This is a genomic window from Desulfosporosinus sp. I2 (assembly GCF_000960765.1).
Classification (GTDB): domain Bacteria; phylum Bacillota; class Desulfitobacteriia; order Desulfitobacteriales; family Desulfitobacteriaceae; genus Desulfosporosinus.
The window spans coordinates 57,672-113,375 of record NZ_JYNH01000003.1 but is presented as its reverse complement, the minus strand read 5'-3'; the positions used below and the strand labels follow the sequence as shown (position 1 = coordinate 113,375).

50 protein-coding genes and 2 pseudogenes are annotated in these 55,704 nt (G+C 39.7%); 39 read left to right on the top strand and 13 right to left on the bottom strand.

Annotated elements, in window-relative coordinates:
• Both UF75_RS28915 and UF75_RS01850 read left to right on the top strand, forming a co-directional pair.
• Positions 1–421: hypothetical protein (locus tag UF75_RS28915; RefSeq protein ID WP_045572893.1), on the top strand; the 421-nt coding region annotated here is incomplete at its 5' end.
• A gap of 11 nt (positions 422–432) precedes the next feature.
• Positions 433–1,509, top strand: coding sequence for a serine/threonine-protein kinase (locus UF75_RS01850; RefSeq protein ID WP_052692951.1), 1,077 nt, complete (start codon positions 433–435; stop codon positions 1,507–1,509).
• Between the two features lie 786 nt (positions 1,510–2,295).
• Here the strand turns inward: UF75_RS01850 and UF75_RS01845 are convergent.
• Positions 2,296–3,192 (bottom strand): hypothetical protein, encoded by an 897-nt coding sequence (locus UF75_RS01845; RefSeq protein ID WP_045572892.1) that lies wholly within the window; start codon positions 3,190–3,192, stop codon positions 2,296–2,298.
• Positions 3,193–3,368: 176 nt separating this feature from the next.
• Between UF75_RS01845 and UF75_RS01840 the strand changes: the two genes are divergently transcribed.
• Both UF75_RS01840 and UF75_RS01835 read left to right on the top strand, forming a co-directional pair.
• Complete coding sequence (locus UF75_RS01840; protein ID WP_045572891.1) at positions 3,369–3,932, top strand: sigma-70 family RNA polymerase sigma factor; 564 nt, start codon at positions 3,369–3,371, stop codon at positions 3,930–3,932.
• Positions 3,899–4,660 (top strand): DUF4367 domain-containing protein, encoded by a 762-nt coding sequence (locus UF75_RS01835; protein ID WP_045572890.1) that lies wholly within the window; start codon positions 3,899–3,901, stop codon positions 4,658–4,660. Before UF75_RS01840 ends, UF75_RS01835 begins: the two co-directional genes overlap by 34 nt.
• 66 nt (positions 4,661–4,726) lie before the next feature.
• Here UF75_RS01835 and UF75_RS01830 read toward each other — a convergent pair whose 3' ends face one another.
• Positions 4,727–5,158, bottom strand: coding sequence for a hypothetical protein (locus UF75_RS01830; protein ID WP_045572889.1), 432 nt, complete (start codon positions 5,156–5,158; stop codon positions 4,727–4,729).
• Between the two features lie 431 nt (positions 5,159–5,589).
• On the bottom strand, positions 5,590–6,012 hold the full coding sequence (locus tag UF75_RS01825) for a hypothetical protein (protein ID WP_156146169.1): 423 nt from the start codon (positions 6,010–6,012) through the stop codon (positions 5,590–5,592).
• 238 nt (positions 6,013–6,250) lie between these two features.
• Here UF75_RS01825 and UF75_RS01820 point away from each other — a divergent pair, with 238 nt between their 5' ends.
• Positions 6,251–6,511, top strand: coding sequence for a hypothetical protein (locus tag UF75_RS01820; RefSeq protein WP_197079299.1), 261 nt, complete (start codon positions 6,251–6,253; stop codon positions 6,509–6,511).
• Between the two features lie 502 nt (positions 6,512–7,013).
• Here UF75_RS01820 and UF75_RS01815 read toward each other — a convergent pair.
• Both UF75_RS01815 and UF75_RS28910 read right to left on the bottom strand, forming a co-directional pair.
• Positions 7,014–7,898 carry a metal ABC transporter substrate-binding protein gene (locus tag UF75_RS01815; RefSeq protein WP_348983020.1) on the bottom strand — a complete coding sequence of 295 codons (885 nt, stop codon included), beginning with the start codon at positions 7,896–7,898 and terminating at the stop codon, positions 7,014–7,016.
• A 528-nt stretch (positions 7,899–8,426) separates the two neighbouring features.
• Positions 8,427–8,573 (bottom strand): hypothetical protein, encoded by a 147-nt coding sequence (locus tag UF75_RS28910; protein ID WP_197079298.1) that lies wholly within the window; start codon positions 8,571–8,573, stop codon positions 8,427–8,429.
• A gap of 917 nt (positions 8,574–9,490) precedes the next feature.
• On the opposite strand from UF75_RS28910, the gene crcB reads away from it, so the two are divergent.
• The 26 genes and pseudogenes from crcB (at position 9,491) to UF75_RS01680 (ending at position 38,899) form a co-directional block, all read left to right on the top strand.
• Complete coding sequence (gene crcB / locus UF75_RS01805; protein WP_045572885.1) at positions 9,491–9,865, top strand: fluoride efflux transporter CrcB; 375 nt, start codon at positions 9,491–9,493, stop codon at positions 9,863–9,865.
• A 55-nt stretch (positions 9,866–9,920) separates the two neighbouring features.
• A complete protein-coding gene (locus tag UF75_RS01800) occupies positions 9,921–10,247 on the top strand; it encodes a DUF190 domain-containing protein (RefSeq protein WP_045572884.1) in 327 nt (108 codons plus the stop codon).
• A gap of 652 nt (positions 10,248–10,899) precedes the next feature.
• Positions 10,900–11,190 (top strand): hypothetical protein, encoded by a 291-nt coding sequence (locus UF75_RS01795; RefSeq protein WP_045572883.1) that lies wholly within the window; start codon positions 10,900–10,902, stop codon positions 11,188–11,190.
• Between the two features lie 106 nt (positions 11,191–11,296).
• A complete protein-coding gene (locus UF75_RS01790; protein WP_045572882.1) occupies positions 11,297–12,418 on the top strand; it encodes an ROK family transcriptional regulator in 1,122 nt (373 codons plus the stop codon).
• Positions 12,419–12,668: 250 nt separating this feature from the next.
• Positions 12,669–14,180: a sugar ABC transporter ATP-binding protein gene (locus UF75_RS01785; RefSeq protein ID WP_045572881.1), complete on the top strand. Its 1,512-nt coding sequence runs from the start codon at positions 12,669–12,671 to the stop codon at positions 14,178–14,180.
• Between the two features lies 1 nt (position 14,181).
• Positions 14,182–15,174 carry an ABC transporter permease gene (locus tag UF75_RS01780; RefSeq protein WP_045572880.1) on the top strand — a complete coding sequence of 331 codons (993 nt, stop codon included), beginning with the start codon at positions 14,182–14,184 and terminating at the stop codon, positions 15,172–15,174.
• Between the two features lie 129 nt (positions 15,175–15,303).
• Complete coding sequence (locus UF75_RS01775; RefSeq protein ID WP_045572879.1) at positions 15,304–16,296, top strand: sugar ABC transporter substrate-binding protein; 993 nt, start codon at positions 15,304–15,306, stop codon at positions 16,294–16,296.
• Between the two features lie 145 nt (positions 16,297–16,441).
• On the top strand, positions 16,442–17,482 hold the full coding sequence (locus tag UF75_RS01770) for an NAD(P)-dependent alcohol dehydrogenase (RefSeq protein WP_045572878.1): 1,041 nt from the start codon (positions 16,442–16,444) through the stop codon (positions 17,480–17,482).
• Positions 17,483–17,530: 48 nt separating this feature from the next.
• The gene (gene xylB / locus UF75_RS01765; protein ID WP_045572877.1) at positions 17,531–19,060 is read left to right on the top strand and encodes a xylulokinase; all 1,530 of its coding nucleotides are present in this window, start codon (positions 17,531–17,533) and stop codon (positions 19,058–19,060) included.
• Positions 19,061–19,403: 343 nt separating this feature from the next.
• Positions 19,404–20,606 (top strand): poly-beta-1,6-N-acetyl-D-glucosamine synthase, encoded by a 1,203-nt coding sequence (gene pgaC, locus UF75_RS01760; protein WP_242860073.1) that lies wholly within the window; start codon positions 19,404–19,406, stop codon positions 20,604–20,606.
• A complete protein-coding gene (gene pgaD, locus UF75_RS01755; RefSeq protein ID WP_045572875.1) occupies positions 20,603–21,007 on the top strand; it encodes a poly-beta-1,6-N-acetyl-D-glucosamine biosynthesis protein PgaD in 405 nt (134 codons plus the stop codon). The genes pgaC and pgaD overlap by 4 nt, the downstream gene beginning before the upstream one ends.
• 67 nt (positions 21,008–21,074) lie before the next feature.
• Positions 21,075–21,578: an ABC transporter permease subunit gene (locus UF75_RS01750; protein WP_082074966.1), complete on the top strand. Its 504-nt coding sequence runs from the start codon at positions 21,075–21,077 to the stop codon at positions 21,576–21,578.
• A gap of 167 nt (positions 21,579–21,745) precedes the next feature.
• Positions 21,746–22,290 (top strand): annotated as a pseudogene (locus tag UF75_RS01745) (ferritin family protein).
• A 142-nt stretch (positions 22,291–22,432) separates the two neighbouring features.
• The gene (locus UF75_RS01740) at positions 22,433–23,554 is read left to right on the top strand and encodes a GIY-YIG nuclease family protein (RefSeq protein WP_045572874.1); all 1,122 of its coding nucleotides are present in this window, start codon (positions 22,433–22,435) and stop codon (positions 23,552–23,554) included.
• A gap of 65 nt (positions 23,555–23,619) precedes the next feature.
• A complete protein-coding gene (locus UF75_RS01735) occupies positions 23,620–25,347 on the top strand; it encodes a sigma 54-interacting transcriptional regulator (protein WP_045572873.1) in 1,728 nt (575 codons plus the stop codon).
• A gap of 700 nt (positions 25,348–26,047) precedes the next feature.
• A complete protein-coding gene (locus tag UF75_RS01730) occupies positions 26,048–27,421 on the top strand; it encodes an MFS transporter (protein ID WP_045572872.1) in 1,374 nt (457 codons plus the stop codon).
• 104 nt (positions 27,422–27,525) lie between these two features.
• Positions 27,526–28,335: a methyltetrahydrofolate cobalamin methyltransferase gene (locus UF75_RS01725; RefSeq protein ID WP_045572871.1), complete on the top strand. Its 810-nt coding sequence runs from the start codon at positions 27,526–27,528 to the stop codon at positions 28,333–28,335.
• A gap of 67 nt (positions 28,336–28,402) precedes the next feature.
• Positions 28,403–29,038 (top strand): corrinoid protein, encoded by a 636-nt coding sequence (locus UF75_RS01720; protein ID WP_045572870.1) that lies wholly within the window; start codon positions 28,403–28,405, stop codon positions 29,036–29,038.
• Between the two features lie 143 nt (positions 29,039–29,181).
• Positions 29,182–30,336, top strand: a complete 1,155-nt coding sequence (locus UF75_RS01715; protein ID WP_045572869.1) for a uroporphyrinogen decarboxylase family protein — start codon at positions 29,182–29,184, stop codon at positions 30,334–30,336.
• Between the two features lie 135 nt (positions 30,337–30,471).
• Positions 30,472–31,026: a DUF2284 domain-containing protein gene (locus UF75_RS01710; protein WP_045572868.1), complete on the top strand. Its 555-nt coding sequence runs from the start codon at positions 30,472–30,474 to the stop codon at positions 31,024–31,026.
• A gap of 212 nt (positions 31,027–31,238) precedes the next feature.
• Complete coding sequence (locus UF75_RS01705; protein ID WP_348983018.1) at positions 31,239–32,015, top strand: MoxR family ATPase; 777 nt, start codon at positions 31,239–31,241, stop codon at positions 32,013–32,015.
• A complete protein-coding gene (locus UF75_RS30960; RefSeq protein ID WP_348983017.1) occupies positions 32,002–32,184 on the top strand; it encodes a hypothetical protein in 183 nt (60 codons plus the stop codon). The genes UF75_RS01705 and UF75_RS30960 overlap by 14 nt, the downstream gene beginning before the upstream one ends.
• Positions 32,185–32,518: 334 nt before the next feature.
• A complete protein-coding gene (locus UF75_RS01695; protein WP_045572866.1) occupies positions 32,519–32,896 on the top strand; it encodes a hypothetical protein in 378 nt (125 codons plus the stop codon).
• Positions 32,897–33,218: 322 nt separating this feature from the next.
• The gene (locus UF75_RS01690) at positions 33,219–35,987 is read left to right on the top strand and encodes a response regulator (protein WP_045572865.1); all 2,769 of its coding nucleotides are present in this window, start codon (positions 33,219–33,221) and stop codon (positions 35,985–35,987) included.
• Between the two features lies 1 nt (position 35,988).
• A complete protein-coding gene (locus UF75_RS01685) occupies positions 35,989–36,858 on the top strand; it encodes a protein-glutamate O-methyltransferase CheR (protein WP_045572864.1) in 870 nt (289 codons plus the stop codon).
• A 76-nt stretch (positions 36,859–36,934) separates the two neighbouring features.
• The gene (locus UF75_RS01680; RefSeq protein ID WP_045572863.1) at positions 36,935–38,899 is read left to right on the top strand and encodes a PAS domain S-box protein; all 1,965 of its coding nucleotides are present in this window, start codon (positions 36,935–36,937) and stop codon (positions 38,897–38,899) included.
• A gap of 98 nt (positions 38,900–38,997) precedes the next feature.
• Here UF75_RS01680 and UF75_RS01675 read toward each other — a convergent pair whose 3' ends face one another.
• Together UF75_RS01675 and UF75_RS01670 are read right to left on the bottom strand one after the other, a co-directional pair.
• Positions 38,998–40,404 carry an MFS transporter gene (locus UF75_RS01675; RefSeq protein WP_045572862.1) on the bottom strand — a complete coding sequence of 469 codons (1,407 nt, stop codon included), beginning with the start codon at positions 40,402–40,404 and terminating at the stop codon, positions 38,998–39,000.
• 12 nt (positions 40,405–40,416) lie between these two features.
• A complete protein-coding gene (locus UF75_RS01670) occupies positions 40,417–40,785 on the bottom strand; it encodes a MarR family transcriptional regulator (protein WP_045572861.1) in 369 nt (122 codons plus the stop codon).
• Between the two features lie 432 nt (positions 40,786–41,217).
• On the opposite strand from UF75_RS01670, the gene UF75_RS30955 reads away from it, so the two are divergent.
• The 7 genes from UF75_RS30955 (at position 41,218) to UF75_RS01635 (ending at position 50,623) form a co-directional block, all read left to right on the top strand.
• Positions 41,218–41,514, top strand: coding sequence for a hypothetical protein (locus UF75_RS30955; RefSeq protein ID WP_348983019.1), 297 nt, complete (start codon positions 41,218–41,220; stop codon positions 41,512–41,514).
• A gap of 232 nt (positions 41,515–41,746) precedes the next feature.
• Positions 41,747–42,898, top strand: a complete 1,152-nt coding sequence (locus UF75_RS01660; RefSeq protein WP_045572860.1) for a glycosyltransferase — start codon at positions 41,747–41,749, stop codon at positions 42,896–42,898.
• A gap of 186 nt (positions 42,899–43,084) precedes the next feature.
• A complete protein-coding gene (locus tag UF75_RS01655; protein WP_197079297.1) occupies positions 43,085–45,004 on the top strand; it encodes an APC family permease in 1,920 nt (639 codons plus the stop codon).
• Between the two features lie 216 nt (positions 45,005–45,220).
• On the top strand, positions 45,221–47,866 hold the full coding sequence (locus UF75_RS01650; protein ID WP_045572858.1) for a sensor histidine kinase KdpD: 2,646 nt from the start codon (positions 45,221–45,223) through the stop codon (positions 47,864–47,866).
• Position 47,867: 1 nt separating this feature from the next.
• Positions 47,868–48,551: a response regulator gene (locus tag UF75_RS01645; RefSeq protein ID WP_045572857.1), complete on the top strand. Its 684-nt coding sequence runs from the start codon at positions 47,868–47,870 to the stop codon at positions 48,549–48,551.
• Between the two features lie 74 nt (positions 48,552–48,625).
• On the top strand, positions 48,626–49,960 hold the full coding sequence (locus UF75_RS01640) for a TrkH family potassium uptake protein (RefSeq protein WP_156146167.1): 1,335 nt from the start codon (positions 48,626–48,628) through the stop codon (positions 49,958–49,960).
• A gap of 12 nt (positions 49,961–49,972) precedes the next feature.
• A complete protein-coding gene (locus UF75_RS01635; RefSeq protein ID WP_045572856.1) occupies positions 49,973–50,623 on the top strand; it encodes a TrkA family potassium uptake protein in 651 nt (216 codons plus the stop codon).
• 283 nt (positions 50,624–50,906) lie between these two features.
• On the opposite strand, the gene UF75_RS26730 is transcribed toward UF75_RS01635, so the two are convergent.
• The 4 genes and pseudogenes from UF75_RS26730 to UF75_RS01625 form a co-directional block, all read right to left on the bottom strand.
• The gene (locus UF75_RS26730; RefSeq protein ID WP_242860071.1) at positions 50,907–51,488 is read right to left on the bottom strand and encodes a 4Fe-4S dicluster domain-containing protein; all 582 of its coding nucleotides are present in this window, start codon (positions 51,486–51,488) and stop codon (positions 50,907–50,909) included.
• Positions 51,489–51,513: 25 nt separating this feature from the next.
• On the bottom strand, positions 51,514–52,983 hold the full coding sequence (locus tag UF75_RS29785) for a molybdopterin-dependent oxidoreductase (protein ID WP_082074967.1): 1,470 nt from the start codon (positions 52,981–52,983) through the stop codon (positions 51,514–51,516).
• A gap of 234 nt (positions 52,984–53,217) precedes the next feature.
• Positions 53,218–53,667, bottom strand: a pseudogene (locus tag UF75_RS29780) (sugar diacid utilization regulator); the annotation flags it as partial.
• 446 nt (positions 53,668–54,113) lie between these two features.
• Positions 54,114–54,380: a hypothetical protein gene (locus tag UF75_RS01625; protein ID WP_156146165.1), complete on the bottom strand. Its 267-nt coding sequence runs from the start codon at positions 54,378–54,380 to the stop codon at positions 54,114–54,116.
• Between the two features lie 184 nt (positions 54,381–54,564).
• On the opposite strand from UF75_RS01625, the gene UF75_RS01620 reads away from it, so the two are divergent.
• Positions 54,565–55,014, top strand: a complete 450-nt coding sequence (locus tag UF75_RS01620) for a ferric reductase-like transmembrane domain-containing protein (protein WP_045572854.1) — start codon at positions 54,565–54,567, stop codon at positions 55,012–55,014.
• On the opposite strand, the gene UF75_RS26720 is transcribed toward UF75_RS01620, so the two are convergent.
• Positions 54,996–55,238 (bottom strand): hypothetical protein, encoded by a 243-nt coding sequence (locus tag UF75_RS26720; RefSeq protein ID WP_197079301.1) that lies wholly within the window; start codon positions 55,236–55,238, stop codon positions 54,996–54,998. The two genes, UF75_RS01620 and UF75_RS26720, sit on opposite strands and share 19 nt — an antisense overlap.
• 46 nt (positions 55,239–55,284) lie before the next feature.
• Positions 55,285–55,632, bottom strand: coding sequence for a YggT family protein (locus UF75_RS01615; RefSeq protein ID WP_045572853.1), 348 nt, complete (start codon positions 55,630–55,632; stop codon positions 55,285–55,287).
• Positions 55,633–55,704: the final 72 nt, after the last annotated feature.

Sequence of the window (55,704 nt, the reverse complement as noted above, 5' to 3'; positions counted from 1 at the left end):
CGCGGAAGGCGATGTAAATAATCCAAATCTAGTTGTGTGCGATAAATTATTAATCCCTAAGGCTTTTAAAGATGGTCAATCTTTTTCATGGTTAAGATCTACTATTATCAATATTTGTATGGAATTTAAAATTACAAAGGGTATCATTCGTACATTTGAGGCCAATGCAAGGATGGGAAAGAGTGCGATTATGGAACGTTCTCGACTAGAAGGGGTTATCGCAGAGGCTTTAAATACACAAGGAATAGAATCCAAAATATGTATGTTGGCAACTATTAGTGCTCTTTTAAAAGTTGAAAATCAAAAGAGTGCGAAGATTTATTTAGATTCAAAGGAATTTAGAGGAATTGAAGCGTGGGATCACTATAGTGATAATTCAAAGGAATCAACAATAGCGGCTGTCGCAGCTTTAGGATTATAGGTGAAATTATTATGGAAATCACTTCAGTAATTAAAGTTAACAAAATTAAAGCTATAGGTAACAATCAAGGAAGAAATTCAGAGGTGTTTCTAGCTCATGATCCTCAATTAGGGGGTAATGTTGCTTTAAAGGAAATACCAATTTCAAAATTCAATAATCCAAGTGAATATTTTGTAGAAGCGCAAACTTTATATGCAAATAAACATCCTAGAGTTGTTCCTATAATGTATGCATGTCAAGATACAGGATTTATAAGATTAACAATGCCATATTTCGATAACGGTTCAGTTCAAAATGTTATTAACAAAAATCCTTTAATGGTTAAACAGGTAATTATATTGGGACAACAGTTTTTAGATGGTTTACACTTTGTACATTTAAGTGGATATATTCATTTTGACATAAAACCTACTAATATATTAATAGGAAATGATGGTTCAGCAATGTTGGCGGATTTTGGTCAGACAAGACCTACAGATGTATTAGGCACTGCATCGATCCCACCTCTATATCCAGTACATATTGCTCCTGAAATTTTAGGGAGTTCTAGAGCTACAAAATTAACGGATATTTATCAATGTGGATTAACCCTATATAGACTATGTAATGGTGAGCAGGTTTTTAGGGGACAACTGAATAATTATATATCTCCCTTAGGGATTTTTACTCCAGAATATGTAAAGGCGATTTTGACAGGGAAATTTCCAAATAGGAGTTATTTTTTGCCACATGTACCGAATAAGTTAAAAAGTGTGATAAAAAAGGCTCTAGCTGTTGACCCTGCTAAAAGGCATCAATCGGTAGTTGAGTTAATGAATGATCTTGGACAAGTCGCGACATTGCTCGATTGGCAATATACCATGGATAATAACGGTATAAAATGGGTAAAAAATAATATAGAACATATGTACCAAATTATGATATTATATAATAAATCAAATAAGTTATGGTATGTTGAAGGAAATGTTATTAGAAATTCAGATGGATTATCTAGAAATAGAAAAGCTTGGACAAGTTTAAGTGGTTTTCGCACCTGTAAACAGGCCGAAGCATTTGTTAGAAATATATTTAACAAAATGGAGGGGTAGTATGAGAACAAAATGTTCATTCTGTGGTCGGAAATTTTCCCGAAGCCACCGAGAGTTACTTACTAACCCGTTTTGCAATAAATGTATTGATAAACGCCTCGAAGCAAGTGGTAGCAAAAGAGTAGAAAATGTTTCTTTTGCTTTTGAACCAAGAGATTCTTCTGGGTATGGGTATTTTATATCTGTTGCACACTAAGTGAAATTCAATTACAATTTCTATAAAGCCCCAAGAAAACTATATCTATTACGTCAAGAAGTCGATGTATGATCCAAGAAGGTAGCCACCTATGAGAGCTATTTTAGTGAAGAAATTGAGGAACAATAATAGCTCCTGTTATTAACAGAAGTCCTAATGTTGCACCAATTGTGTTGAACCCGGTATTTTTGTCATCCTTATGCACCTTCTCAATAATAGAAACTAGGTTAGATACAAAAAGGAAACAAGATACCGGTAGTATATATAACAAGAAAATCAAAAGGTGCCCCCTCTCTTTGTTATACAAAGTTATTCGGCAACGATAACTGATTTAACGTTTTTAAATCGATCCCCATAAGCGTCACTCTGACAGTAGATCTAAATCCGACATTTGATTTTCAGAATTTCATCATGACTTTCACTTTAACCAAAATAAGGATGGCTCATACCACCCTTATTTTAGACTACCTGAAAGTAAAGTACAATAACCCACATTAGTAGTGTTGGGGTGTAATGGTTTTTACTATTGGCGATTTGATACTTTTTGCTAGAAATTCAAATTTCCGAGTATCAAAGATGCTCGTGCTAAGTTACATAGTCGGAATATAAATATCTTGTGTTCCTTCTGTTGTTACTCCAGTTGAAAAAGAAAGTCCTGGCGTACCACTAAACGAAACGGAAGGCCTTACAAAAATTGTACTATGTCCATATTGAGTTTTAACTGCAAGTTCTAAAACGCTTGACTGTTTGGATACATACGTTCCAAATTGTCCTGTTTTTGCGTATGTTCCGGGATACGAAGCTGATAAAACATTAAAAGTCACAGATGCACCATTATTTAAGTTAGGTGTGACAGAATAGGTCTCAGTGTGATGATAGACATCCGAACTTTGATTGTAGTAACTGGCAGTTGCATAAGAATTTGCGCTTTGAAGATACATACCTTCCGACCAAGCTGCCGCAACAACATCTTGCATTTCTAATATAGGAGCAGATGTCCAAGTCCAGTCTGTTCTTAAATTAGCTGTGGATAAACTTGAAGATTTGGAATGGCTAAGTACATATGTACTTAGATATAAGGAAGCGGATAATGCTTGTAGTTGATCTTCCGTACCTACATAGCTCCTTATTTGCATGATCTGTTCTGGTGTGTACCCCTTCTTATTAAGAGTCTCATCGTCTAACTTAGCATTTTCCACAACTCTCTTTTTTAACTCTGCTTTATAGTCTATACTTCGCAGTTTCTTTAGGTCTTCCTTTGAATAACCTTCTTGAAGTAGGGTTTGATCACTCTTGCTCGTAAGCTCTTTATACTTATCATATTCGTTTGTAACTGTTTTACTGACCAAAATACTTGTATCCTGTGTTGATTCGGTAACAATTGCATTATTTGAACCAGGAGACGCAACTACTACACCATTTGAGAAAAGCATGGTCATACATAAACCCAAAAACATAACAGTGATTTTTTTAGAGATTTTTTTCATTAAAATATTCCTCCCATTCTTTTATTACTAATAGGTTAATTTTAAATCTAGATTTCCTCCCTTCAATACATAGAGTATTAGGACATATAAAAGGTTACAAAGAATGGCAAATATTTAATATATTTGGAAGGATTTAAGTAATCTATCCTCGAATTTCATTAAAAGGGGGGAGATATTTGTTAAATAATAGTAATGAATTAGATTTTTTTGAAATACTTACAAAGCAGAATTATGAGAAAGTCTACAAAACTGTATTTTTATACACTAAAGATAAATGGATATCCGAAGATGCCGTCCAACAGGCATTTGTAATAGGTTATAATAAGCTAGATCAGTTAAGTTCTAAGGATAAATTTGCTTCGTGGGTTACTTCTATTGCTTTAAATGAAGCCAAACGAATGTTAAAAGATAAAAATGATTCAAAGATTACTCCAATAACTGATTTCCACTTAAAGACACTATCAGATAGTAAAGAAACCGATATAGAAATCAAAGAGGATGTTGACAACATCCTTAAACAATTAAAGAAACAAGAAACCGAAATCTTAGTCCTTAAATATTATGCTGACTTAACATTGCAACAAATAGCTGACTTATTGGGCAATAAGCTCTCGAATACTAAAGTAAAATTACATAGGGCAAGAGAAAGCTTTAGAAACCTGGTTATTCAGCACCAAGAACAAACACCGGAGGGGGTTAAAGTTCAATGGCCTTATCTGAAAAAGAACTTGACCGATTAATAGAAAGTCAGCTCTCAAAGGAGCTCGATACAAATATAGAGGTACCAGATATAAATAATCAGTGGCAAAAGATTAAACAGCAGATATTAGAAGAAAAGAATAGTCCAGCAATTAAGAAGCCCTTTTCTAAACAAAAAAGAATCATTGTTGCCGCCACAATTCTCTTATCAATTGGTTCAATAAACTTTTTATACCCACATAATGTAAATGCGTTAGGGGGGAAGATAGGAAAGTTTTTTAACTATATCGTTGGAAAAACGACACAAAATAAAACTGAAGTCTACAAACAGGTTAATGAGCCTGGGATACCTAAAGTGCAGGATTCAGGGGATAATATTGAAAAAGAAGTTAGCTTAGAACAAGCCCAAGCTTTGATTCCCTTTAAGTTGGCCACACCAAGTTACCTCCCACATGATGCTAATACAAAAAGAGTTGTCCTTACATCACTAGGCGCAGATGTTTATCAGATTTCTATTGAATATAATCTTAATAAAAACGTATTCGTTTTTACCCAACAAAATAGTGCTAATGGAACTTCACGCGGATCATTGTATGATACAGATGATACTGTTATCAAAGATCTAATAGTTAACGGTAGCCCTGCTATTCTATTTATGAGCAAAAACGGTATAAATACACTGAATTGGCAAATGCGAGGGCTTTTGATACAAATTACAGGAGTAATAACCGAACAAGAGATTATTAAGGTCGCAAAATCAATTAACTAATAAAAATACCACGGCATTAATCCGTGGTATTTTTATTAGTCTGGAATTTATTAGCGTTTAATCTTATTATTGAATATATACTGCTTCCGAGTAAGATTGACCACTCTCGCTTATACCACCATTCAATGATGTGTGTTGTGCAAATACTCTGTAGTTATATCCACCTGATACAGTGAGTAATTTTCCCCCAGAAACATTGGCTGAACTGTAATTAGTGTAGCTATAGGTATTCAATGTAACCCATTGGCCACCAGATAAGTATTGCAAATTTAATTGTAGTCCTATTTGTTGGACTGCTGTGTAGGTTGAAGTTGACCCGGATATGTTGATCGTACCGTTACCATTATTGACTATTTTGCATTGGCCCCCTGAAATATATTGGAAGGCCGCTGGGCTCACAACCCCACTTCCACTCAATTTGGTTTCCGTAGCTCCTAAAGCAACTTGGGTACCTAATAGCATAAAGATACATAGAAGTATAGGTATTAGTTTTTTCATTACACATTTCCCCTCTCCATTATTCTGATATATAGAGTATAAAAGTGGTACAAAAGGTTACAATTTTTTACGGTAAAAAACAAGAAATAATTACGATAGTGTATTTGGTGATTTATTCAAAAATCACTTCAAAAATCACTTCAAAAAGGACAATTTAGATCGTAGGAGCCCTAAGGTACTGTTTGAATTCAAACATTTTGAGTACATTAAACGACCGTTTATTGTACTGGTAGATACAGAAATTAGTTAGTGTTGCCTCTCAAAGAGATCTGAACTAGAGCTAAGTCGCCAGTTCCTCAGGTAACAAAGATCAATTGTTACTTGGTTCGTGGTTATTAAGCCCGAAGAATAATATGACTGATAAAATAATCCCTACCAAATATAACAAATGGCAGGGATTATTCATGAATAGGTTAAATAGAATTTAGGCATTATTTTAAGGTGACCGTTCCTTTGTAGTAACCTCTAAACTTTGAAACAATTGTATACGAGCCATCAGATTTGCTTTTTTTACTTTGTGAAATTACCATGTAATCGTACTTAGTTAAAATCCCTACCCATGTTCCATCATTAGTTTTTTGACGATATTCGTAGGTGGGATGGCTTCCCGAATTATCCCATGAATAAGTTGTAGAAATCAATCTTCCATTCTTGTTATATTTGCATTCTTGAACGTTATCCACATAGGTAGATACACTTTTTGTTTTACTTTCAGCCTTAGCATTAGATACAACTAAGTTTTCCGTGATTGAATTTGCGCCTTTGATATCATCTTTTGTTGGCGCAAATATTTCCTTTCTGTCTCTGCTAGTACACATTAATGTATTAGCGTAATTTGTGTGATCCAAACCCAAAGCAATGATACGATTAGGTATTGCCGATGTTGGTTTAGTAACTCAGAGGATAGGCAGCCACCAAGAGTTTACATCAAAAGATTTCCTTACTGAATATCCGACATGGATCTATACTAAACATGAAGGAAAATCATTTTCCGATTATCCGTATATTTACTTTTAAAAAGGATCTACATGGCGTGAAAGAATGGATAGTTGGATCGGGCATGAATCCAGTTCTAAAAAAGTCCTTTTCGAGGTGGATAGTATAAACAACCTTATGCTTTGGGTAAATCAAGGAATAGGCAAAAGTATTGTGCCAAACACAGCTTTAGACCCCTCCAGATATCCAAATATCGTTGTTGAAAAAGCGGATTTTGGTAAACCGTTCGTTACACGGATGATAACCTACAAAAAGACAATAATCCCCCGAAAGGAAAAACTGATAAACGCCTTCTACACTTGTTCAAGAGATTATCTTAAATCGGAAGAATATGCCATAAAGATGCGAGTACCCTAATTTACCAAAAGCCATTAAAGGTAAATATAAAAGTTTAAGGGTTTAATAGTTTAAGAGTAAAATTCTGGTTACTTATAATCCAATGGAGTTACCTTTTAAACAAACTTTATTATGAAAATTTTAATGATGTTATCAGATAATGAACAAACTACTTTATAAAAATTAAAAGTATAAGTTGAATATCAGGCACAAACTTTATTATAAAACTACAAGGTTTTGAGTTATAATTAATGTTGTCATATAATATAACAACGAATGTCACTAAATATATTAACGGATGTCATATTGGCATGTCACAAATGTTAGAACTGTATTAAGTTATAGCTCTGACACTACACTAACCCACAAATTCATCGAAAAACCTCTATTTTCATTTAACATTTTGCCGTCATTATACATAGAAGGTGGGGGGTAACTCTAGCCTTATTCACTTCCTAGGCAAACAATAGAGATGAAATTTGGGTCCTATAAGCGTCGTTGCGTCAAGTTCATTCATGGTGTTTCATTTTAGAGCATCTTGTAATGTTTTAAGATTACTATCCATTATATTAATATAGGCATCTGCATTTATAGGGCCCATTGCTACTGGGTCGAGCGTATAAACTTTAGCACCCGTCTCTTTTGCAATGGTATCTGCCGCTTTAGTAGAATATTGTGGTTCTGCAAGAAGAGCTTTTACCTTCAGACTTTTTACCTTGTCTATTGTTTCAGCCAATTCTTTGACACTGGGTTCTGAACCCGGCTCACGTTCAACGACCCCAGCTATATTTAAATTGAATTCTTTCGCGAAATATGGAAACGCGTCATGGAAGGTAATGATATCACGGTTTTTTAGTCCTTCCAAAGCTAGATGCATCTTAGCGCTTTGAGCTTGGAGCTTTTTAATATACACATTGGTGTTCTCTTTATATTTCGTGGCATTCTTGGGGTCTAATAGAGCAAGTTGATCTCCAATCGTTTGCACCTGCTTAATAGCATTAGAGATACTTACCCATATATGAGGATTATTACCCACATTCCCAGCGCCTTTAAGGAGTTCGATTCCTTTACTAGAGTCAACTATTTTAAGATTAGGCATTTGGCTCATAATCTTACCCATGAAGGATTCAATACCTGCTCCGTTGATTATGAGGACTTTTGCTCCCTCAAGATTCTTCATGTCTTCAGGCGTTACCGCATAATCATGAAGGTCTCCCGCCGTTGGCTTCGTCATATCAATCACGTTGACATTCGGGATATCCTTTGCAACGTTCAACGCGAATATATACATCGGATAGAATGAAGCAGCTATTGTCATCGTTGAACTTGAGTTCTCAGTGGAACTTATTGGAGCCTTAGATTCGTTGCTAGCCCCACAACCACTTACCACCAATAAGCATAACAACATTATGCAAAAAAGTTTAATTGACGTTGATTTCATTGAAATTATCCTCTTTTCTATTCTCAAATGCAAATAGCTTGCATTTGCATTATTAATTATACTCTATCTTTCTTGGTTGTAAACCATTTATTTTCTCCTTAATTAATTAGCGAATCCAAGCAATGCAGTATAGTAAAATTTATATAATGCCAGACAAGTTTCAGTATACTAAAAGCCTAGTACTTTTATGACTACGTTGTATTTAGTCTTATTTAAGCTGTAAACACAGTTAAAAAATAAGGGATAGTACTCCTTGTGTCCGATAACCAACACTATGACAAGTTCATCAAAACTACATTTTCCGTCTTTTGCAGATTCAATATTATTTGATTGTTTGCTATATCCATAGGGCACGTGGAGTGCGTAATAGTGCTATATTGGCGTCGAGTGATTGAGGCATTTGAATAAATTTCTGCACAGACGATGATTACGTTGAGAACATAAAAAGGCTATCACCTTTTAAGATGATAGCCGGCCCGATTTATAAGAATTTTTTTAAAAGATTACTCCCAAAGCAATAAGAATCAAAATAGCAATAGCAATGATCCCTACTCCGACTCCTACGCCAACACCTGCAACTGGAGCGACAGGAGCAGGACAACATGCTCCTCCAGCATATCCACCATAACCCATTCCGTACATTAATTTTTCCTCCTTTTTAATTAGAATACGATGCCCAATGCGATAAGCAGAAGAATAATTACAACAACTGCTGCGATTCCAGCACCAACGCCTGTTCCACAACCACAAGCTCCATCAACACCAACAGCACCAAATGCCATTAATTTTTCCTCCTTTGTTAAGAGATAATTTATAATATGTATGGCGTAAAATTAATGGAACAATATGGAAATAAATTTGTTCCTGAGTTTACCTAAAGTGCGGTGAGCCCAATGGAGAATACTCAGACAGCCTTTATGGTGCAGTTCAGTTGGTCAAAGGGGTAAAGAAAAGAGAAAAGGAACCTTTTGAAGGTTCCCTTTCTCTTTGGTGGCATAGATCTTGTCTAGTTAGTTATTTATATTTTGCCTTCTAGATCGTCCATTATTTTAACGATCGAATATAAAGCGTTAAATTTGATATGATCTTCTTTCGTTGATCCATTAACGCCATTAACCTTTTCGCATTCAAACCTCAATTTTTTTAATAACTCGTACCACATTTTCTCATAATTCATGTTAAATCTCCTTTCTATCCTTTGCAGCTTAAATTGTTATGAAATGAATTAATAATATTTTATCCCAAATGGACAGGGGATTCAATTGTTTTGTAAGCACCTATAAAATATTTTGAACATTTGATATAGTCGTATTTTATCACTAATTAATCTATTTTTCTAATAATTTTCTCCTAAAACTTTAAAAAGCAAGAAAATCTATTCCTGCTCCATATTGCTTTAGTGTATTTTTTTCGTTATTATTAGAGTGAGTTGGTATTTCTTTCATATTTTAACTTTTCCCAACTTGCGATGGGGCTCGCTTGTGCATAATGCTAATGGCTCCTACTGAAACTATCTCAGTAGGAGCTTTTTGTGTTTAGAGGAGGAATGAAATTAAACAATGCAAAGTTTTATGGTTATAGCTTTTGGCGGTGCCTTAGGAGCACTATCCCGCTATGGTCTCGGCCTATGGATATCTAGTAAATGGAACCAGGGATTCCCGTTAGGAACTTTTATAATAAATATAACGGGGGCCTTTTTGCTCGGATTTCTAAATATATTATTTATCGAAAAATTGACGATAAGTCCACTATGGCGCTTAGGCATTGGGGTAGGTTTTCTAGGGGCATATACTACATTCTCAACGTTTGGCTATGAGGTTATAATGTTATTAGAAGGAGGCAGTTTACTAACAGCAGGACTATATACTTTTTTATCTGTAATCCTTGGTTTTGCTGGAGTTGCGTTAGGAGTAGGCTTGGCCCGTATCTTATAGTTTTTAAGTTGTAGCATTTTGAGCACTGTTATCCTGAGAAGGAGGTATCCATGTAATGTTAGGTAAAGCAAAGTTACTTAAAGTCTATCTAGGTGAAAGCGAACGGTATAATAATAAGCCACTCTATCAATATTTAGTACATTGGCTTAAGGAAAAAGGGATAGGCGGTGTAACCGTCAACCGAGGAATCGAAGGGTACGGTGCGGATAAAGTTCTCCATTCAGCTCGTTTCTTAGAGCTATCGTCTGATTTGCCAATGATATTGGAAATTGTGGATGTTGCGGAGAAAATCGATCCTCTGATTCCGGAAATTTGCGCAATGGTTCCGAAAGGTTTAGTGTTTGCCACAGATATCAAAGTTTACAAACACGGAAAAGAATAAATAGGGTGAACCCGACTTAGGTGGGTTAGGTAGATACCGCTGTGACAATTTGCCGGCCCGCTAATTCGTTTAATGCGGTAAAGTTGGATTTCAAAAAGAGTTGGGCAGCACAAATAGTTATTGACATATGTTAAATATGACGTATAATAAAAACTAAATAGGGTATATGTCAATAACTAGCCATACATTTTATTTTCTTGATTATAAGCAAACCGGTTACACCTTCGAGGGCTTAATGTCGGAAGTGCCATTTTCTCTGAATTAGCTATAGCTTTATAGAAATCCTCCCCCGCTTAAAGGGAGGAATGTGATAGGTATAATGCGAGAAGCACGTTGAACTGGACAATCAACGTGCTTCTCGCATATTAGAAGGGCTGCATGTCACCATTTAATTGCAATATTCAGAAGGACACAGGATAAGAATTTAAAACATTTAGAAAAGCGGTATTGTCCATATGGGAATTGCCTATTTCTTATTCTAAAGAAATATATCGATATAAGGTTGGCGAAAAACCTTAATGCTACAGACATTAAGGTTTTTGGCAGGGATTTTAAGGCAGATGTGGAATATTAACTGAAATTGATAAAGACGGTAATTGATCTATCTGGGCAAACACCATTTGATGCAAATACTTCATAGGGGGAAGGTAAAATGAACGAAGATGTTGCTATTATTGAGGGAATTTACGACATCGTTTTACCTGAAGTGCCAGCATCTCTCCACAGATGGGGAAGAAAGGTGTGGCTTCGAGATATTGAAGTGGGGGCTAAGGGAAAACTATTATTCTTTGAGGATAAAGTTTACAAAATCACTAGCCTTAGTCTGATTACCAATATTATTCGAAATTCGGATCGTTTAGAGATTTATACACAAAGGAGTATCTATAAGCTGAGGCTTTTGTCTAGTGAACCGGATTACCCAATGAACCAAAGTACAGTATGATTACCAGATCGTTTGGGATGATTGCAAAATCAATCAAACTATAATAATATTAATGACATAATAAATAACATTATGAAAAGACATTTATGAAAGTCGGTGTCAATAATTGATTAATAGAGTGAATAGCATCGAAGTGAGAAAGATCAATCGAAATGCAATCTATAAATTTTTATATAAGCATGATCCTATTTCTATACAAGAAATAGCTCATACGTTAAAGATGAGTTTACCCACTGTTGCACAAAATCTTAAAGAATTGCAAGAAAGAGATTTAATTATTGAGACAGGTTTATTTGAATCTACAGGAGGCAGAAAAGCAAAGGCCATTACGTACAATAGTCTTAAATATACTGTTGGATTAGATATTACCCGGAATCATGTAGGAATTGTGTTAATTGATTTAAGTGGAAAGGTGATTAAAAACGTACGCAAGCAGTATCCATTTGCCAACTCTAAAGAGTATTTTAAAGGAGTTGGTAACTTAGTAGAGCACTTTATTGATGATTGTAAAATAGAACGTGGCAAAATTTTAGGGGTTGGCATTGCTTTACCTGCAATATTATCCGAGGATAAACAACTGGTAAATTACGCTACTGTTATTGATTTCAAAGGAGGAAGCGTCAAGGACTTTTCTGAATTTATACCATATCCATGCATCTTAAGTAACGATGCTAATGCTGCGGGGTTTGCAGAACTGTGGGACAAAGAAGATATTCAAAATGTGGTATATCTTTCTCTTAATAATAGTGTTGGAGGCTCCATTATTATTGGCAAAAATATATATATGGGGCAAAATCAACGTAGTGGTGAATTTGGACATATGACAATTGTTCAAAACGGCCGCACATGTTACTGTGGACAAAAAGGTTGTGTTGATGCATACTGCTCCGCTAAGATTTTATCAGATAGTACAAACGGAAATATTGCTGAGTTTTTTAGGCTTTTAAGATCGAATAGTGAACCACAAAAAGCACTCTGGGAAGAATATCTCACGCATTTGGTAGTAATTATTAATAATTTGAGAATGCTCTATGATTGTAATGTTATTCTAGGCGGATATGCTGGAGCTTATATGGACGAATATATCGAGCACTTGAGGGAATTAGTATCAAGAAGAAATTCCTTTGAGGTTGACGGAAGTTATTTGCATGTCTGTAAATATAAGCTGGAGGCTACAGCCGTCGGTGCAGCTTTACAACATGTTGAAAGTCTTATTAATAATGTCTAGTTTGTAAGGTTCAACCAATGAAAGACATATATTTTTTAAATTGTGCCTTTATTGACTTAAGCTAGAAAAGCGATATAATCTTATTAAAAGTAATTTACAAAAGTGGTATATAAATGATTGGAAAATTTGTATTTTTTACAGTCGGGTTTAAGCGAAATATATATGAGTAAACTCTCTAAGGTAAGATTCTATTCTGATTCCAGGATCAGCATGAGAAATATTAAACTAAAAAATCTCATGGGGGAAGAAAATGAACGAAAAAATTAAGTTAAGAGTATCGCAGATTGAGAAGTTATTTCCAGGTGTCAAAGCTCTTGATAAAATTGATTTTGCCGTTAAAAAAGGTTCTGTCCATGTGTTGTGTGGAGAGAATGGGGCAGGTAAATCGACCTTAATGAAAATCATCAATGGAATTTATCAACCAGATAGTGGTCAGATTTTCATTGATGAAAAACCTGTCAAAATCAATAATCCTATTCAAGCGAGAACTTTAGGAATTTCAATGATCTTTCAAGAGATGAGTTACGTTCCCGAGATGACAGTAGAAGAAAATATTTTTCTTGGGAATCTCCCCGTTAAAAGGTTTGGTAATGTTAATTGGAAGGAGGTAAGACAACGCACTAAAGAGCTATTACTGGCGGAAAATTTACCTTATTCTCCTACGACGCCACTCAAGGATCTAACGATATCCGATATTCAAATGCTGGAAATAATCAAAGCTATTTCTTACAAGTCCGATATTATCATCATGGATGAACCGACCTCGGCGATCACACATAAGGAAGTGGAAAAACTATTCGTTAAGATAAGAGATCTAAAAGCTAGAGGAGTAAGCATCATCTATATATCTCATAAATTAGATGAAGTTTTCCAGATAGCGGATGAGATCACGGTGTTAAGAGATGGAACGGTCGTAGAAAGCCACCCTAAAGAAGAACTGGACATTGAAACGGTTATCGCCTTGATGGTAGGTCGGAAACTTACCACTAAATTTCCAAAAGAACAAATTGATATTGGGGAAGATATGCTTAAGGTTGAAAATTTGAATTGCACGAATGTGTTCCATAATATCAATTTCCATGTTCGCAAAGGTGAAATTTTAGGATTTGCAGGGCTTATGGGTGCTGGACGAACCGAAGTGATGCGTTCTCTATTTGGGCTCGATGCTAAAACATCGGGTGTCGTAAAAATTGACGGTCAGGAAGTTACTATTACAAACGTACGACAGAGTATCGAGCACGGGATGGTCATGCTTTCAGAGGATAGGAGAAGATACGGTATAATTCCTATGCGATCAGTGAAGGAAAATACAACCCTCTCCTACTTGAAACGAGTTTTCTATGGTTACAGAAACCATAAAAAAGTTGAGAAGAAGCTTGTCTCGGATATTCTTAATAAAATGAGAATTAAAACACCAACCATTGATACCCCAATCGCAACGTTGAGCGGAGGTAATCAGCAAAAGGTCGTTCTCGCTAAATGGATGATCAGAAATCCAGATATTCTTATTTTGGATGAACCTACTCGCGGGATTGATGTAGGGGCTAAATTAGAAATCTATAAACTCATGACTGATTTAGCCAAAGAAGGTAAAGTTGTGATCATCGTTTCTTCTGAACTTCCTGAGGTAATTGGTATGTGTGACAGGATTTATGTCATGGCTAAAGGGACTATTACCGGGGAGATTAATCGAGAAGATTTTTCCCAGGAGCTCATTATGAGGTATGCTACCGGAACGTTAACATCTGACGGGGTGAACTAAAATGAAAATAGAAAATAATTTTTGGAATACTGTAAAAAAGAAATACAGCATTTATTTGATTCTAGTAGCGTTATTTATTGTCTGCTCGTTGGCCAATCCCAACTTTTTGTCGGTCAATAACTTGACGAACATTTCAAGGCAGCTGTCCGTAACCACTATTCTGGCGTTGGGTGCAACGATGCTGATCATCAGTGGAATGCTGGACTTGTCATCCGGGTCTGTCCTGGCACTTGCTGGAGTCTTCGCAGTATCTGCCTATAAAGCTACGGGGTCTTTGTTAATAGCGATTACTGTCGGTATTTTGACTGGGGTTATATGTAACGTAATCAATGCGATCATGATTAGTACTTTTAAAGCACCCCCTTTTATTGCTACTTTGGCAATGCTGACCGTGGCTCGTGGTGTGGCTCTCCTATTCACGAAGGGACAGAATATCCTCCAGCTGGGAAATTTTGTAGAGTTAGGACAAGGCTCCATTGGGATAATCCCTATTCCTATTATTTTTCTAATAGTCATTGCAATTTTTACCTGGTATTTATTAAATCATACCCGCTTTGGACGTTCTCTTTATGCTGTTGGGGGGAACGAAGAAGCGTCGATTGCCTCAGGGATCAACGTTCACAAGGTTAAATATACTGCCTTTATCATCAATGGTCTTTTTGTAGGAATTGCCGGTGTTCTCTTTATGTCCCGTGTCAATGCAGGTCTTCCAAACGGTGCTATCAATTATGAGTTTACGGCTCTAACCGCAGCCATTATTGGCGGAACGAGCTTTTCTGGTGGAGTCGGTACTGTTGGTGGTACACTTGCCGGTGCGTTCATTGTAGGGTTTTTAGATAATATTATGAACCTAACCAATGTAGATTCTTATATGCAGCAAATAGTTCGGGGCACAATTATTGCACTTGCGGTAATCTACGATATCCGGACAAGAAACCGCAGAGCAAACAGTATGTTAGGCAGGATAGAGGATAAGGGAGTAGATGGAAAATAAAAATAACAGATAAGGCTTTCTAATTAAATAGAAACTAAATTGTTAAATGCAACCATTTAACCGACCACTGAATTAAAAGCCTTACTGTTTAGAAATATAAAAAATATGACTAGAGAAGGATGGGAAAGAATGAAGAAAAGACTGTTAAGCGTAGTTTCCATGTTACTTGTAGTAGGTTTATTAGCCGGATGTTCATCAAGTAAACCAACAACCCCTGCTCAGAATGATGCGGCTAGTGGCCAAAAAACATACAAGGTTGCTTACATTGCTCGCGCCCAATCCGATTCATTTGCGGCTTGGCTTGCCAATGCAGTGAAAGACGAAGCAAAGAAATATCCTAATATTAAGCTTGAGGTTTTTGATGGACAAGCTAATGATGATAAAGAAAACTCCATGATTGAGAATGCTATAACCAACAAATTTGATCTAGTTATCGTACAACCAAATAGTGGTGAATCTCAAAGACCGTATGTCGAAAAGGTTGTTAAAGCTGGTATCTTTGCCATTACAACCAACGCCCGTATTTCTGGTATTCAAGGTGCATCTTCAGTCGATGCTCAACCTTATGAGCAAGCAGCGGTTAATGCCCGTGCAGCTTTAAAACAAATTCCACAGAATGCAAAGGTCGTTGTCTTAAAAGGACCTTCAGGTAACTTCCATGCTGATGAAAGACGTAAGAGCTGGCAAAAAGAGTTCTTTGACAAACGCCCTGATGTTAAAATTGTTGGAGAGCAAATTGCTAACTGGAACAAAGATGAAGCTATGAAGTATATGGAAGACTGGGTTCAGGCTAATGATAAAATTGACGCAGTTATTGCCATGAATGATAACATGGCTGCAGGAGCACTTGAAGTCGTAAAGGGCAATCCAAAATATGAACATATGCTTGCCTATGGTGTCGACGGAACTGCTGAAGCTTTATTACTCATCAAAGAGGGCAGAATGACTTCCACATGTTTGCAAAATGCTAATGAGCTCGCAGAGAAAATGTTAGATGCCAGTAATAAACTTTTAACTGGTAAAGAAAAAGAAATTAATACAGATATCGGCAATCCACTTGTTACCAAGGAAAATGCTGATCAATATCTTGAAATCCTCAAAAAATCCGGAACAATTAAATAATCCATTTTGACTCGCCAGAGTCCGCAGGACATTCTCCCTTAGGGGATGAATGTCCTGTTAGCAAACGAGCATATTGATTTGTGCCAAGTGAGTGAATTCTTTGCATTCATTTGAGGACCATGCGCAAGTAGAGGAGGGGTACTAAATGAAAAATAGAGCAGCCTACATGACTGGTCTTAACAAATTGGAAATACGAGAAATTGAAGTCCCTGTACCGAAGGAAAAACAAGTCCTTGTCAAACTTGAGTATGTTGGAATTTGCGGTTCTGACGTACACTATTTGGAACATGGGAAAATCGGCGATTTTATTGTCAATGGGGATTTTATACTTGGTCATGAATGTGCAGGAACGATCGTCGCCATTGGATCTAAGGTAGAGAATCTAAAGGTTGGAGATAAAGTCGCCTTAGAACCGGGAATTACTTGTGGGCAATGTGAATTTTGCAAGACTGGCAGATACAATCTTTGCCCGGATGTAGAGTTTTTAGCGACACCACCCTATCATGGTTGCTTCATGAACTATATTGCCTTTCCGGAAACTATGGCCTTTAAACTGCCAGATAGGATCTCTACAAAAGAGGGAGCTCTGGTTGAACCCTTAGCCGTTGGTATGCATGCTGCAAAGCAGGGGAATGTTAAGTTGGGAGATTCCGTGGTTATCCTGGGTTCAGGTACGATTGGTCTAACAACCCTTCTGGCGTGCAAAGCGTTTGGGGCAACTGATATTACAGTTGTGGACGTTATTCCCAAAAGGCTTGAATATGCTAAAAAACTGGGAGCTACAACTGTTATCAATGCTACTGAAGTAGATGTTTTAGCAGAAATTGATAAACTTACGAATAAACAAGGCGTTGATATTGTAATAGAGACTGCAGGGACTGCCCAAACAATTGCTCAAACCCCTTATCTGATAAAAAATGGTGGGTGTATAGTATTGGTTGGCATGGCGCCTCAGGATATTATCGAATTTAACTTTGCAAAAATTATGGCTAAAGAAGCAGAAATTAAATCAGTCTTTCGTTACAGAAATATCTATCCCCAAGCGATAAAAGCCATTGCGAAGGGTATAATAGATATCTCTGGAATTATTACTCATGAGTTTAGTTTCGATGAGGTTGCGAAAGCCTTTGATTTTGCCATTAACCATAAACAAGAGGTCGTTAAGGCGGTTATTAAAATCGACTAATTGTACCTTCACCAATAGTTGTGGACGTTTAGACCAGGAGGGTGCGCAATGCGATATTTACTGGGCGTTGATTTAGGAACTTCGGGTACAAAAACTGTGTTATTTGACCTTGTAGGAAACGTAATTTGTTCAAAGACGATTGAATACCCATTATATCAGCCAGCCAATGGGTGGGCAGAGCAAGACCCTTCTGATTGGTGGAATGCCACGTGTGATGGTATTAAGTACGTTATTACTACGAGTGGAATTGAGGCATCTGAAATTTCCGGGGTAGGTCTTTCCGGACAGATGCATGGGCTTGTAATGCTCGATAAAAATGGAATGGTACTAAGAAATTCGATCATTTGGTGCGATCAGCGGACAGCAAAAGAATGCCAGCAGATGAATAGTATAATGGGCGAAAAGAGACTCCTTGAAATTACTGCTAATCCTGCTCTTACAGGATTTACTGCTTCTAAAATACTTTGGATTCAGAACAATGAACCTGAAGTCTATGAGAAATGCGCCCATATTTTGCTGCCTAAGGATTACATTCGATATATGCTTACGGGTGAATTTGCTACAGATGTGTCAGATGCATCGGGTATGCAACTGATGGACATACCGAACCGTTGTTGGTCTGATGAAATACTATCCAAATTTAATATCGACAAATCTATGCTGGGGAAAATTTATGAATCTCCAGAGGTTACGGGTAAAATACACAGCAGGGCAGCTGAGGTGACGGGACTCTGTGTGGGCACCATCGTTGTGGGCGGTGCTGCCGACAATTCCGCAGCAGCCATTGGTACAGGGGTTGTAAGAACAGGAAACGCTTTTACTACCATAGGGACCTCCGGTGTAGTCTATGCTATTTCAGATGATGTTTCCATTGATCTTAAGGGAAGAGTGCATACCCTATGTAGTGCTGTGCCAGGAAAATGGACGCTAATGAGCTGTACCTTAGGTGCTGGCTTATCGCTGAAGTGGTTAAGAGATACTTGCTGTTCTGAGGAAATGATCGAGGCTGAAAGGCTAGGCGTTGACCCCTATGTTGTCATGGATAGGTTAGCCGAAAAAGTTATGCCTGGAGCAGGCGGACTTGTTTATCTACCTTACTTGATGGGTGAACGTTCTCCTCATCCGGATCCTGATTGTAGAGGGGTATTTTTTGGATTGTCCGCATCACATAACCGCGCTAACATGATTCGCGCAGTTATGGAGGGCGTAGCCTTTTCCCAGCTAGAATGTGTTGATGTCTTTAAGGAAATGCAGGTCAACGTTGAAGACATGATAGCCTGTGGTGGTGGTGGAAGAAGTACTGTTTGGAGACAGATGCTTTCGGATATGTATGGTTGCTCTGTCAGCACGATCAAAGCGGATGAAGGGCCTGCCTTTGGTGTGGCAATACTAGCGGGAGTTGGAGCAGGGGTCTATGATTCGGTTGAAGCTGCCTGTGACAATTTGGTTAGCAAGAATATTATCCTGAAGCCAAATCCTTCGACACGAAAGGTTTATGAGGAGTATTACGAGCTTTATAAGAAATTGTACGCTGATTTACAAGGGTCGTTTAAGCTTTTGTCTAAGCTCCCGAAATAGTAACTGCTGGAAGCGGTAGTACTCAGCACTACAAAAGGGACCGTAACGAGACTACAAATGAAGTTTCTCGTTACGGTCCCTTAAATAATTGTTTTCAGGTACCTAGTTTATCTTTTCCCGTAAATTACCACGAGGTAAATCAAACTGGTTTAACGAATATCTAAATTAGATGTAACAAGAAATATTATAATTACTAATAAAGGTAAAATTAACAAGTTATTGTTAAATTAGTTACAAAATTTAGGAGTTTATTGAGGTGCGCAAAGATGTTAAACAAAATGGTTAGTTTTACTACTAAAATTAGAGAGATGCGATTTTGAATAATTTCATAACTTTAATTTCATTGTATGTTTTTTGGTATCCTTTGATTATGAGTACTTTTTGGATAATTGGGGGAATTCTTTTTTATCATAAAATAGAAAAGAAGCCAAGCTTACCTATAAATGAAACTCCTATGGTTTCTATATTAGTCCCATGCTATAACGAAGAAAATACAATAGAAAATACTGTTGAACGACTTGATAATTTAAATTATCCGTCCTATGAAATTATAGCGATCAATGATGGTAGCAAAGATCGCACGCATGATGTTTTGGAAGAACTTTCAAGGAACTATGAAAAGTTAAGAGTCATTCAACTTAAAACCAATGCAGGAAAGGCAAATGCTTTGTATCTGGGGTTAATTGCCTCAAAAGGAGAATTTCTAGTAGGAATTGATGCGGATTCTTATCTTGATCCTGATGCCTTAAACTATATGATTCCACATTTTGTTACGCCAAATTATGGAGAACGTGTCGGGGCTGTTACAGGAAATCCTAGAGTACGGAATAGGAACTCATTATTGGCTAGAATTCAACTATGTGAATTTTCCAGTATCATAAGTTTAATAAAACGTACGCAAAGATTACTGGGCAAGGTTATGACAGTTTCAGGCGTTGTGGTTGCATTTAGAAAAAGTGCCTTAATTGATTGCGGTTTATGGGATAGAGATTTAATGACAGAAGATATTGGGGTAACTTGGAAGTTACAGAAGCGTTTCTGGGATGTAAGATATGAACCAAGGGCGATATGTTGGATGTTAGTACCCGAGACCCTTGCAGGTTTATGGAAGCAAAGAGTAAGGTGGGCGCAAGGTGGGATTGAAGTTCTCATCAGACACTGGGATATATGGTTAGATTGGAAAAACAGACGGTTGATTCCAGTATATTTAGAACAAATAATGAGTATTATCTGGTCTATAGCATGGTTAATACTATTTGTACTCATTGTAGTTCAAATTCTTGCTGGAAAGCTATCCTTTTTCCCTATGTTTTGGCAAGGGCAATATTTAGCCTTACTTTCGTTGATTCAATTTGTTGTAGCAATGCTATTGGATAAGCGTTATGACGAAAAGTTGCTCAGATATTATTTATGGGCTATTTGGTATCCAACTTTTTACTGGTATTTTAACGCTATAGTCATTGTATATGCTATTCCAAAAACCATATTTAGTAAACGGGGAAAATTTGCTACTTGGGACAGCCCTGATCGGGGGCTTTCATTATGAATATAATCGATGGATTTCAAAAAAAGTATATTAGAGTCATTGAGAAATTCATAACAGTTATTGGTTGGTTGTTTATGCTAGGGTATATAGTTCAAATAATATTATCTTTGCTAATCTGGATTTTTAATTTATCAAACTTTTATAAACAATTATTTATACTGGGAAGTATTTATCGTACAATTAATACACTTATAATTACAATTGTGATTTCATTATTAGGGTTTTTAATCATGTATGGTTGGGGAAGATACAATTTTAAAAGGTATGCGCATTTGAAAAGAAGAAAATTCCCGGATTATATAACGATTGAGGGGATTGCCGAGTATTTTAATTTATCGCTTGAAGTTGTAGAATCTATGCAAAATGATAGAATAATTATTCTAGAAAAGACGATCGTCTAAACCGCCAATCTGCGAAGAATGGCGGTTTTTCGATTTATTTTTCTCATTAGGATTTTAATGGAAATGGATATTACGGGATAAAACTGCAGAGTTTTTGTTTTTAAAACCTATTTCCAGAAGTAAGATCATTACCTCAAAGCTGCTTGCATCGTTGCTCAATCTCTTAATCTTTAATCTTGTAACCTTGGTCTCCTCAATTCTTTTGGTACAAAGATATAGTAAAGGAGAAGCGGTGATGGGTGATATAACAAAATTGATGGTTGGAATGCTGATCTTACAACTTATATTTTTGTTTATCGGGACAGCCATAGCCGCTATTAGTAAGCATCCTAAGACTGCTGCATCCATGGCTACAGGAATACTTTTGCTCACATTTATGTTATCAATTGCGATCGATCTGAATAGCCGAATAGATATGCTTAAATACCTTACACCCTTTAAATATTTTGACGCGAAAAACATGTACACCCGTGGGTTTGAACCTGTTTATGTTATTCTGTCTGTTGTGATTATTGCAGGATTATTTAAGGTGACTTATGTATTTTATAAGAGTAGAGATTTGAATGTGTAGGAAGAGATAGATGAAAAAGTTTTCTCCTTGATGGAAATTAATTGACTAGTGCGTGTAAAGTATTTAAAAAATAAATTTAAATATTTACTAATTTACAATTGCTTTTCTATTAAAATTATTATAAAATACATACATAAGGTTAATAATTTTTTAGGGGGCAGTTATACATGAAAAAATTTATATGTTCAGTATGTGGCTATGTATTTGAGGGGAATGAAGCGCCGGAACAGTGTCCGCATTGTAAGTCTCCTAGGGAGAAATTCATGGAGAAAGTGATGGCATAATGCAGTGGGCAGATGAACACAAAATTGGGGTTGCCGAGGGCGTTGATGCTGAAATACTTGAAGGCTTAAGAGCAAACTTTATGGGTGAATGCACAGAGGTCGGAATGTATCTCGCAATGAGCCGTCAAGCGGATCGAGAAGGTTTTCCCGAGATAGCAGAAGCTTATAAGCGGATAGCATTTGAAGAAGCGGATCATGCAGCTAAGTTTGCGGAGTTACTAGGTGAAGTTGTCTGTGCAGATACTAAAAAGAATTTAGAGTTGAGGGTGGAAGCAGAATTCGGTGCCTGTCAGGGTAAAAAAGATATTGCTACAAAAGCAAAACAGCTAAACTATGATGCCATCCATGATACTGTTCATGAGATGTGTAAGGATGAAGCACGGCACGGAGCAGCCTTTAAAGGCCTGCTTAATAGGTACTTCAAATAAAACTAGTTCTTAGAGGACCGATTCCAATAACCTTTGGAATCGGTCCTCTAATTATGTGTTGGAATCAAATGTCGAATTATGATGAACAAAAACGTATAATATAATAAAATAAGTACAAGAACTAAATGTAGCGGAGTATTATATGGACTTGAATGAACTGCTTAAGCAACTTCCACAAAGACCAGGTGTCTATCGTATGTTCGATTCACTGGGGAATATAATTTATGTCGGTAAGGCGAAGAATCTCAAGAACAGGGTTTCCCAATATTTTAAAAACCAAAAGGACAGGGTCCCAAAAGTTGCCGAAATGATCCATAATATCCATACGTTTAATTATTTAGTGACAGATACCGAATTGGACGCATTTGTTGAAGAATGTCGTCTAATCAAGGAAATTCAGCCTAGATATAACAAACAGATGAAAAATGATCGAAAGTATGTTTATATAAAAATACCGGCTGAGCAATACCCAAAGGTTACGAAAGTTAAGACGAAAGCTGATGATGGCGGATTATATTTTGGCCCTTTTACCAGTCCTAATCGGGTTGAGATGACAATACGATACCTGAATGAATTCTATCCTATACGAAAATGTACTAGCCCAGGATTAGTAAAACGGGTTAATGGCTGTCTGTTCAGGGAGTTGGGTACTTGTTTGGGTGTTTGTAGTGGGCAGGTAAGTCCTGAGGAATATAGGGTTCACATTGAAAATATCCGACAGCTTTTAAACGGGAATGATATGGCTGTTGTTCAGGAACTTTCTAAAAGGATCGATATGGCTATTGAGAATACTCAATTTGAAAGGGCAGCCCAATATCGAGAGTATTATTTAGGAATTCGACATGTCATTGGAAAACAGCGATTAGTTCAATCCTCAAATAAAAATAGGAATATCCTAGCGGTTGAATTTATGGACGAAGGACATGCTAAATTTTTCTTGATCAAAGGGAATAAACTTCTTTATCGAGAAGTGTTTAATAATGTAATGACAGATAGTACGGAGTTAAGGCAATCCCTAAAACAGATGATCAGGGATAAGTTTGTGACTGCAAAAAGTGACATGGAAAGATTGAAACAGCATGATATTGATGAAGCACAAATTATCTACTCTTATCTAAAAAAGAATCGACAAAGGATCGTTAGTTTCTGGATACCATCTACAAGACTGAATGGTGAAACAGCTAGGTTAGATGCCACAGTCCTAAAGATTATTAACCGGATTACATCGGGAGAATCTGCTGATGGCTCGCTTAGAAAAGATTAAGTTTTAGCTCCGCGATTGGCGGGCTAAAATCAATGAAAATAGGATGGTACTAAGAAAGGACGAAAATGATGAGTCTCGAAATGAACGTTGGGGATTGGCAAGAGATTTTTGAATCTGTGCACAACGGTATTATTGCCATCAACTTAAACAGAGAAGTTATTATTTTTAATAAAGCAGCCTCAATCGTCCTTAATATCCCTCAAGCCCAAGCACTAGGAGCTCAGATTGAGCAGGTGATATCCAATACACAGTTAGTCCAAGTTATGGAGAAGGGAACGGAAGAACATAACCAACGTATGGATATTAATGACCGAGCTATTATTGCGAACCGAAGTCCAATCCGGCGGGGAAATAAGATCATTGGCGCGGTTGCTATCTTTCAAGATATTTCCGAATTCGAAGTACTATCTCACCAATTGGATACTTTTAAAGCTATTAATAAACGCTTAGATGATGTGATCGATTTTTTAGATGATGGAATTGTTGTGGCTGATGCTCAAGGCATCATTGTTCGTGCTAATAACGCCTATCAACATATGACGGGAATTATCGCAAAGGAGTTTGTCGGGAAACACGTACGAGATCTTTTAAAGCAAGGCTACATGAACAAATCGGTTACAGAAATGGTGTTGGAGCGGCGATCTCAGGTAAATGTAATGGATGTAAGAAACGGTAAGGATCTTTTGATGAGCGGTAACCCAGTCTTTGACGACCGTGGGAACATTTCTTATGTAGTAACTGCTGTCCGCGATGTTTCTCAATTAAATGAATTAAAGGGGAAATTGGCTGAAAGCGAACAAATAAGGGATAAGTATTTCCATGAACTAGAACATTTGCGTTCAAAACAGTCTTTTCAGCAAATCATTACCAAAGATCCGAAAATGCAAAAGAAGTTGGAAATGTCTTATCATGTTGCCAACGTGGATTCAAATGTTTTAATTCTTGGGGAGACCGGCGTTGGTAAGGAACTTATCGCTCAATTAATCCATCGTGCCAGCAAACGAGCTAAGCAACCCTTTATAAAAATTAACTGCGGGGCAATTCCGCCAAATCTCCTCGAATCGGAGTTTTTTGGCTATGAAGCGGGTGCCTTTACTGGAGCGCTAAAGGAGGGGAAAGCAGGTTTATTTGAGCTAGCTCAAGGTGGTACGATATTTCTTGATGAAGTTGGGGAACTTTCTCTTGATTTGCAAGTCAAGGTTCTTCGTGCAATTCAGGACAAAGAAATAACCAAAATAGGTGGCAAGAAGCCTATTTTGCTCGATATAAGAATTGTTGCGGCCACAAATAGGGATTTGGAAGTCATGGTTAAAGAAAAAGAGTTTCGTGAGGACCTATATTACAGGTTAAATGTAGTCCCCATTGTTATTCCACCTTTAAGAGAGCGCAAAGCAGATATCCTTTCCCTTGTCGCGGAATTCATAGGGAAATTTAATCGAAAGTATGGCTATCAAAAATGGATTCACCCAGAGGTAATGGATGTTTTTCTGGAACATGATTGGCCAGGAAATATTAGGGAACTAGAAAACACCATTGAACGCTTAGTTGTCACCTATCGTGAAGATTGTATAGGGATTAATGCTTTAACGGAGACTTCCCTTAGGTCATTAAAGCCGCCAATTAAAGATATCACCTCTTTACAAGCTTGCTTAGAAAGTGAGGAGCATCAGTTGATTGCTGAGGCATACCGTACAACGGGAAGTACTCGAAAGGCTGCAGCTATTCTGAAAATTAGTCAGTCTAGTATGGTTAAGAAAATGAAGAAGTATAACATTTCGGTGAATAAGTTGTAAATATAAGTAAGGGAACCTGAAATTGATCATTTATCGAATCGTAGTGAACACAATATGAATCAGTACTAAAACGTCCAAGAATGGGGGTGACGGTTGCTTTTCTGGATAGTTAGTTCTAAAAGAGTGATTACTTTTGTGATCAGAGTATTTTGGCAAAGTGCCGAATACTCTGATTTTTTTGATTGGCACAATAATTGCAAAAGATCAAGATGATAAATAAATAATTGTTAAGAAATAATGAAAGGAGCTTGCATATCAAAAAATACTAAAATCAAATCAGAACATCGAGAAAATACTCTGAGAAGGTTAGGAGGAAAGACATTGTTCGTAGTTGGCGAACCGGTTATCGTAGGAATGGTCAAAGGAGACCTTCAGGACATCGGTAAAAACTAGTCTGTATACCATATCTATTCGTTGAGGCAGAGCATAAACTGAATTTCCGTCTAGGATGAGTGCGATTATGGCTTTATGGGGAAGACGTTTCAGGTTGCAGACGAGCATGTCTTCGCAAACAGATTAATATAGCGGTAGGAGGCACTCGGAAATTCGCTTATACGCTTCGATTTCTTCGCTTCAGATGCTGGTAAGGCGGAAACAAAAGCAATAATACTTTAGCATAAATGGTAGGTTTAGTAATAATTAGGCATTGACAAGTGTGGGAATCTTTCTAAATAGAATAGAAAATGGAGGGCATTAAGAGATGGCACAACCTATAGAAAGTATTTATGGGAAAAATTTCAGTATACCTCAAAGGTTGGAACGACTGCCACTTACCTCTTATCAAAGAAAGATCTTTTATATCATAGCAACAGCCTGGTTTTTTGATTCAATGGACTTAGGCATGTTAACGTTTGTTTTAGGATCCATAAAGACTTATTTTAATTTATCTACAGTGGAAGCAGGACTGCTTTCAAGCGCGAGTTTCTTAGGAATGTTTCTAGGAGCCGCTATTGCAGGAATGCTCGCTGACCGATTTGGACGTAAGATTGTTTTCCAGTATAGTATGGTACTCTGGGGGACTGCCAGCTTCATCTGTGCACTCTCTCAAAATGTTGAAATGCTAGCCATCGGTAGAATTCTATTAGGATTTGGAATGGGTATGGAGTTTCCGATCGGACAATCTTTAGTATCTGAATTTATCCCAGCTAAGAATCGCGGACGTTATATTGCGTTACTGGAAGGTTTTTGGCCCATTGGTTTCATCGCGGCAGGGCTGTTAGCCTATTTCATCTTGCCGGTAGGCGGTTGGCGTTGGGTATTTGCTTGTGAAGGGATTCCAGCGATCTTTGTACTCATAATTAGACGTATTGTACCAGAATCCCCCCGTTGGTTAGACACCGTTGGACGACACGAAGAGGCCAATAAGGTTATGCTGGGCTTTGAGGAGGGGGTAAGGAAATCCTTAGGGCGAGAACTGCCACCTGTCCAAAATATAGGTCAATCCGTAGCGGCGGCACATGCAAACAAGTTTTCTTTCTTGGAACTTTGGGCACCAGGATATGCTAAACGAACCATTATGGTCTGGTCTTTGTGGTTCTTTGCCTTACTAGGTTACTATGGGATAACGACTTGGCTAGGAGCCTTTCTGCAGCAGGCAGGTTACTCGGTAACTAAATCAGTCTTCTACACTATCATTATTTCACTTGCTGGAGTCCCGGGATTCTTTACCGCTGCTTATTTTATAGAATCTAAAGGGCGTAAAATAACAATTATCACGGTGCTATTGGGTTGTGCAGTTTCAGCCTACTTCTATGGGACAGCGACAACTCTTACCACTCTAATTATTTACGGTTTATGTATGCAATTCTTTCTTTTTGGTATGTGGTCAGCCATATATGCCTATACTCCGGAACTCTATCCTACTAGGTCGAGGGCAACTGGCTCTGGTTTCGCCTCGGCAGTCGGTAGGTTAGGATCACTTTTAGGTCCATCCATTGTGGCAATAATTTTGCCAAGAACAGGACAGTCTGGGGTATTTGCACTTGGAGCTGCTTGTTTTGTGGCTGCGGCACTCGTCGTTGGGATCTTAGGCGAAGAAACCAAAGGAAAAGTACTTGAGGAGATTTCGGCTTAGGTTCTCCAAACACCAGTATGGTACTTCAAGTTAGCCCCTTTTGTATCAGGTTTACGGAAGGGGCTAGTTTTTAAAAAGTCCTAAGGAGGAGAAATAGATAACAAATGATTATTATAGGTGAGAAAATAAACGGTTCTATTCCATCGATGGCCAAAGCCATTCGAGAAAAGGATGAAGCTTTTATTCGTGATTGCGCTAAAAGACAAGCTGAAGCAGGTGCTACCTATCTTGACGTTTGTGCATCGGTAGAAGTAGAATTCGAAGTCGAGACGATGAAATGGTTGATCGATTTAATACAGGAAGTTACTGATGTACCAATCTGTGTTGACAGTCCAAGTCCATATTCCTGTGTAGCAGCATTACCCTTTTGCAAAAAAACAGGTTTGGTCAACTCTGTATCTATGGAAGGGGATAAAATAGATGTAATATTCCCTGTTATCGCTAATACTCAATGGGAATGTGTAGCACTTCTATGTGATGGCAAGGGGATTCCTGATTCTGTGGAAAAACGCTTAGAAGTCTTTGAAACTATTATGAAGAGGGCAAAAGAGTTCAATATTGATCCGTCACGCTTGCATATTGATCCATTGGTGGAGACCCTGTCTACTCAGGAAACTGCTTTAACCACCTTTGCAGAATGTGCAAGAGAAATAAAGAAACGCTATCCAACGATCCATGTGACAAGCGGCTTAAGCAATATTTCATTTGGATTACCTGCACGCAAATTGATTAACCAAGCCTTTATGGTTTTAGCCTTGAACGCCGGTATGGATAGTGCGATCATGGACCCTACAAACAGAGATTTGTTGGGCATGATATTTGCTGCAAAAGCGTTATTGGAAGAAGATGAATACTGCTTAGAATATATCTCAGCATTTAGAGAAGGCTTAATTGGAGCTTTGCCAAAAGCTTAACAAGCTTTAATTTAGTTTAGAAAGTGATCAAAAATTAATGTGCTTAGCATAAATGGAGGGGTTTAAGATGTCTAAAATTCAAGAAATCTCGAAAGCAATTGAATTAGGTAAGAAAAAAATTATGAGAGGTCTCGTAGAAGAAGCATTAGCAGAAGGGTTTAAACCCATCGATATCTTAAATCAAGGAATGATTGATGCAATGGGCATTGTGGGTGAAAAATTTAAAGCCAATGAAATTTATGTTCCAGAAATGCTCGTAGCTGCTCGTGCCATGAAAGAAGGTGTGGAACTTTTAAAACCGCATTTAGCTGGCGGCCAGACTACTGTGCTTGGTAAATTCATTGTCGGTACGGTAGAAGGCGACTTGCACGATATCGGTAAAAACCTTGTTGCTATGATGGTTGAAAGTGCCGGATACGCTGTAATTGATTTAGGTGTTGACGTTTCAACAGAAAAATTTATCGATGCGATTAAAGCAAATCCAGATTGTAACCTTGTTGGTCTTTCAGCATTATTAACAACAACAATGCCATCTTTAAAGAAATCAGTAGCTGCAATTATTGAGGCTGGTTTGAAGGACCAAGTTAAGATAATTGTCGGTGGTGCACCTATAACTCAAGAATTTGCAGATATGATCGGTGCTGATGCTTTTGCAGCTGATGCTGCATCTGCTGCAGTTATAGCAAAAGCATTCGTGGCATAACCGTAATTCAAGCCATAGGCGCAGCGATTGCCTTAGTTCTCTATTTCATAGTGAACATTTAGATGGAGTGCGCATCCTCCGTTTGGGAAAGTATTGTGCATACTTTATCGATAACCATACAAATAATCAGGGAGGTCTAAAAGATGAATCATCGCGAAAGAGTTTTATGTGCTTTGAATCATAAGGAACCGGATCGTATCCCGCTCGACCTTGGAGCTGGATGCTCGTGTAAATTCACAAAGTATTTTTATGTAAAGCTTTTAGATTACTTTGGCATTAAAGATGAAGAATTAGAAATGTGTCACATTCCTTACCAGCTTGTATATGCATCTGACAAAGTATTGGATCTTTTAGGGTGTGATGTGCGGGCAGCCAGACTCAAACCCATTAAACAGGGGGAGAGTTACTATGCCAAGAAATGGGAAGACGAAAAAAGCTATTTCTATCGAAATGATTGGGGAACCTTATACAGAATGCCAAAGCAGCAAGGTCTATATTACGACTTAGCTGGGTGTGCATTGGGAGATGCAGAGGATGAAGAAGACGACAAAAAGTTCGTATGGCCTACACCGGATAAATTTGCTATGGTGGGACGAAAGGAACTCGAAAACTACCGCGAGGCTGGGTTTGCAACCACCATTTCCGAGCAGTTTGGTAATGGCTTCTTACAAACCGGCCCCTTGATCTGGGGCTTTGAAAACTGGCTTGCTATGTTAGTAGCTGAACCGGAACGCTGTACTCCATTTATGGAAAAGTTGCTGGAAAAGAAAATGGAGTTTTATGATAACATCTTTGACGTTTATGGCGGGCTGATTGATGTTACCAGTGAAGCCGACGATTTTGGTACTCAGCGTGGAACCTTTATTTCGCCGAAACTTATCCGAGACATGATACTCCCCTACCATAAGAAACTCAATGACTACATCAAATCCAAGGGAGATGTCAAAATAACGCTACACAGTTGCGGCTCTGTTACAGCGGCATTGCCGGACATCATTAAAGCAGGCTTTGATATTCTGAATCCTGTCCAGATAACTGCTGCAGATATGGGTCCTGAACTGTTAAAGAGCAGATTTGGCAACGACATCGTATTCTGGGGTGGTGGGATCAATACTCAATCTACTCTTCCCAATGGAACGCCTGAACAAGTTAGGGAAGAAACCAAGAGAAACATGGACATCTTCGGCAAAGATGGAGGTTTCGTGTTCTCGACGGTTCACAATGTACAGGATGACGTTCCCATTGAGAATTTTATCGCTATGTGGGAGACTTTCCAAGCTAACTGTAAATACCGATAATAACTTTACGTATTTACATTCATAGGAACGACTGGCTGTATAAAACCGGGGAAGACTATGGACTCCTCGGTTTTATGCGTAAATCTCTCTAAAGGGTTTGTGCATTAGTTTTCGAAGAGAAGGTGACAATCGAATATGGAAACAGTTTTCAATAATCTAGTGAAGGATGCTAAGGCATTAAATGCGGCCCATGCTACAATTACAGAAGTGGCTGAGATTAAGTTTAATGAGGATTTCAGAGAGCTATGTGAACAGAATTCCTGTGGATCGTACAATAAAAACTGGATGTGTCCTCCAGCAGTGGGTTCTATCAGTGATTTGAAAGAACGGGTCTTGGGCTTTAAGCAGGGTCTTTTGTTCCAAACGGTCCATCCGATCGAAGATTCTTTTGATTGGGAAGGCATGCTAGAGGGAAAGGTCAATCATGAAAAAATATTCAGGAAAATTCATGAGTATATCGAGAATAACTACACCTTTACAGCAGTCCTTCCATTAAATGCGGGTCCATGCATGTATTGTGTAAAATGTGCCTATCTCGAAGGAGAAGAGTGCCATTTTCCCGATAAAGCCGTGTCATCCGTTGAAGCAAATGGAATTGACGTAATGGCCTTGGTAAAAGCCTCAGGAATACCCTATAAAAATGGTGAAAACACAGTCTCGTATGTGGCCCTGATATTGTTCAAATTGTAGAAATATTTCGCACTCGGAGCAGCTGGTTTCGTGGCAGCTAAACGATTAAACCGACAAGGTAACTTAGTCGGTTTTACTTATTTTTTACTAATATTAATATTGCCTAGCTATACAATTAACGTATATACTGTGGTTGCTAGTATTATCGGAATTGATTGAAATTATGAGTAAATTTGAAATGTGACAGGTTATTTAAGAAAAGAGGAAGAATAATGTTGCCGATCTCCTTACAGCGTTTAAAAGAAAATATCTCTGGCATTGTGCTTGGAAAAGAAGATTCCTTGACATTGTTGTTAGTGGGTCTTATAGCGGAAGGGCATATTCTGATCGAGGATGTTCCTGGTGTGGGCAAGACTTTAATAGCCAAAGCCTTAGCGGCTTCTTTAAATGCCGATTTTCACAGAATTCAGTGTACGCCTGATCTAACGCCTACAGATGTTGCCGGGTTTTACGTTTTTGACCGTCAAAGTAACAGTTTTTCCTTCCGGGCAGGCCCGGTGGTGACTAATATTTTACTGGTTGATGAAATAAACCGCACTGTTCCCCGGACACAGTCCAGTCTGCTTGAGGCAATGGAAGAGAGACAGATAACGGTAGACGGTCAGACTACGAAGCTTCCTCACCCATTCTTCGTTGTGGCTACCCAGAATCCCATTGAACACGATGGAACTTTTCAATTACCGGAAGCTCAGTTGGATCGCTTCCTATTAAAAATCTCTATGGGTTACCCAAATGCCGAAGACGAGGAAAGCATGATATTGTCTCAGGGTAAAGAAAATCCTTTAATGAAGCTCCAAGCAGTGGCAGGAGAGAAGGAAGTTCAGGAGTGGCAGGAACTCTCTCGCAATATTTTTGTTCATTCGTCGATTCGCAGTTACATTATAGAACTGGTCAGGGCAACCCGATCTCATTCAGCGGTAGCCTTAGGAGCAAGCCCCAGAGCCAGTCTTGCTTTATATCGTGCAGCCCGAGCCCTTGGCCTTGCTTAAGGGACGAAACTACGTTATTCCCGATGACATAAAATATCTTGCCGGCTATGTGCTAAACCATCGTTTAACGTTAAAACGAGAGGATCGCCTTAGGGGGGTACAAGCAAGTCAGGTCCTTGAAGAAGTTCTGGTAACTATTCCTGTCCCGGTTGAAAAAGACGGTGATTAGGGTATGGAAAAACTAACAGCTATCCCCAATCTTACCTCTGTATTTACCCTATTATTGTCAAGGGTTATTTTGTTGATATTATTTCTCTACCTGCTGAAAGTTGGAAATTTCTTGCCCGCATTTTTCTTAATAATTCTAAAGAAAAAGGGGACAAAGAAACAAGGGGACAGGTTCGCTGTTTTGCCCGAAGCAAAACAGCGAACCTGTCCCCTTGTTTCACGCGTAGCGTGCTTTAATGAAAAGTAGTAGTTACTAGCCAATAAGTATATACTAGACTCAATCGATGAGAGAAACTTAGTGAGTATAATCAAACTAGAGGGAGACTGATTGTTACATGAATTTCGAAGACATTTACTACGCCAATAGCCAACATAAGGAGCAATTCTTAGCTCTATTAACCCAAAAGAAATCTAACGAGTCTGGCTATTATTCGGCCTATTACATCCTTACTTCCACCAAGGAAATTTGGTCAGCTACAAAAAGACATACCACTTTGGAAGAAATTAAGTTTGATAAAATCTTAGAACAGGGTTTTGCTAGTAACCATAAAGCGCTTATTTTGCTTGCTCAACATTTGTTTATGGCCAGTACTAGCTTTGACTTAGATCATGCTTTAGATAGTTGGGATCAAGTTAATTACAGCGTAGCTTTGCAAGCCATTAAATTGCGCTGGACACTTTCACGTGAGAGTATGGAGGACTCATTAGAATAAAAGCTGGGAGAAAAATAGGGAAACAAGGGGACAGGGGAAACAAGGGGACAGGTGCACTGTTTTGCCCAAGGCAAAACAGTGCACCTGTCCCCTTGTTTCCTTGTTTCAGAGGAGAGTTAAATTTTAGTATCAAGTTTCTCAGGAATTATCTCAATAAAGGAATATTGTGAAAACTCTAAAACTTGACACGTATCGACTTATTTACCAAAGGAGATTAGTAATTGAATATTGAAATATTTCATTTAAGTATTGAAGTGATCAACTGGACAGAGTAATCTTTGTTCCACTCGACATTAAATACCCCTCAGAAAGGAAGCGGGACATGAGGCTCAAGGCGAAGTTATTCTTAGGATTTGCCTCTATTTTGGCCATAATGGCTGTATTCTTTATGGTCTCAATTTATTCCTTAGATCAAGAAAATAAGAGGGCAGAAAGAAATCAACAGGAGCGCTACCAAAAATTAACGTATTCTAAAATGGTTGAAGGTGAACTTAACAATATTAGTAGGTACTTAAGAGATCTTGCTTTTCTTGACATCGGTGGGCATGATTTTGTAGAGACGATTGATCTGATCAAAGTTTCTAGGGAGAAGGTAGGGACGGCTCTCAATTTCCTTGAGGCCTCCGCTATTCGAGATGTAACTAAGAATCTGCTCCGCCAGATAAAAGCCGAAAACATTATGTATAATGAACTGCAAGAAAATTGCATTGCACTGGCTTCTTCTGACCAGAAAGCAGAGTTCGAGCGAGTGATAAAAGTGGGAGCGGGGGAACGGCGTCAGATATTCAAGTATGTTGAGGAATTAAATAGACTTGAAGATGAGGCACTGAATGGCTTAATCAAATCGTCAGCTGATGCCTATAACCGGGCACTCATATTCCTTTTTGCTTCTCTAATCTTAACATTGCTTGGTGGAGCGGGGATAACTGTCTGGATCACGCGTAAGGTTACAGAAGGCATACGTGATGTCACTGAAGTTATGAACCGTTTTTCGTCGCTCGAGGAGCACATTGATTTGCCGCGCATTGACATCCATTCAGATGATGAAGTCGGAGAAATTGCGGCGGCCTTTAACGAGATGGCTGGTTCCCTAGAAAAACACGCCCTGCATGAGCAAGAATTCATTGAAGAAATTGAGGGGCAAAACTGGTTAAAGTCTGGAACTGCAGAGATCACCGCCTTATGCCAAGGGATAGAGGACCTAAGAACTTTGGCCAATCTTTTGATCACAAAGATAACTCCCATGGTCGAAGCAAGTTATGGCGTCTTTTATATCGTGGAGGGATACGGAGACAGGCACTGTCTTAAAAGGCTTGCTGTTTATGCGGATAATCCGTTGGGAACTGCAAGTGAGGTTTTCCTTCTCGGGGAAGGGCTGGTGGGACAGTGCGCTTTAGAAAATAAAACGATTAGATTGCCTAGGGTCCCAAGAGATTATATTAAGGTTACCTCCGGCTTGGGTGAATCGCCGCCCCAAGGCATCATTATACTCCCGGTGGCGTTTGAGGGACAGGTAGTGGCTGTCATGGAGCTGGCATCTCTTCAACTGTATAGCACTCTGCAACAGGAGTTGCTGGAACTGATCTCAAAGAACATTGGGATTACAATCAATCGCGTACAAGCTCACATGAAGATAGGAAGCCTATTGAAGGAATCACAGGTCCTGACGGAAGAACTTCAGTCCCAATCAGAAGAACTCCAACTACAACAAGAGGAGCTTAAATCCTTTAATGAGAATCTAGAGGCTCAGTATAAACATTCTGAAAAAAGGGCAATGGAACTAGAAACCTTGAAAGCAGCTCTTGAAGAAAAAGCCCGACAGCTTGAAGAAAGCTCAAACTATAAAACAGAGTTTCTATCCAACATGTCCCATGAGCTTCGGACACCGCTGAATAGCTTACTGATTCTTTCTCAAATGCTGATCGAGAACAAAGAAGACAATTTGACGCCCAGTCAAGTTGAATATGTGAAAACGATCTTTTCTTCAGGAAATGAACTGTTGAGCTTAATTAATGACATATTAGATCTTTCTAAGGTGGAAGCGGGTAAGATCACAATACATCCCGACATTTTTAAATTGTCGGATGCGATGGACTATGTCAAACAGTATTTTCTTCCTGTGGCTCAGCAAAAAAATCTAGATTTTATTGTCGAGATGAGTGATGACTTGCCCCATACCTCTTGTATGGATGAACACAGACTTTTGCAAATCTTAAATAATTTATTATCCAATGCGTTTAAATTTACAAACAGCGGAAGTGTCACATTACTGGTTCGAAGAGCAGAAGGTCAGATGATTGCTAATCATGACATATTTAAAACCTCAGACTGGGTCCTAGCTTTTTCTGTAACTGATACAGGTATTGGAATTTCTAAATATAAGCAGGACATGGTCTTTGAAGCCTTTCAACAGGCAAATGGGACAACCGCTAGAAAATATGGCGGCACGGGTTTGGGGCTAACTATTAGTCAAAGGATCGCTAGGTTAATGGGCGGGTTCATCAAGCTTGACAGTGTTGAGGGTAGAGGAAGTACGTTTACCCTTTATTTGCCTAGCCATAATGTTGGAATAGGGGCTTCCGATATTTTCCGTGCCGAAGCCGCTGCGACGACCTTGAAGAGTTCCCCTTCTCAAGTAGTTAAAGCCGTTGAAGCCGTTTCCAAAGTCGTACGTGAGGCGGAGGAATCTCAAAAGGTGGAGAATGGAAATGCTCGTTTAGAAGGCAAGAAAATCTTAGTTGTGGACGATGATATGCGGAATGTGTTTGCCCTTACCGGAGCCCTTGAAAATCAAAAGATTATGACACTATTTGCGGAGAATGGCAAAGAGGGTATCGAGGTTTTAGAAAAAAACCCCGATATCGACTTAATACTCATGGATATTATGATGCCTGAGATGGATGGATATGAAGCGTTGCGTCGTATTCGCCTAATTCCTGAGTATGCAAACTTGCCAATTATTGCTCTGACAGCTAAGGCTATGAAAAACGATCGGGAAAAATGCATTGAAGCGGGTGCGTCAGATTATATTAGTAAGCCTGTTAATCTTGAACAGCTGTTTTCTTTAATCAAGATTTGGTTGTATAGATAGGATGGATAGGGTGAGTTTAACGGGAAACAAGAAAAGCACGGAAAAGGAAAGTTTAGATGAATTAGAAAAGGTCGAAATAGAGCTACTTTTAGAGGGTATTTACCGTTACTACGGGTTTGACTTTAGAAATTATGTGTCCGCTTCCATTAGGCGGAGAATTTGGTACCGAATTCAGACGGAAAGGTTGAAAAATGTGTCCAGCTTACAGGAAAAGGTTCTTCACGACCCCTGTGTGATGGCACGGCTACTTTCGGATTTCTCGATTCACGTATCAGAGATGTTCCGGGACCCATACTTTTTTAAGTCTTTTAGGGAGAACGTAGTTCCGCTTCTCAAAGAACTGCCGTTTGTTCGAATCTGGCATGCGGGTTGTTCTACGGGGGAAGAAGTTTACTCTATGGCGATTATCCTGAAAGAGGAAGGTTTATACCATAAAACAAAAATTTACGCCACGGATATGAATGAAGATTTATTAAAAAAGGCGAAGGAAGGCGTGTATCCGTTAGATAAAATGCAGGCTTACGATGACAATTATTTAAAGGCGGGAGGAATGAAAGAGCTCTCAGAGTTTTTTGACATCTGTCAGGATAAAGCCATTTTTCACCCCGTTCTAACGCGTAATGTGGTCTTCGCGCAACATAATCTAGCGACAGATCATTCGTTTAATGAATTTCACGTGATTATCTGCAGGAATGTCATGATTTATTTCGATAGAGTGCTGCAGAATCGCGTCCACAGGCTATTTTATGAAAGTCTGTCTATGTCAGGAATCTTGGGGTTGGGTAATAAGGAGGATATTTCCTTTAACAACTATTCCCATTGTTATGAAGCATTTAACCAAGAACATAAAATCTACCGGAAAGTAAAATAAGCTGAACTCAACTAGCAAATTGTTTAAATTTCAATCTGTGAAAAGAAAAAGACTGAGGACCGAGGATGAAAAAGACATGAAAATCTTGATTGTGGATGACCGCCAAGAAAATTTGTTAGCCCTAGAAGCTGTGTTGCAATCCCCAGACTATCATCTGGTTTTTGCCAATTCTGGAGAAGTGGCCTTAAAGTGCTTATTGAAAGATGATTTTGCCGTGATTTTATTAGATGTGCAGATGCCGGGAATGGATGGCTTTGAAACAGCCAAGCTCATCAGGGCACGAAAAAAGCACGAAGATACACCCATTATTTTCATTACGGCGATTTACCAGTCCGCAGAAAGTATTACACAGGGGTATTCTTTGGGTGCGATCGACTATTTGTTTAAACCATTTAACCCAGTCATGCTAAAGTTTAAAATAGAAGCGTTTGCCAAGATGCACTTTAATAAGAAACAAATTAAGCTTCAAAATAAATTGTTGAAGCAGCGTGCCCTCGAACTTGAAACGATGAACGAAAACTTAGAAAGTACCACTTCTGCTCTGCGCAAGGCAGAAGCGCTGGCCCGCGTAATTGGAGAAACATCCATAGATACTATAATCACCTTGGATGTTTTGGGTAGAGTTATAAACTCAAATCCAGCTACAACGGCGATGTTCGGGTATGAGCATGAAGAATTACTGGGACAGTATGTCTCAATTCTCTTTACAGAAGGTAGCGTTTCTTTTTCGAAAATAAAAGATGACCTGATGATGAGTAAAAGTAGCAAGATCTCAGACGCAATGGCAATACATAAGAATGGGGCGATTTTTCCCGTAGAGATTCAGATCGGAGCGGCTAATATTGGGGAGCAGCAGATTCTTGTCTGGTCTGTGAGGAATATTACTGAGCGAATACAATTAGAGAAAGAGCGAAAAGATCGCTACATAACTCTTGAAAGGCTTGTACTTGAGCGAACCAACCAACTCTACCAAGTGAATGAAAAATTCAAAGAAGAAATAATAGAACGCAAAAAAATTGCGAAACAGCTCAGGGAAACAGGCCTTAAGCTTTCCAATATTCTTGAAAGCATAACGGATGTTTTCTATACCTTGGATCATCTGTGGCGGTTCAATTTCGTCAATGATGAGGCAGAGAAATATTGGTTGAAGGAGAAAAAAGAGTTAATCGGCCAAAATATTTGGGATATTTTCCCAGAATCACTCTTTGAATTTCGTCCTTTTTTTGAAAAAGCCATGAACTCGAAAGAAGCCGCACATTTTGAAATTAAAGGACGACATTCTGATGCACTGTATGAAGTTCACGTTTATCCGCACGAGGAAGGTTTGTCCGTGTATTACCACGATATTTCCGAACGTAGGATGTTTGAGAAAGAAATGGCCCGCCTAGATCGATTAAACCTTGTCGGACAAATGGCCGCAGGGATTGGTCACGAAGTTAGAAACCCAATGACCACAGTTCGGGGTTTCCTCCAGTTACTAGGGGATAAAGAAGAATTTAAACAGTTTAAGAGTTATTTTGAGCTGATGATCGATGAGCTTGATAGGGCAAATGCAATCATCACCGAATTTCTAAGCCTGGCCAAAAACAAGACAGTAGACTTGAAGCCCTTAAGTCTGAACAGTCTAATAGAAAATCTTTACCCATTAATTCAAGCAGACGCCATGGTTTGTGACAAGGAGATTAACTTGCAACTGCAGGACACTAAAGTTTTAGACCTAGACGAGAAAGAAATTCGTCAGCTTATCTTAAACCTTGTCCGAAATGGAATAGAAGCCATGTCGGGTAGTGGAACGCTGACCATAAGAACCTTTATGGATGCTGAGGCGGTCGTTCTGGCAGTGCAGGACGAGGGGAGTGGCATTAAGGCTGAAAGCCTCGAAAAGGTTGGGACACCCTTTTTCACCACTAAAGAGAATGGCACTGGTTTAGGTCTGGCCACCTGTTACAGCATTACTGCTAGGCATAATGCTGAAATACATATTGATACGGGAATTTCGGGCACGACCTTTTTCGTGAGGTTTAAGTGCCATATAGCTTAGAGGATTGCATTGGTCTATGTTGCCAAGCTTAGAGCCTATTTTGCAATAATAAAAGACAAAATAGAGCCATTCGAAGGCTCTATTTTGTATTATAAGCCTTATTTAGCTTTGGCGTAACTTTTGCGGTTTAATGAAACACCAGCAGCTATGAAGGCAATTACCATGGCTACTAACATTACATAATGGTAAGCAGACATGAACACAGGTATTTCACTCGACTTCGGCATAGAGACACCACCTAAAGATTCAAACAACGATACGGACCATGCAATACCTGCGACCATACCTAAGTTTCTAACCAAGCTGTTAATCCCTCCGGCAACGCCCAATTTCTGAGGGGGGACTGAACTCATGACACTGCTGTTGTTGGGAGATTGAAACATCCCGGCACCCAAGCCGGTGAGTATTGAACCTGGAAGTATGTGATAAAAATTAGCTGTAGCTGAAAGGGTAGAAAAATATAACAAGCCGAGTCCAGTAATCACTAAACCGCTTGTAGTAAGCACCAAGGGTCCAAATTTGTCAGAGGCATTACCGCTAATCGGAGCTACTATGGCCATTACGATCGGGAAGACCATTAAAAGCATTCCGACCTGCGCGGGTTTGTAATGAAGGATCCCTTGTAGATAAAAAGGCAAGATCATATTGTTGGCAAACATAGCTGTAAAGGATAACCCTCCCGAAAGATTACCAATTAAGAAAGGACGATTGCGAAATAGGGATAAATCAATCATAGGGTGTTTGACTTTACGTTCTGTTAGAGCAAACAAGAGAAGCGATGCAATTCCCAGCACTAGGCTCAAGAGTATCGGAAAGCTCGACCAACCCCATTTTTCGCCATTTGTTATTCCTAGGAGCACCAAGATCATCCCTAGCGTAAAGGATGAAGCCCCAAGAAAATCAAAACTTTCTTTATCGTTACTGGGAACATCCTTGGGCAGAATCAAAAGAACTGCGGCGAAACCAATAAGTCCTATGGGAATATTGATATAAAAGATGGAACGCCAGCCAGCTAAACCAATCAGGATGCCACCTAAGGCTGGTCCTGTTAGTGAACCAAGTGCAACGACGGTTCCAGTAAGGCCCAAGGCTTTACCTCGTTCTTTAGGCGGAAAAATAGCGGTGATGATAGCAGCACTGTTAGACATTAACATTGCTGCGCCTATCGCTTGCAACACTCGAGTAGCCACTAAAAACCAGATATTTTCGGCCAATCCGCAAAGGGCTGAGCCAAAAATAAAGACTAAAAAGCCAAGGCCGAAAACTCTTTTGCGTCCAAATAAATCAGCAAGACGTCCAAAGACCGGCAGTAAACTGGTAATTGTTAAAAGATAGGCGGTGACCACCCATTGTAAGGTAGAAAGATCCGAATTAAGCTGGCTAGAAATTGTGGGTAGTGCTACATTTACAATACTGCTATCCAATGTTGCCATAAAGGTACCTATCGCAACCGTAGCCAAGACATACCAGCGGTAGTTCGGTGAATTTTTGATATTCTCAAACATTGTTTTCCTCCTCTATTCTAAATTGTTGCAAATTCTATTGAGTAAATTCTTAAGCTCGACCTTTTCTTGGTCAGAAAATCCTTGTAAGGCTTGTTCCAAAGCTTGTTGGGCCAAAGGGGTAAGAAAATCTCTAATTTCCAAGCCTTCAGTAGTTAAGTAGATTAAAGAAACCCGCCTGTCTGTGGAATCAGTTTGACGACGAATCAATCCTCGGCGTTCTAGTTTGTCCAGAATTCTAGTAATGGTGGGTTGATCCTTAAAACTTGTTTCAGACAATTCTTTTTGGGAAATACCATCTTGCACCCACAACCATTTAAGCAGTGGCCATTGTTCATGCGTAACATTGTAGGGCTTTAGTGCTTTAGCAAGATTATTCTTCATTTTTGTATTGGTTTTACTGATCAGAAAGCCTAAGTTTTCTTCGAAACGAATTTGAATTTCCCCCTTAATTAAGGTGCCAAAAAAATGTCATGACAATAGTTGTCGTGACATATTTTTTTCAAGTTAGTATATCAAGTAACTTTGTAATAATCAAATACCTCATACTTAAAAAAATTTCCCTTGGGTCTTATGAATTAGAAACTAAAAAGTTGAGAACCCTATTGAAGGACTCCAGATGCAAAGGTGGGTAATAAGTATGAAATCTTATAAGAAGAGTTTCATTATTTTTGGTTTAATTTTTTTAGTAATTTATATTGCTTTTAGGTTTACCTACGCCTGGTATATGGATCCTTCATCATGTAAGAAATGCCATCAAATTGAGGCTTATCAAGCGTCTTGGAAAATCATCCCCACATAAAAAAAGTTGATTGTATGAACTGCCATTCGACCAGAGGGCCGTTTCATAGATTAGATACAACGGTTCGTGGACTAAAGGATGTAGCCATTCAGATTAAGGGGGATTACTTTTCATTCAGGGCAATTTATTACGATACAAATTGCATGAACTGTCATACAGGTAACTTCAAATCGGAAACCAATGCACCCATAATGCCAAAAGACCACGCGAAGTTTATCAAAACTGGCGTAAGGTGTAACAGTTGTCATAGAGATACAGGTCATAAGCTCGGACTAGGCGTTGACGAAACGTTTGAATCATTGCAACCGTAACGATCAGAGAAATGAATGAGTTTCTTAAGAACGGTGCACCATGTTAGCATAGGTGGTGGATGTCAATATTTTTTTAAAGTTTCTAGAACCCCACTTCTATATAGTAGGGTTCTTCGTAGACTTTAGGAGTAGTATGCTCATCCAGGTTCTCGACGTTCAGCTTCAGATAAACAAGTTGACTTACTAGTTTGCTTTTCCAAGAGGTAGGACTTTAGAACGAGGAGGTTTGTACATGGGACAATTGAATGTGCTTATATTTTCTGCGACGTATGGCTTCGGACATGTGCGAGCGGCTGACGCCATTATTGAGGAGATACGCGTCAAGGAACCTAACGCTAAAATTACTCATTTGGATTTTGGGTCATTTCTCAGTAAGACTTTTAACACAGTTGTTAAAAACACCTACATTGAGCTTATTAAGTATACGCCGAAATTGTGGGGGAAATTTTACTATAGTACATCAAAGATTTCACCCGATTCTGTATTTCAACGCTTTTTAAACGGTTTGGGGCGACGTGAATTTGTGAAAATTATTCAGGACTTACAACCAGATCTCGTGATATGTACCTATCCGACAGTTGCTGGGGTTTTGGCGCAACAAAGGCTAAAAGGAGTTTTAGCCGTCCCACTGGTGACGGTTGTAACAGACTATGCCGTTCACAGTCAATGGATTCACCCGGGGGTTGATCTTTATATTGTGGGGTGTAAGCGTGTATATGAAGGCCTGGTAGCCCGAGGAATTAATCCAGGTTCGATTCGTATCACGGGGATTCCAGTGAGCTCAAAGTTTGAAAGGAAATTAGATCAACAAGAAATATTGAAAAGGCTGGGGTTGAGACCCTATCTGCCAACAGTTCTAGTCATGGGTGGAGCGTATGGCGTTTTGGGTGGGGCAAGGTGGATCTGTAAAATTCTATCTGAGTCGTCTTTACCAGTGCAAAGTATTGTCGTTTGTGGTCAGGATAGAAATCTATATAAAGATCTTGACTCTTTGATCCTAGACAGTAAAAATCCGATGGTGCGTTTTGGATTTGTGAAAAATGTCGAGGAATTGATGAGTGCTGCGGATATTATTATTACTAAGGCGGGAGGGTTAACAGTTTCCGAGGCGTTGACTAAACGGGTACCCTTGATCATTTTTAAGCCTATACCAGGACAGGAAGAGGAAAACACAATCTATCTAGAAGGCATCGGGGCGGGCCAGGTGGCAAAGAATGAAGAAGAATTAAAAAGAATTATCTTCGACCTGTTAGAACATCCAAAACACTTAGAACGGATGCGCCTTTCAGCTGCCAAAGCGGTTCCCGGTCGAGCGGCTGAACAAGCGGTGGGGGGAATTCTGCAGCTTCTAGAAAGACGGCAATACATGCATAAGATTGGTTGATTGGTTAGGGGATAAATGTTAAATTTTTATAATTTCCTTATGCTCTTTACTTTAATTTTTACGCCTTTTATATGGATAATAGATCTATAATAAGGCTACATTAGTAATGAAAAGAGGTTAGCATATTGACAGTCGAAGCTTAGTAGTGGGTTAGTTTGTCTTATAAAGAGAGAAGGTGTTGTGACTGTGGCTAACTTCAATAAATTATTTGGATTAAAACTTCGCACTCTTATCTTAGGTCATCCTCTATCGACCCAAGATGCCGATGAAGCTAAAGTGGGTGTCCTCGGAGGAGTTCCAGTTTTCGGATCAGATATTATTTCTTCACAGGGATATGCTCCAGATGAGATCTTATATGTTCTTTTGCTGGCAGGGTCTCTAGGTTATGCGTACATTTTGAAAACGTCACTGTTTATTGTCTTGCTAGTGATTAGTATTTTTCTTGTTTATCGTAAAGCAATCCAGAAATATGCAGAAGGTGGTGGGTCATACACAATCGCTAGAGCATATTTGGGTGAAAACTTCGGTCTTATTGCGGGTGCAAGTTTAACGCTTGATTATGTTTTGACGGTGGCAGTAAGTGTTAGTTCTGCGATAGAAAACTTAACTGGGATTATGCCGTGGTTAGCCCCGACCGAGCATAAAGTTTTAGCAGACTGTTTAGTGATTATCTTTATGGCATGGATAAACTTACGTGGTTTGAAAGAGTCTGCTCGATTATTTTCGATTCCTGTGTACCTGTATATTGGGACCTTAGCATTATTAATTGGAACTGGCCTAATTGAGATTTTAGTCCATGGTGTAACTCCGACCGCGGTAGCCACTGGGCATCTTGCTTCTTCAACGGTAAGCGGTGTTACTTGGTTTATCTTAGCGCGAGCATTCGCAGGAGGGACAACGGCGCTAACTGGATTTGAAGCTGTTAGCAATGGGGTAACTGCCTTTAAGAATCCTTCGCAAAAGCGTGCTATTCAAACCTTATTGATTTTGGCGATTATTGTTTCACTAGGGTTAATCGGGTTGACTTATTTAGCTGGTGCCTACCACCTCGTCCCGGCAGAAGGGAATACCATTCTCAATCAGTTAGGTTTAATTATTTTCGGAAAAACCCTTCCTTATTTTGTTTTAATGGCAACCGCTGCTGCAATTTTGGTGATTGCCTCGAGTACTCCCTATGCTGGTTTGCCGATATTATTAAGCTTAATAGCCAGACAAGGGTATGCCCCAAGATATTTTAAGAATTTAGGGGATCGATTAGTTTATAGTGTGGGGATTTGGACTTTGTTCATCGTATCTAGCTTGCTGATCATTATTTTCCACGGGGATACCCATTCGATGCTTCCGCTCTATGCAATTGGTGTGTTTATCTCGTTTACATTAACGGGTATAGGGCTTGCCAAGCATACTTGGCAAGAGAGAAGAGGGAATTGGAAGCTTGATTTTATGATTTTCAGCTTCGGGGGAATCGTTTCGTTCCTCGTCTTATTGATCTTTATAATAACTAAATTTACGCAAGGGGCTTGGATTATTCTCATTATTATGCCACTCCTTGTTTTGATGTTCCGCGGGATTCACCATGTTTATCAGGGGGAGATACAAGATGTTAGGATAACCTCAGAAGCCTCCCAAGAATTCCATAACTTCGTAATAAAAGTTAAACGACGAAGGGCGCACATTGAGCCGGCTGATTATAAGAATAAAATAATTGTCCCAGTCTATGATTTAAACTTGATTGTCTTAAAAACCTTAAAATACGCGTATGCTCTAACCCCTCAGACCACAGCTGTCCATATTTCCTCAGATCCAGTTCGAACAGCAAAGTTGCTTAAGCATTGGGCAGAGCATCATATTGAAATCCCTCTAGAAATTGTAGAGTCCCCCTATCGGGCGACTGTCCACGATTTATTAAAGTACCTTGATAAAGTTGAAAAGAATGGAAATTATGATACAATCACATTAGCGATTCCAGAATATGTTCCAGAGAAATTATGGCACAATATCCTTCATAACCAAACTGGGCAATTGATGAAGTTAATGTTACTTTTCCGTAAAAGTATTCTTGTTACGAGTGTCCCTTATAATCCTGTTCTGAAAAAGCATCTTTAGGTAATCAAACGATAATTCCTAGAAAGAGGGGCTTGACGCTCGATTAGCGTTTAGCCTCTTGTTCATGATCCATAAATCTTTATAATTTCTTTATGGTCTTTACTTTAATTTTTACGCCTTTTATATGAATAATAGATCTATAATAAGATTGCATCAGTATGAAAAATTTCGCCTGTTAGACAATAAAGAGATATGCGGAAATAACGAGGTGATGTAATGGCAAAGGGAAAACTTACAATCTTCTTAGGGGCAGCTTCAGGCGTCGGAAAAACTTATGCGATGTTAGAGGCTGCCTTAGGTAGATTGTCGGAAGGTATAGATGTGGTTGTGGGTCTGGTAGAAACTCATGGAAGAGCGGATACCGAGGCTATGCTCAAAGAATTAACAGTCATTCCCTGGGGAACAAGAGATTATTTAGGTAGGACTTTTCACGAATTGGATTTAGATGCTGTCTTGACACGTCGTCCTCAACTGGTTGTGATTGATGAACTCGCCCATACTAATATCGAAGGATCTCGGCATAAAAAACGTTACATGGATGTCAAGGAATTATTGTCAGCAGGAATCAACGTTTATACTACCTTGAATATTCAAAACTTAGAGACACTTAATGATATAGTGACTCAAATTACAGGAATTACCGTTCAGGAAACAGTTCCTGACCAAGTTTTAGAAGCAGCGTCTCAAATTCAATTGATTGATATTCCGCCCGAAGAGTTAATCCAAAGGTTAAAGGATGGTAAGGTTTACGTTCCTGGCCAGGAAACAGAGGGCTTCAGAAACTTCTTTCGTCCGGGCAATATCAATGCTCTGAGGGAGTTGGCCCTTCGCTATACTGCGCAACGAGTAGATCGTCAGCTAGAATCCTATAGGCGAATCCATGGGATTGATGGACCCTGGGCAACGGGAGAAAAGATTTTAGTTTGTATAAGTGCTAGTCCTTTTTCAGCGCAGTTGATTCGGATTGCAAAAAGAATGACTGAGAAGGTACAAGGAGAATTATTAGCCGTTCATGTCGAAACCCTGCGTCGCTTTCCCAGTAGTGAATCGGAAAAAGATTCAATGGCCAAAAATCTTCGTTTAGCAGAGGAACTGGGAGCGGAAGTCATCGGGCTAACTGGAAATAGTGTAGCTGAAGTTATTTTGGGGCTGGCTAGAAAACGCAATGTTTCGCAAATACTCATTGGGAAACCTCAGCATACGCGCCTTTGGGAGATAATTCATGGATCAGTCGTGGACAAAGTGATTCGGCAAAGCCAAGGCGTTAGTATTCATGTTATTCCTGGTAACCAGCAAGAAGCAGGGTCAGCTCAAATTCAGACATTGGAGATAAGGAATTCTCCCAAACTAATTCCCTATCTTGCGTCTAGTTTGATGGTTATAGTGATGACGTTAGTGTTGACCTTGGTCAGTCCATTTCTGGGATTGGTTAATATTTCTTTGGCTTATCTACTCCCTATTCTATTAAGTGCAGCTCGCTGGGGAACCCTTCCCGCTATTGCAACGGCGTTTATGGGGACGATTGCCTTTGATCTCTTTTTTGTTCCGCCAATTTTTAAATTTACGGTGGCTGATCTCCGTTACCTCATCAGCTTTGTTATCTTTATGCTGGTGGGCTTGATTACCGGAACCCTATCGGAAAGGTTAAAAAAACAGGTCAATTATTCTCGGCAGCGGGAAAATAGTATTTCAGCCCTTTATTCCTTAAGCCGTGATATTGCAGCAGTCGATAACCTAGAAGCTGTATTAGATTGTATTGTTAGTAATGTCTCCGAAACATTAGAGGGGCAAGTGATGTTGCTACTACCTAATGAAAAGGCTCAATTAGTACTGAGAAAGCACTCAGGATTGAACGACTTCTTAGATCAACCTGAATTCTCAGTTGCCACCTGGGTCTATGAAAGGGGACTCAAAGCGGGTTATGGAACGGAAACCTTGGGTACAGCAAAGGCTTTATATTTGCCGCTACGTACAGAGCAGGGAACCCAAGGAGTTCTCGGAATTTATATTAAAGAACGCAAAGCACAATTTGATCCTGAGGGAATGCGATTATTAGAAGCTTTTACGGGATTATCTGCTGTGGCTATTAATCGAGTCAAATTAGCAGAACAAGCCAGAGAGACCCTTACGTTAGTGGAGTCGGAACGTTTGCGCACAGCACTTTTCAATTCGCTTTCTCATGATTTGCGGACACCCCTCGCTTCCATTATCGGGGCCGTTACCGGGCTTTTAGAAGATCAAAATGTTGTCTATAGTCCTGAGGTCCGCAAGGAATTGCTCAAAACAATTCTACATGGGGCTGAACGGATGAATCGTTTTATTAGCAACTTATTAGATATGGCACGCCTAGAAAGTGGCATGCTGAGCTTAAAAAAGGATTGGTGTGATCTCCAAGATATCCTTGGGGTAGCGATTAATCGGCTTGGAGACACCTTGACTCGACGACCGTTGGATATTGATATCCAAGAAGGACTCCCTTTGGTCCAAGCTGATGGAATTCTGATAGAGCAGGTATTGATCAACCTGTTGGATAATGCCCTTAAGTACTCCGAAGCCGCTAGCAAAATATTGATATCGATTCGGCAACAAGAAAGGCAACTAGAGATCGTGATTGCTAATCGGGGCCCGAATATTCCTGAGACGGATTTAAGCAAGGTCTTTGATAAGTTTTATCGACTCAGTTCCCCTCTCCAAGTGAGCGGAACGGGGCTTGGATTGGCTATTTGTAAAGGACTAATTGAAGCACATGGCGGGGATATTTGGGCGGAAAATAATAAACTGGGCGGTGTGACGATTACGTTTACCTTGCCGTTAACCGACCAATGTTTTGGGATAGTGCCTGAGATGGATGAGGGAGAGTAGCATGGAAAACAAAGGTCAGCGGATTTTGATTATTGATGATGATACGCAGATTCGGCGATTTTTACGGGTGGCTTTAACTAGTCACGGATATCTCGTAAAAGATGCTAAGACAGGTGGCGAGGGCCTTGAAGCGGCTGTGATGTTTAGCCCAGACTTAGTCGTCTTAGATTTAGGGTTACCCGATCTTGATGGACTCGACGTCATGCGTCAGTTGCGAGAATGGTCAAAGGTGCCCATTATCATTCTTTCTGTCAAGGAACAGGAGAATGATAAAATTGCGGCCTTAGATTTTGGTGCGGATGATTATGTAACGAAACCCTTTGGAATGGGTGAATTGTTAGCTCGAATTCGAGCGGCAATGCGTCACATTGTCGGGGTAGAAGAACAGCCCGTGTTGCATTTCGACGATGTGACCTTTGATTTATTACATCGGCGGGTCACAAGGGATAATCACGAAATTAAACTTACCTTAACAGAATTTGAGATTGTAAAAAATCTAGCGATTAATGCAGGAAAAGTGATGACCCACAGTTTTTTGCTTCGCACTGTATGGGGACCGTCTTATGAGAAAGAAGTACAGTACTTGCGTGTTTATATTGGTCAGATCAGGCGAAAGCTGGAACGAGACCCATCCCGCCCTCGGCATATTATTACGGAACCAGGAGTGGGATATCGTTTGCTATAAATGTATCGGGGAATTAGGCTAAATGACAATTATAAATTAATTTTTATGGCTATAGATCTTGGAGGGAAAAGGGATTGAACGCATTAGGGAAAATCATGACACCATCTCGAGTTTTAGTGTTTGGATTTGCGGGTTTTATTTTGTTTGGGGCGTTATTGCTGACCTTACCTCAAGCAACTCAGGATGGATTGGGCTTACCCTTTTTGAATGCCGCCTTTACAGCAACCTCAGCAGTTTGTGTTACAGGGTTAGTGGTGGTGGATACAGCGTCGACCTTTACGCTCTTTGGACAGTGGGTGATTCTTTTCTTGATTCAAGTGGGTGGACTTGGGTTTATGACCTTTGCCACCCTATTTGCCATGCTTTTAGGGAGAAAAATTACTCTTAAGGAACGCTTGTTATTGCAAGAGGCGCTAAACCAAGTTTCTGTCGAAGGGATCGTTCGACTAACTAAATCTATTTTAAAGATTTCCTTTGCTATTGAGGCAATGGGGGCCCTCATTCTAACCTTACGCTGGTATTCCGATTTTGGTTGGAGTAAAGCGCTTTATTATGGGGTCTTTCATTCAATTTCAGCGTTTAATAACGCGGGCTTTGATCTCTTCGGTAATTTTTCTAGTCTGACTGCATTCGTCGGAGACCCCATCGTTAATATTACGATCATGCTTTTGATTATTTGCGGGGGCTTAGGCTTTATTGTTTTGGCCGATCTCCTAGGACCACGAAAAAGGTTTAGACTTCATACGAAAATTGTTCTTCAGGTTTCCGTTGCCCTGATCTTATTAGGGGCAGTGTTTATTTTGATTATGGAATTTACTAATCCAAAGACCTTAGCACCACTCCCTTTTGGAACAAAAGTTTTGGCAGCTTTCTTCCAATCAGTTTCTCCTCGAACGGCAGGATTTAACACCATCAATCTAGCGGGTATGCGTGACACAACGTTACTCTCGATGATTGTGCTGATGTTTATTGGAGCTTCTCCTGGGGGAACAGGTGGAGGAATAAAGACAACGACCTTTATTTCGATTGTTTTATCAGTGTTAAGTACCTATCGCAGTGATCCTCATGTAGTTTTAGAGGGGCGGACTTTGCCTAAGGATGTTATCCAAAAGGCTTGGGCAATTACGACTTCAGCCGCAATTTTGATTTTCTTAATATTATCGATTCTTTCATACACGGAAAACTCAGATTTACTAACCGTGCTTTTCGAAGTAACATCCGCCTTTGGGACCGTGGGCCTTTCGTTAGGAATTACGCCCACTCTTTCCTCAGTGGGTAAAATGGCGATTATTTTGACGATGTTTATAGGGCGGGTTGGGCCGTTGACCTTGGCATTTGTACTTTCCCAGAAAAAAGCTAAACAAGTAGCCCATGTCAAGTATCCAGATGAACGAATCTTGATTGGATAGGAGGAGAATTAAGTGCGCAAACAATTTGTAGTTATTGGCTTAGGGCGATTCGGAACAAGTGTCGCTAAAACTCTCACTGCTTTAGGTCACGAAGTTCTTGCGTTAGATAAAAACGAACATGCCGTCCAGGTTATAATGCAGGATGTGACACAGGCGGTACAGGCCGATGCACGTGAGGAGGAGACGCTCCGAGGGTTAGGGGTGCGGAATTTAGATGTAGCGATTGTAGCGATTGGGGATGACCTTGAAGCAAATATACTGATCACCCTGATGCTCAAAGAAATGGGCATCCCCTATGTTGTCGCTAAGGCCCAATCGATCCAACATGGAAAGGTTTTGGAAAAAATTGGGGCAGACAAAATCGTTTACCCTGAACAAGATATGGGGATTCGTCTAGCCAACAACCTGATTAGAACCAATGTCATGGATTTCATAGAATTGTCCTTAGATTACAGCATTTTTGAAATAATTGCGCCAGCAAAGTTTGTCAATAAGTCCCTCGGCAAATTGAATTTACGGGCAGTTTATAATATTAATGTGGTGGCGATCAAAAAAGGCTTAGACCAGATTGTCATTGCCCCAGGGGCAAATTCAGTCGTTGAGGAAAAAGATATTTTAGTCATTGTCTGCAACAAAAAGGCTCTTTCTAAGTTACCGGAGTAGATAGGAAGCTTAGTAATTAGACTAATTAATAGTGAGGTAACCTGAGACAAGATAGAAACTAGAGTAAAAAGCGTAGATTAGCGTAGTCCCAAGTTTATTAGGATAAGTTCGGGAATATAATAGAAATGAATAAGGACCGTGCTGCGTGTTGCATCAAACAAAATAAAGGTATATAATAATATTAGCAAGGTTTTATGAATTTTACGTTCATAAAGTTATGAGTTGTTCGAAATTACAAAAAAGTGACCCGTTTTTTGTACAAAATTACAAAGAACGGGTCTTGCTATTTTTGTCCTTCTAATTTAACTCTTCGGGGTGTCAGGTAATAAACTGAGGGATTCGTAAGCCGTAAACCGGGCAGCGGTGCTGTCAGGCGGATGAGTTTGTCAGACGGCAAAGCGTGGATTTCAATGAGTCGCAGAGCACCGGTCGGACAAGCTTTAACACAGTAAGGAGATAGCCCTTGATCAATCCGTTCGTGGCAGAGCTGGCATTTGCTTGCCTTGCCAGATAAAGGGTGAATTTTAGGCACATTAAAAGGACAGGATGACACACACGATTTACAGCCGGTACATTTAGCCGGAATATGGGTAACTATTCCATCACGGCGCTTAGCATAAGCACTATTGGGGCAGACTCTCAAACACTCGGGATTGGCACAATGATTACATGCGATCGAGAGATAAAATTTGCGTATGCCTTCTGGCTCACGCTCTTCAATGGTGCGGATTGAACGCCAAGTGAGGAGAGACGGCAAGCGGTTATTAAGTTGGCAAGCGTTAACACAAGCACCGCAACCTATGCAACGGTTGGTATCTAAAACAAAGCCTAATTGTTTGATCGTTTTTATCTCCTCCGTTAGCAAGTTTGGCTAGATTCGATAGGGAAATTTACGGACTTGTCAGTCGCCTTAGGTTAACAAAGGTCTCGTTGATTGCGAATCCCGGTGCTCCGGTGGTTTCAGATCCCATGTCGGTGAGATTGGATTTGAGTAGAACATTTAGGCAAGGGGCCTTTTCTTTAAGAGTTCCCTGATAAATTATCACCACATCGGTGGGTATCATTGGATCAAGTAACAACCGAACCTGCAGGCTTCCGGATTCATTGAAGAGTTCGGCCAGGTCCCCTTTTTTTAGTCCGTAGTCTCGGGCTAGTTCTGGGTTAAGTTGTAGTTTATAACAATCTGGTGCAATATCCTGATAGGATTGGGAATTGATCATCGCTGAATGGTGAGGGGTTAGTAAACGCAGGGGGGCATCCCTTGGTGGTATTTGCGCTGGTATATACGACGGAAGTGCAGGAAACCCCACAGCGGCAGCACTGGTTGAAAAGAACTCAAAGCGTCCGGAAGGAGTGGCAAACTTGCGTTCGACCCAAGCAGTTGGGGATAAGTTTGCTTTCACTGGCTGGGCTAAGATTTCTTCAGGTTTGGTTAACCCGAGTAGCTGGAGTAGAGCTGGACTAAGTTGTTTTAACATGGTTTCCTTCTCGGAACCATGGGTGGGGAAGGCGCAACTGCCCGGTTCCAGTTCGTTGAGTTTCGCTGAAACATTCCAGGCAATTTCTAGATCGGATCTTGCCTCTCCGACAGGAGGGATCGCAGGCTCATTGATCCCAACCCAATAATGCCAGTAACTGGAGTTTAGATCCCAGTGTTCGTAATGAGTTGTGGCAGGTAAGAAGATATCTGCAGCCTCAGCAGAAGTGGTGAGGGAGAGGTCGTTGACCCCCCAGAGAATGATATAGTTGGCATTAACCATGTCTTCCGGGTCGTTCGAATAGAGAGTGCCAAAATCATAGGTTTGAGCGTCGATCCCGGCGGGCCAACAAGGGGTTCCCAAGGCCCGGGTAGTATAACCTATGCTGGACATGGTTCCGTCCGCTCCGTAGTGGAGAATGCCGAAGTTGCCTGAGTATTTGTCAAAACAAATGGGTAGAGTGGAGCCGTAGCGTTTTTTTAGATCCAGGATTTTCTTGGCGATGGTGTTCATTGCTTCGTCCCAGCTAATCCGTGTCCAGTTGCCGGAGCCACGGGGGGTCTGTTTCATCGGATATTTGACGCGGTCAGGGCTATAAACACGCCGGGTGTAGGTATACCCTTTAAGGCAAAGTTTGCCGTTCGTGTAGCCCTGTTTAGGATCCCCTTCGACCTTTTTGAGAATTCCGTTTTGTACAAAGGAGATTTGCGCGCAAGTGTCATAGCAGTTGCGTGGACAGACGTTGCGGAATTCTTGTACTTGAGCGGTGCTATCCGCTGCCGCAGCAGGGTTTAACTTCGTCAGCATTTGAAAGCTAAAGAGACTGGCGCCGGCGGCCGTGGCTGCCGTTGCACCGATAAATTGGCGGCGGGAGATTTTCATGAAGAGTTTCTGTGCCGCTAGGTTATGGTCGCCGTTGCAGAGATAGTAAGTTAGAAGAGTTTGTTCGAGTTCGACGTTGCCGTCTCGATCAAAGTCCAAGAGAGGTTTCAGGGTCTCTTGACGAAAATCTTCGAGTTCTTGGTGCTCCAGTCTTTGAAGCAGGCGCATGATACCTAGTTCACTAAAGGAGGTAAGAAGTTTGTCCGGATACAAAAGGCGACCAATTTCTAGGGCGGATCTTGCCTCTTGAAAACTGCGGTGAATCTCGCGAGCCGTTGGGTAAAGATTGCCTAAGCCAAAGAAGAACTTGCGGCCTGGGAATATAGTGTCTGCAACTTTCCAGAAGGGTTGAAGGAGTTGTTCAGCAGTGGTAGTCGTTAGAGATTGAGCTAGCATCTCTTCCAGCGGAAAGAGCAAAACGACTTGATCATTGCGTTCTAGACAAATTGCACCTGGGTTGCGTGAGACTTTCGCTATTAAGGTGCTCAGACGTTGTCGTTCGGCTGGAAGTGGTGTAAAGTTTTGAATCTCGCCCACAGCGACTAAATGAGGTTTGCTAAAGTCCCAGCCCCAGAGTTTGCCGCGCGAGCTGATGACTTCAAGAGAATCAAAGTTATTGTATAGCAAGTCAAAAAGAAAGTCGCGATGGTGGAGACGTTCGTTTTCATGGATACTTTGCTTCATTAATAATTCAAACGTCAAGAGTGGAGCGGCTTTAGTAAGGAAATAGTGCTCCACACTTCCCAACTTCTCCTCTAAAATTGTCAGGCCCAGATATCCCAGAATACCTTGTTGGCTAGAAAGTGGGCACCAGGTTAAGGGGATGTCCTTATTGGAGCCTTTCCAGGAACCCGCAAATAAATTAATAAATCTTGCTGGAGAGGTCGCAGGAGTGAACGCAGGAATTTTGGGAGGAAGGAAAGAGACCGGCTTTTCAGGTAAGTATTCTCCACCGACCCAAGCTAAGACGTCTAATTGATTGTCTAGGAGAAAGATGTCATAGCCCAGAATGGTCTTGAGCTTGTCGACGATTGAGTAACTATGCTGGTTTGACAGATTCTGAGAGAGCAGTTGAAAACCTTCTTCGCAAGCCACCAAAATGCGACCTTGTAGTTGTTCAAGCCAGTTTTCTACATTCGAGCAAAAGTCGTTCCAAGTCGATTCTGGTTGGGTAAGATGAATTTAAGAGGGTGTTGTTGTATGATTGAACCACTTGCTTGGGAGGGTAAAGCAATGATCTGCAGTATCAGTTCATTATTCACGGGGAATAGATGCGCTTCGCAGCCGGGAAAAGGGAGGATGTGATCTTTTTCACCTAGGCGCAAGCTATGGATAGAGAACTCACTGATATCTTGTTCAGGAGTGTCAAGAACAGGAATTACCCTTAAATTAAACATAACGATCAAGTGTCGTAAGGTAATTCCTTGTGGTAAGTTAAATTCATAGTTTCACCTCTTAACTATCTACGAAAAATCACTATGATTATTGTTAAATTCTCCAAAGGACTCTCATGGAGCACCGCGAATTGGTCATGTTAGTGAAACTAACAAAAATTAATTAAATCGCGGGAGATGTTGCAAGTTGGGTTCTTTATTTCTTATGGATGTTTTTAGATCTTCAATGTCGCTGGAGCTCGCCCGAAAATCGGGAGGGTACGTTGCTTTCTTAATAGCCGTAATTATGTTATTTTCTGGTATTAAGTTTGTTTTTCTTGAGTTTGCCCAAAAAGATGCCGTACGTAGTTTGGGATATAAAGTCTTCGTGTTTTTTCATGAATTAATTGGTTGGTTTATAGTTATCTTAGCAGGTTATCATAGTTTGTACTATCTCTATTATTACTATAACGTTCATGTCATGGACCTTCCCATGATGACAACAGGTCTTGGTTCCTTGATCTGTGTAATTATTATAATGTTACTGGGTAAGGATTTAACATCCAAAAATCATGTGTTTAAGTCTTCTTATAAAATCCACGTTGTGGTTCTCATCGTAGCAATAATTCTAATACTATATCACTTGAATGTCAGATGAAGCAGAGAGAATTTACGCAACTTAATCTCTCCGCATTCTCTGGTCAGGTTTCTGCATTCTCGGCAGGTAGTCTTTGTCCAGAGTCTTTCGTCAATTTTCCGGACGGCTTCCTCGATGGCCCCTGAATCAATGGGTTTCCCATTACCGAGTTCTTCTAAGTCAGAATCGCCGTAGTCATTGTGACAGAACAAGCTAATAACTCCATCAAAAGTTTGTCTGTGCAAGCAGTAAAAATTGGAGACATTGTCGCCGTAGCGGTCAAGGTTAACTTTAACGGATCTCAGTGCCTTTAGCAGGCCTACTAATTTCGATCAACTTAACAATCCCCCAGGCGATAATCGCATAAACAATCATGGCGATAATGGTCGTTGGCTCTAAGATTGACTGGGCCTCAATTCCTTTAGTGACAGCCGATCTAAAAATACCAGTAAAGGGAATTAAGAAGGCTTGGGATACGGAATAAATGAACGATACAAAAGGGCTTTGAGGGTTAGCTCCTAAAAGTTTGAAGATTAAGCGAAAGGCGAATAAAACTTCTAAAACCCCTAAGACATAATAAACAATTCGTTTAGCCTGGAGATTTTTCGGGTCGGTGTTTATCGCAGTACTTTCATTCATTGATGATTCCTCCTTGTAAGGTATAGAGTCAAACCTCCGCTTAAAGTAAGTCTCTATATTATCTTTCCATAT

Excerpts from the sequence above, each read along its gene's own strand:
- UF75_RS01645 (WP_045572857.1), top strand. The coding sequence starts at position 47,868 with ATGGAAAACAAAGGTCAGCGGATTTTGATTATTGATGATGATACGCAG.
- UF75_RS01675 (WP_045572862.1), bottom strand. The coding sequence starts at position 40,404 with ATGTTTGAGAATATCAAAAATTCACCGAACTACCGCTGGTATGTCTTG.
- UF75_RS01795 (WP_045572883.1), top strand. The coding sequence starts at position 10,900 with ATGAACGAAGATGTTGCTATTATTGAGGGAATTTACGACATCGTTTTA.
- pgaD (WP_045572875.1), top strand. The coding sequence starts at position 20,603 with ATGAATATAATCGATGGATTTCAAAAAAAGTATATTAGAGTCATTGAG.
- UF75_RS01835 (WP_045572890.1), top strand. The coding sequence starts at position 3,899 with ATGGCCTTATCTGAAAAAGAACTTGACCGATTAATAGAAAGTCAGCTC.
- UF75_RS01725 (WP_045572871.1), top strand. The coding sequence starts at position 27,526 with ATGATTATTATAGGTGAGAAAATAAACGGTTCTATTCCATCGATGGCC.
- crcB (WP_045572885.1), top strand. The coding sequence starts at position 9,491 with ATGCAAAGTTTTATGGTTATAGCTTTTGGCGGTGCCTTAGGAGCACTA.
- UF75_RS01800 (WP_045572884.1), top strand. The coding sequence starts at position 9,921 with ATGTTAGGTAAAGCAAAGTTACTTAAAGTCTATCTAGGTGAAAGCGAA.
- UF75_RS01670 (WP_045572861.1), bottom strand. The coding sequence starts at position 40,785 with ATGAAGAATAATCTTGCTAAAGCACTAAAGCCCTACAATGTTACGCAT.
- UF75_RS01695 (WP_045572866.1), top strand. The coding sequence starts at position 32,519 with ATGAATTTCGAAGACATTTACTACGCCAATAGCCAACATAAGGAGCAA.
- UF75_RS01775 (WP_045572879.1), top strand. The coding sequence starts at position 15,304 with ATGAAGAAAAGACTGTTAAGCGTAGTTTCCATGTTACTTGTAGTAGGT.
- UF75_RS29785 (WP_082074967.1), bottom strand. The coding sequence starts at position 52,983 with ATGAAAATCTCCCGCCGCCAATTTATCGGTGCAACGGCAGCCACGGCC.
- UF75_RS01850 (WP_052692951.1), top strand. The coding sequence starts at position 433 with ATGGAAATCACTTCAGTAATTAAAGTTAACAAAATTAAAGCTATAGGT.
- UF75_RS01780 (WP_045572880.1), top strand. The coding sequence starts at position 14,182 with ATGAAAATAGAAAATAATTTTTGGAATACTGTAAAAAAGAAATACAGC.
- UF75_RS01730 (WP_045572872.1), top strand. The coding sequence starts at position 26,048 with ATGGCACAACCTATAGAAAGTATTTATGGGAAAAATTTCAGTATACCT.
- UF75_RS01735 (WP_045572873.1), top strand. The coding sequence starts at position 23,620 with ATGATGAGTCTCGAAATGAACGTTGGGGATTGGCAAGAGATTTTTGAA.
- UF75_RS01685 (WP_045572864.1), top strand. The coding sequence starts at position 35,989 with ATGGATAGGGTGAGTTTAACGGGAAACAAGAAAAGCACGGAAAAGGAA.
- UF75_RS28910 (WP_197079298.1), bottom strand. The coding sequence starts at position 8,573 with ATGTACGGAATGGGTTATGGTGGATATGCTGGAGGAGCATGTTGTCCT.
- UF75_RS01830 (WP_045572889.1), bottom strand. The coding sequence starts at position 5,158 with ATGAAAAAACTAATACCTATACTTCTATGTATCTTTATGCTATTAGGT.
- UF75_RS01660 (WP_045572860.1), top strand. The coding sequence starts at position 41,747 with ATGGGACAATTGAATGTGCTTATATTTTCTGCGACGTATGGCTTCGGA.
- UF75_RS01615 (WP_045572853.1), bottom strand. The coding sequence starts at position 55,632 with ATGAATGAAAGTACTGCGATAAACACCGACCCGAAAAATCTCCAGGCT.
- UF75_RS01770 (WP_045572878.1), top strand. The coding sequence starts at position 16,442 with ATGAAAAATAGAGCAGCCTACATGACTGGTCTTAACAAATTGGAAATA.
- xylB (WP_045572877.1), top strand. The coding sequence starts at position 17,531 with ATGCGATATTTACTGGGCGTTGATTTAGGAACTTCGGGTACAAAAACT.
- UF75_RS01845 (WP_045572892.1), bottom strand. The coding sequence starts at position 3,192 with ATGAAAAAAATCTCTAAAAAAATCACTGTTATGTTTTTGGGTTTATGT.
- UF75_RS01720 (WP_045572870.1), top strand. The coding sequence starts at position 28,403 with ATGTCTAAAATTCAAGAAATCTCGAAAGCAATTGAATTAGGTAAGAAA.
- UF75_RS01705 (WP_348983018.1), top strand. The coding sequence starts at position 31,239 with ATGTTGCCGATCTCCTTACAGCGTTTAAAAGAAAATATCTCTGGCATT.
- UF75_RS01740 (WP_045572874.1), top strand. The coding sequence starts at position 22,433 with ATGGACTTGAATGAACTGCTTAAGCAACTTCCACAAAGACCAGGTGTC.
- UF75_RS01815 (WP_348983020.1), bottom strand. The coding sequence starts at position 7,898 with ATGTTGTTATGCTTATTGGTGGTAAGTGGTTGTGGGGCTAGCAACGAA.
- UF75_RS01710 (WP_045572868.1), top strand. The coding sequence starts at position 30,472 with ATGGAAACAGTTTTCAATAATCTAGTGAAGGATGCTAAGGCATTAAAT.
- UF75_RS30955 (WP_348983019.1), top strand. The coding sequence starts at position 41,218 with ATGAACTGCCATTCGACCAGAGGGCCGTTTCATAGATTAGATACAACG.
- UF75_RS01715 (WP_045572869.1), top strand. The coding sequence starts at position 29,182 with ATGAATCATCGCGAAAGAGTTTTATGTGCTTTGAATCATAAGGAACCG.
- UF75_RS01680 (WP_045572863.1), top strand. The coding sequence starts at position 36,935 with ATGAAAATCTTGATTGTGGATGACCGCCAAGAAAATTTGTTAGCCCTA.
- UF75_RS01625 (WP_156146165.1), bottom strand. The coding sequence starts at position 54,380 with ATGTTTAATTTAAGGGTAATTCCTGTTCTTGACACTCCTGAACAAGAT.
- UF75_RS01690 (WP_045572865.1), top strand. The coding sequence starts at position 33,219 with ATGAGGCTCAAGGCGAAGTTATTCTTAGGATTTGCCTCTATTTTGGCC.
- UF75_RS01650 (WP_045572858.1), top strand. The coding sequence starts at position 45,221 with ATGGCAAAGGGAAAACTTACAATCTTCTTAGGGGCAGCTTCAGGCGTC.
- UF75_RS01785 (WP_045572881.1), top strand. The coding sequence starts at position 12,669 with ATGAACGAAAAAATTAAGTTAAGAGTATCGCAGATTGAGAAGTTATTT.